General features: G+C 67.5%; 63 protein-coding genes and 1 riboswitch (2 of these 64 only partly in view). Of the genes, 34 read left to right on the top strand and 29 right to left on the bottom strand.

Annotated elements, in window-relative coordinates; genetic code table 11:
* The 3 genes in view from ACZYZ7_RS30860 to ACZYZ7_RS30850 are tightly spaced (at most 30 nt apart) and all read left to right on the top strand, a layout consistent with a single transcriptional unit that may run on beyond the window.
* Positions 1-137 carry the 3' end of an epoxide hydrolase family protein gene (locus tag ACZYZ7_RS30860; protein WP_135452717.1) on the top strand. Its footprint begins 970 nt before the window's first position, so only the last 137 of its 1107 coding nucleotides appear in the window; the start codon falls outside the window, past its left edge; the stop codon is at positions 135-137.
* A 30-nt stretch (positions 138-167) separates the two neighbouring features.
* Positions 168-1463, top strand: a complete 1296-nt coding sequence (locus tag ACZYZ7_RS30855; RefSeq protein WP_286174655.1) for a DUF1254 domain-containing protein — start codon at positions 168-170, stop codon at positions 1461-1463.
* Between the two features lie 8 nt (positions 1464-1471).
* Positions 1472-1879, top strand: coding sequence for a FixH family protein (locus ACZYZ7_RS30850; protein ID WP_463742474.1), 408 nt, complete (start codon positions 1472-1474; stop codon positions 1877-1879).
* Positions 1880-1891: 12 nt separating this feature from the next.
* Here ACZYZ7_RS30850 and ACZYZ7_RS30845 read toward each other — a convergent pair whose 3' ends face one another.
* The 3 genes from ACZYZ7_RS30845 to ACZYZ7_RS30835 are packed head-to-tail and all read right to left on the bottom strand — an operon-like array spanning position 1892 to position 7554.
* Positions 1892-3745, bottom strand: coding sequence for an ABC transporter ATP-binding protein (locus ACZYZ7_RS30845; RefSeq protein ID WP_463742473.1), 1854 nt, complete (start codon positions 3743-3745; stop codon positions 1892-1894).
* Positions 3742-5637 carry an ABC transporter ATP-binding protein gene (locus ACZYZ7_RS30840; RefSeq protein WP_450071038.1) on the bottom strand — a complete coding sequence of 632 codons (1896 nt, stop codon included), beginning with the start codon at positions 5635-5637 and terminating at the stop codon, positions 3742-3744. Before ACZYZ7_RS30840 ends, ACZYZ7_RS30845 begins: the two co-directional genes overlap by 4 nt.
* 36 nt (positions 5638-5673) lie before the next feature.
* Complete coding sequence (locus ACZYZ7_RS30835; RefSeq protein ID WP_450071039.1) at positions 5674-7554, bottom strand: ABC transporter ATP-binding protein; 1881 nt, start codon at positions 7552-7554, stop codon at positions 5674-5676.
* Between the two features lie 93 nt (positions 7555-7647).
* On the opposite strand from ACZYZ7_RS30835, the gene prrA reads away from it, so the two are divergent.
* Together prrA and ACZYZ7_RS30825 are read left to right on the top strand one after the other, a co-directional pair.
* Positions 7648-8358 (top strand): two-component system response regulator PrrA, encoded by a 711-nt coding sequence (gene prrA / locus ACZYZ7_RS30830; protein ID WP_003884623.1) that lies wholly within the window; start codon positions 7648-7650, stop codon positions 8356-8358.
* A 4-nt stretch (positions 8359-8362) separates the two neighbouring features.
* Entirely contained in the window at positions 8363-9703 is a 1341-nt protein-coding gene (locus tag ACZYZ7_RS30825; RefSeq protein WP_463742472.1) for a sensor histidine kinase, read from the top strand.
* A gap of 60 nt (positions 9704-9763) precedes the next feature.
* Here the strand turns inward: ACZYZ7_RS30825 and arfC are convergent, their stop codons facing one another.
* The 4 genes from arfC to ACZYZ7_RS30805 form a co-directional block, all read right to left on the bottom strand.
* Positions 9764-10369: a channel accessory protein ArfC, sunset domain variant gene (gene arfC / locus ACZYZ7_RS30820; protein ID WP_135452710.1), complete on the bottom strand. Its 606-nt coding sequence runs from the start codon at positions 10367-10369 to the stop codon at positions 9764-9766.
* The gene (arfB, locus tag ACZYZ7_RS30815; protein WP_167857730.1) at positions 10366-10521 is read right to left on the bottom strand and encodes a channel accessory protein ArfB; all 156 of its coding nucleotides are present in this window, start codon (positions 10519-10521) and stop codon (positions 10366-10368) included. The genes arfC and arfB overlap by 4 nt, the downstream gene beginning before the upstream one ends.
* Positions 10522-10532: 11 nt before the next feature.
* The gene (gene arfA, locus ACZYZ7_RS30810) at positions 10533-11588 is read right to left on the bottom strand and encodes a channel-forming protein ArfA/OmpATb (protein ID WP_450071042.1); all 1056 of its coding nucleotides are present in this window, start codon (positions 11586-11588) and stop codon (positions 10533-10535) included.
* 117 nt (positions 11589-11705) lie between these two features.
* The gene (locus ACZYZ7_RS30805; RefSeq protein WP_135452709.1) at positions 11706-12068 is read right to left on the bottom strand and encodes an FKBP-type peptidyl-prolyl cis-trans isomerase; all 363 of its coding nucleotides are present in this window, start codon (positions 12066-12068) and stop codon (positions 11706-11708) included.
* A 31-nt stretch (positions 12069-12099) separates the two neighbouring features.
* On the opposite strand from ACZYZ7_RS30805, the gene ACZYZ7_RS30800 reads away from it, so the two are divergent.
* A complete protein-coding gene (locus ACZYZ7_RS30800; RefSeq protein ID WP_135452708.1) occupies positions 12100-12348 on the top strand; it encodes a DUF2630 family protein in 249 nt (82 codons plus the stop codon).
* A 30-nt stretch (positions 12349-12378) separates the two neighbouring features.
* Positions 12379-13920 (top strand): phytoene desaturase family protein, encoded by a 1542-nt coding sequence (locus tag ACZYZ7_RS30795; RefSeq protein WP_450071227.1) that lies wholly within the window; start codon positions 12379-12381, stop codon positions 13918-13920.
* A gap of 10 nt (positions 13921-13930) precedes the next feature.
* Here the strand turns inward: ACZYZ7_RS30795 and ACZYZ7_RS30790 are convergent, their stop codons facing one another.
* Positions 13931-14716, bottom strand: a complete 786-nt coding sequence (locus ACZYZ7_RS30790) for a TetR/AcrR family transcriptional regulator (protein ID WP_463742471.1) — start codon at positions 14714-14716, stop codon at positions 13931-13933.
* Positions 14717-14775: 59 nt separating this feature from the next.
* Here ACZYZ7_RS30790 and ACZYZ7_RS30785 point away from each other — a divergent pair, with 59 nt between their 5' ends.
* Positions 14776-15186 carry a nuclear transport factor 2 family protein gene (locus ACZYZ7_RS30785; RefSeq protein ID WP_463742483.1) on the top strand — a complete coding sequence of 137 codons (411 nt, stop codon included), beginning with the start codon at positions 14776-14778 and terminating at the stop codon, positions 15184-15186.
* Positions 15187-15201: 15 nt separating this feature from the next.
* Here ACZYZ7_RS30785 and ACZYZ7_RS30780 read toward each other — a convergent pair whose 3' ends face one another.
* Positions 15202-15630: a MarR family winged helix-turn-helix transcriptional regulator gene (locus ACZYZ7_RS30780; RefSeq protein WP_135452704.1), complete on the bottom strand. Its 429-nt coding sequence runs from the start codon at positions 15628-15630 to the stop codon at positions 15202-15204.
* Positions 15620-17074 carry an MFS transporter gene (locus tag ACZYZ7_RS30775; protein ID WP_463742470.1) on the bottom strand — a complete coding sequence of 485 codons (1455 nt, stop codon included), beginning with the start codon at positions 17072-17074 and terminating at the stop codon, positions 15620-15622. The genes ACZYZ7_RS30780 and ACZYZ7_RS30775 overlap by 11 nt, the downstream gene beginning before the upstream one ends.
* Before the next feature lie 85 nt (positions 17075-17159).
* On the opposite strand from ACZYZ7_RS30775, the gene ACZYZ7_RS30770 reads away from it, so the two are divergent.
* Together ACZYZ7_RS30770 and ACZYZ7_RS30765 are read left to right on the top strand one after the other, a co-directional pair.
* Positions 17160-18563, top strand: coding sequence for an amidohydrolase (locus ACZYZ7_RS30770; RefSeq protein WP_463742469.1), 1404 nt, complete (start codon positions 17160-17162; stop codon positions 18561-18563).
* 39 nt (positions 18564-18602) lie between these two features.
* Positions 18603-19067, top strand: a complete 465-nt coding sequence (locus ACZYZ7_RS30765) for a YbaK/EbsC family protein (RefSeq protein WP_463742468.1) — start codon at positions 18603-18605, stop codon at positions 19065-19067.
* A gap of 80 nt (positions 19068-19147) precedes the next feature.
* Here the strand turns inward: ACZYZ7_RS30765 and ACZYZ7_RS30760 are convergent, their stop codons facing one another.
* The 4 genes from ACZYZ7_RS30760 to pdxH all read right to left on the bottom strand — a co-directional run bounded on the left by ACZYZ7_RS30760 (position 19148) and on the right by pdxH (position 23317).
* Complete coding sequence (locus tag ACZYZ7_RS30760) at positions 19148-20452, bottom strand: citrate synthase (RefSeq protein ID WP_450071049.1); 1305 nt, start codon at positions 20450-20452, stop codon at positions 19148-19150.
* Between the two features lie 105 nt (positions 20453-20557).
* Positions 20558-21214 carry a TetR/AcrR family transcriptional regulator gene (locus ACZYZ7_RS30755; RefSeq protein ID WP_463742467.1) on the bottom strand — a complete coding sequence of 219 codons (657 nt, stop codon included), beginning with the start codon at positions 21212-21214 and terminating at the stop codon, positions 20558-20560.
* A gap of 81 nt (positions 21215-21295) precedes the next feature.
* The gene (locus ACZYZ7_RS30750) at positions 21296-22651 is read right to left on the bottom strand and encodes an MFS transporter (RefSeq protein WP_463742466.1); all 1356 of its coding nucleotides are present in this window, start codon (positions 22649-22651) and stop codon (positions 21296-21298) included.
* Positions 22652-22681: 30 nt separating this feature from the next.
* Positions 22682-23317 (bottom strand): pyridoxamine 5'-phosphate oxidase, encoded by a 636-nt coding sequence (gene pdxH / locus ACZYZ7_RS30745; RefSeq protein WP_463742482.1) that lies wholly within the window; start codon positions 23315-23317, stop codon positions 22682-22684.
* Positions 23318-23412: 95 nt separating this feature from the next.
* Here pdxH and ACZYZ7_RS30740 point away from each other — a divergent pair, with 95 nt between their 5' ends.
* The 8 genes from ACZYZ7_RS30740 to ACZYZ7_RS30705 all read left to right on the top strand — a co-directional run bounded on the left by ACZYZ7_RS30740 (position 23413) and on the right by ACZYZ7_RS30705 (position 29793).
* On the top strand, positions 23413-24531 hold the full coding sequence (locus tag ACZYZ7_RS30740) for a citrate synthase 2 (protein WP_450071052.1): 1119 nt from the start codon (positions 23413-23415) through the stop codon (positions 24529-24531).
* A complete protein-coding gene (locus tag ACZYZ7_RS30735) occupies positions 24507-25142 on the top strand; it encodes a maleylpyruvate isomerase family mycothiol-dependent enzyme (RefSeq protein WP_450071053.1) in 636 nt (211 codons plus the stop codon). Before ACZYZ7_RS30740 ends, ACZYZ7_RS30735 begins: the two co-directional genes overlap by 25 nt.
* Before the next feature lie 175 nt (positions 25143-25317).
* Positions 25318-25770 (top strand): VOC family protein, encoded by a 453-nt coding sequence (locus ACZYZ7_RS30730; RefSeq protein ID WP_135452697.1) that lies wholly within the window; start codon positions 25318-25320, stop codon positions 25768-25770.
* Between the two features lie 24 nt (positions 25771-25794).
* Positions 25795-26337: a GNAT family N-acetyltransferase gene (locus ACZYZ7_RS30725; RefSeq protein ID WP_463742465.1), complete on the top strand. Its 543-nt coding sequence runs from the start codon at positions 25795-25797 to the stop codon at positions 26335-26337.
* 79 nt (positions 26338-26416) lie between these two features.
* The gene (locus ACZYZ7_RS30720) at positions 26417-27034 is read left to right on the top strand and encodes an ECF transporter S component (RefSeq protein WP_135452695.1); all 618 of its coding nucleotides are present in this window, start codon (positions 26417-26419) and stop codon (positions 27032-27034) included.
* The gene (locus tag ACZYZ7_RS30715) at positions 27031-28515 is read left to right on the top strand and encodes an ABC transporter ATP-binding protein (protein WP_450071055.1); all 1485 of its coding nucleotides are present in this window, start codon (positions 27031-27033) and stop codon (positions 28513-28515) included. Before ACZYZ7_RS30720 ends, ACZYZ7_RS30715 begins: the two co-directional genes overlap by 4 nt.
* Entirely contained in the window at positions 28512-29255 is a 744-nt protein-coding gene (locus ACZYZ7_RS30710) for an energy-coupling factor transporter transmembrane component T family protein (protein WP_463742464.1), read from the top strand. Before ACZYZ7_RS30715 ends, ACZYZ7_RS30710 begins: the two co-directional genes overlap by 4 nt.
* Entirely contained in the window at positions 29242-29793 is a 552-nt protein-coding gene (locus ACZYZ7_RS30705; protein WP_463742463.1) for a nucleoside/nucleotide kinase family protein, read from the top strand. Before ACZYZ7_RS30710 ends, ACZYZ7_RS30705 begins: the two co-directional genes overlap by 14 nt.
* Here the strand turns inward: ACZYZ7_RS30705 and ACZYZ7_RS30700 are convergent.
* On the bottom strand, positions 29790-31448 hold the full coding sequence (locus tag ACZYZ7_RS30700; RefSeq protein WP_463742462.1) for a 4Fe-4S binding protein: 1659 nt from the start codon (positions 31446-31448) through the stop codon (positions 29790-29792). The two genes, ACZYZ7_RS30705 and ACZYZ7_RS30700, sit on opposite strands and share 4 nt — an antisense overlap.
* Before the next feature lie 30 nt (positions 31449-31478).
* Entirely contained in the window at positions 31479-32495 is a 1017-nt protein-coding gene (locus ACZYZ7_RS30695) for an AurF N-oxygenase family protein (protein ID WP_463742461.1), read from the bottom strand.
* Positions 32496-32692: 197 nt separating this feature from the next.
* On the opposite strand from ACZYZ7_RS30695, the gene ACZYZ7_RS30690 reads away from it, so the two are divergent.
* The 5 genes from ACZYZ7_RS30690 (at position 32693) to ACZYZ7_RS30670 (ending at position 36757) form a co-directional block, all read left to right on the top strand.
* Complete coding sequence (locus ACZYZ7_RS30690; protein ID WP_463742460.1) at positions 32693-32944, top strand: hypothetical protein; 252 nt, start codon at positions 32693-32695, stop codon at positions 32942-32944.
* Positions 32937-34043 (top strand): phosphoserine transaminase, encoded by a 1107-nt coding sequence (gene serC, locus ACZYZ7_RS30685; protein WP_450071061.1) that lies wholly within the window; start codon positions 32937-32939, stop codon positions 34041-34043. The genes ACZYZ7_RS30690 and serC overlap by 8 nt, the downstream gene beginning before the upstream one ends.
* Positions 34044-34146: 103 nt before the next feature.
* Positions 34147-34962 (top strand): septation protein SepH, encoded by an 816-nt coding sequence (gene sepH, locus ACZYZ7_RS30680; protein ID WP_463742459.1) that lies wholly within the window; start codon positions 34147-34149, stop codon positions 34960-34962.
* A 125-nt stretch (positions 34963-35087) separates the two neighbouring features.
* Entirely contained in the window at positions 35088-35801 is a 714-nt protein-coding gene (locus ACZYZ7_RS30675) for a TIGR03620 family F420-dependent LLM class oxidoreductase (RefSeq protein WP_463742458.1), read from the top strand.
* A gap of 44 nt (positions 35802-35845) precedes the next feature.
* Positions 35846-36757: an SAM-dependent methyltransferase gene (locus ACZYZ7_RS30670; protein WP_463742457.1), complete on the top strand. Its 912-nt coding sequence runs from the start codon at positions 35846-35848 to the stop codon at positions 36755-36757.
* Positions 36758-36767: 10 nt separating this feature from the next.
* On the opposite strand, the gene ACZYZ7_RS30665 is transcribed toward ACZYZ7_RS30670, so the two are convergent.
* The 3 genes from ACZYZ7_RS30665 to ACZYZ7_RS30655 are packed head-to-tail and all read right to left on the bottom strand — an operon-like array spanning position 36768 to position 38313.
* Entirely contained in the window at positions 36768-37043 is a 276-nt protein-coding gene (locus ACZYZ7_RS30665; RefSeq protein WP_135452685.1) for a DUF2537 domain-containing protein, read from the bottom strand.
* A 20-nt stretch (positions 37044-37063) separates the two neighbouring features.
* The gene (locus ACZYZ7_RS30660) at positions 37064-37885 is read right to left on the bottom strand and encodes a TrmH family RNA methyltransferase (protein WP_450071065.1); all 822 of its coding nucleotides are present in this window, start codon (positions 37883-37885) and stop codon (positions 37064-37066) included.
* Entirely contained in the window at positions 37882-38313 is a 432-nt protein-coding gene (locus tag ACZYZ7_RS30655; RefSeq protein ID WP_135452683.1) for an Rv0880 family HTH-type transcriptional regulator, read from the bottom strand. Before ACZYZ7_RS30655 ends, ACZYZ7_RS30660 begins: the two co-directional genes overlap by 4 nt.
* Before the next feature lie 85 nt (positions 38314-38398).
* Between ACZYZ7_RS30655 and ACZYZ7_RS30650 the strand changes: the two genes are divergently transcribed.
* Together ACZYZ7_RS30650 and ACZYZ7_RS30645 are read left to right on the top strand one after the other, a co-directional pair.
* Positions 38399-38662, top strand: a complete 264-nt coding sequence (locus ACZYZ7_RS30650; RefSeq protein ID WP_135452682.1) for a DUF2530 domain-containing protein — start codon at positions 38399-38401, stop codon at positions 38660-38662.
* A 9-nt stretch (positions 38663-38671) separates the two neighbouring features.
* Positions 38672-39124 (top strand): SRPBCC family protein, encoded by a 453-nt coding sequence (locus ACZYZ7_RS30645; RefSeq protein ID WP_463742456.1) that lies wholly within the window; start codon positions 38672-38674, stop codon positions 39122-39124.
* Between the two features lie 31 nt (positions 39125-39155).
* On the opposite strand, the gene ACZYZ7_RS30640 is transcribed toward ACZYZ7_RS30645, so the two are convergent.
* Positions 39156-39956, bottom strand: a complete 801-nt coding sequence (locus ACZYZ7_RS30640; RefSeq protein WP_210115476.1) for a DUF3027 domain-containing protein — start codon at positions 39954-39956, stop codon at positions 39156-39158.
* A gap of 141 nt (positions 39957-40097) precedes the next feature.
* Between ACZYZ7_RS30640 and ACZYZ7_RS30635 the strand changes: the two genes are divergently transcribed.
* A complete protein-coding gene (locus ACZYZ7_RS30635; protein ID WP_463742481.1) occupies positions 40098-41711 on the top strand; it encodes an MFS transporter in 1614 nt (537 codons plus the stop codon).
* Complete coding sequence (locus ACZYZ7_RS30630; RefSeq protein ID WP_450071070.1) at positions 41708-42220, top strand: DUF2771 domain-containing protein; 513 nt, start codon at positions 41708-41710, stop codon at positions 42218-42220. The genes ACZYZ7_RS30635 and ACZYZ7_RS30630 overlap by 4 nt, the downstream gene beginning before the upstream one ends.
* On the opposite strand, the gene ACZYZ7_RS30625 is transcribed toward ACZYZ7_RS30630, so the two are convergent.
* Positions 42217-43233, bottom strand: coding sequence for a glutathione S-transferase family protein (locus ACZYZ7_RS30625; protein ID WP_463742455.1), 1017 nt, complete (start codon positions 43231-43233; stop codon positions 42217-42219). The genes ACZYZ7_RS30630 and ACZYZ7_RS30625 overlap by 4 nt on opposite strands.
* Positions 43234-43318: 85 nt before the next feature.
* Positions 43319-43729, bottom strand: coding sequence for a cold-shock protein (locus ACZYZ7_RS30620; protein ID WP_135452677.1), 411 nt, complete (start codon positions 43727-43729; stop codon positions 43319-43321).
* A gap of 163 nt (positions 43730-43892) precedes the next feature.
* Here ACZYZ7_RS30620 and ACZYZ7_RS30615 point away from each other — a divergent pair, with 163 nt between their 5' ends.
* The 4 genes from ACZYZ7_RS30615 to ACZYZ7_RS30600 all read left to right on the top strand — a co-directional run bounded on the left by ACZYZ7_RS30615 (position 43893) and on the right by ACZYZ7_RS30600 (position 47277).
* Entirely contained in the window at positions 43893-44285 is a 393-nt protein-coding gene (locus ACZYZ7_RS30615; RefSeq protein WP_135452676.1) for a YccF domain-containing protein, read from the top strand.
* Positions 44282-45370 carry a GTP 3',8-cyclase MoaA gene (gene moaA / locus ACZYZ7_RS30610; protein WP_135452675.1) on the top strand — a complete coding sequence of 363 codons (1089 nt, stop codon included), beginning with the start codon at positions 44282-44284 and terminating at the stop codon, positions 45368-45370. The genes ACZYZ7_RS30615 and moaA overlap by 4 nt, the downstream gene beginning before the upstream one ends.
* Entirely contained in the window at positions 45371-45634 is a 264-nt protein-coding gene (locus tag ACZYZ7_RS30605; protein ID WP_135452674.1) for a MoaD/ThiS family protein, read from the top strand.
* 247 nt (positions 45635-45881) lie between these two features.
* Positions 45882-46066, top strand: a riboswitch (cyclic di-AMP (ydaO/yuaA leader).
* Positions 46067-46074: 8 nt separating this feature from the next.
* Entirely contained in the window at positions 46075-47277 is a 1203-nt protein-coding gene (locus tag ACZYZ7_RS30600; RefSeq protein ID WP_450071072.1) for a transglycosylase family protein, read from the top strand.
* 491 nt (positions 47278-47768) lie between these two features.
* On the opposite strand, the gene ACZYZ7_RS30595 is transcribed toward ACZYZ7_RS30600, so the two are convergent.
* From ACZYZ7_RS30595 to ACZYZ7_RS30580, 4 genes are read right to left on the bottom strand one after another with little or no spacing between them, the layout of a single operon-like run.
* A complete protein-coding gene (locus ACZYZ7_RS30595) occupies positions 47769-48197 on the bottom strand; it encodes a molybdenum cofactor biosynthesis protein MoaE (protein WP_135452673.1) in 429 nt (142 codons plus the stop codon).
* Between the two features lie 31 nt (positions 48198-48228).
* Entirely contained in the window at positions 48229-48705 is a 477-nt protein-coding gene (locus ACZYZ7_RS30590) for a MogA/MoaB family molybdenum cofactor biosynthesis protein (protein WP_167857725.1), read from the bottom strand.
* On the bottom strand, positions 48702-49175 hold the full coding sequence (gene moaC / locus ACZYZ7_RS30585; RefSeq protein WP_450071073.1) for a cyclic pyranopterin monophosphate synthase MoaC: 474 nt from the start codon (positions 49173-49175) through the stop codon (positions 48702-48704). The genes ACZYZ7_RS30590 and moaC overlap by 4 nt, the downstream gene beginning before the upstream one ends.
* A 2-nt stretch (positions 49176-49177) precedes the next feature.
* Entirely contained in the window at positions 49178-49375 is a 198-nt protein-coding gene (locus tag ACZYZ7_RS30580) for a hypothetical protein (protein ID WP_450071074.1), read from the bottom strand.
* A gap of 58 nt (positions 49376-49433) precedes the next feature.
* Here ACZYZ7_RS30580 and ACZYZ7_RS30575 point away from each other — a divergent pair, with 58 nt between their 5' ends.
* The 3 genes from ACZYZ7_RS30575 to ACZYZ7_RS30565 all read left to right on the top strand — a co-directional run bounded on the left by ACZYZ7_RS30575 (position 49434) and on the right by ACZYZ7_RS30565 (position 53800).
* On the top strand, positions 49434-51692 hold the full coding sequence (locus tag ACZYZ7_RS30575) for a helicase-associated domain-containing protein (RefSeq protein ID WP_450071075.1): 2259 nt from the start codon (positions 49434-49436) through the stop codon (positions 51690-51692).
* Positions 51693-51806: 114 nt separating this feature from the next.
* On the top strand, positions 51807-53456 hold the full coding sequence (locus tag ACZYZ7_RS30570) for a DNA repair helicase XPB (RefSeq protein ID WP_135452668.1): 1650 nt from the start codon (positions 51807-51809) through the stop codon (positions 53454-53456).
* A complete protein-coding gene (locus ACZYZ7_RS30565; RefSeq protein ID WP_450071076.1) occupies positions 53453-53800 on the top strand; it encodes a VOC family protein in 348 nt (115 codons plus the stop codon). Before ACZYZ7_RS30570 ends, ACZYZ7_RS30565 begins: the two co-directional genes overlap by 4 nt.
* 15 nt (positions 53801-53815) lie before the next feature.
* On the opposite strand, the gene ACZYZ7_RS30560 is transcribed toward ACZYZ7_RS30565, so the two are convergent.
* The 3 genes from ACZYZ7_RS30560 to ACZYZ7_RS30550 form a co-directional block, all read right to left on the bottom strand.
* Entirely contained in the window at positions 53816-54160 is a 345-nt protein-coding gene (locus ACZYZ7_RS30560) for a cupin domain-containing protein (RefSeq protein WP_135452666.1), read from the bottom strand.
* A gap of 89 nt (positions 54161-54249) precedes the next feature.
* The gene (locus ACZYZ7_RS30555) at positions 54250-54972 is read right to left on the bottom strand and encodes a hypothetical protein (RefSeq protein WP_463742454.1); all 723 of its coding nucleotides are present in this window, start codon (positions 54970-54972) and stop codon (positions 54250-54252) included.
* 256 nt (positions 54973-55228) lie between these two features.
* Positions 55229-55488: the 3' end of a helix-turn-helix domain-containing protein gene (locus ACZYZ7_RS30550; protein ID WP_463742453.1), read on the bottom strand. Its footprint extends 547 nt past the window's final position; only the last 260 of its 807 coding nucleotides appear in the window; its start codon lies off the right edge, out of view — the gene reads right to left on this strand; its stop codon occupies positions 55229-55231.

The following is a 55488-nucleotide window of genomic DNA, read 5'->3' as shown; positions in this document are numbered from 1 at the left end:
CGCCCCGCAGTTGGTGCGAGACCGGCTACAACGTCACCCACTACACGACGATGCCGCGCGGCGGACACTTCGCCGCCTTCGAACAGCCGGAATTGTTCGTCGAAGATGTGAAGACGTTCTTCGACACCGTACGGTGACGGACTAGCGTCTTGGGCATGGACCCGTTGATGCGTTCCCGTGCAGTGCAGGCTGTGATCTGGGGTATGCCCGCCGTCAACTTCGAGCTGCTGCGCGAAGCGGCAGCCGGAGTCGGCGCGGGCGACAACCAGGTGGTGTTCTGGTCGAAGCTGCTGGACTGGAAGAACCAGACGCTGACCCCGAATCCGGACACGCTGTACTTCTTCCCGCTCTACAACACCCAGGCCGGCCCGGTCGTGCTGGAAATCCCACCCGCAGAAGGTGGTTCGATCACCGGGTCGGTCGACAACGGTTGGCAGGAAGCGCTCGAAGACGTCGGGCCCGCCGGGGTCGACAAGGGCGCCGGCGGCAAGTACCTGATCCTGCCGCCGGGGTTCGACGGTGAGGTTCCCGACGGCTACATCCCGATGCCGTCGGCGACCTATACGGGGTTCGGGGCGCTGCGGTCCAACGTCGCATCGAGTGACGACGCCGACGTCGCCACGGCGGCCGAGTACGGCAAGCGCATCAAGGTCTATCCGCTGTCCGGTCCCGAGCCGACGGTCTTCGCCGACGCATCAGGTGCGTTGTACGACAGCACGATCCCCTACGACATCCGGTTCTTCGAACTGCTTCACCAGTTCATCCAGCGCGAGCCGTGGCTACAGCGGGACCGGGTGATGATCTCGGTGCTGAAGTCGATCGGTATCGAGCAGGGCAAGCCCTTCACCCCCGACGCTGAGCTCACGTCGGTGCTCGATGCGGCCGCCGCCGAAGCACACGACTGGCTCGACGCCAACTATCCGCGGTTCTTCGCCTCGCCGTATTTCGACGGGACCCACTGGGCCGTGCCCGCCTCGCCCGAGGTGGTCCAGGGCATGCAAACCGGATTCGCCGACCCCGCCAGCTACCCCGTCGACGATCGCGGCCTGCTGTACTCGTTCATCTATTTCAGCGCCAAACATCTTGGGCAGGGCCAGTTCTACGTCATGACGATCGCTGATGCCAGCGGCGAGCCATTCGACGGCGCCGCGACCTACCGGCTGCGGGTCCCTGCCGACCCGCCGGTCTCGCTCTACTGGTCGGCGACGGTGTACGACCGGGCGACCCACGCACTGATCCGCGACCTGCCGCACGCGAGCCGCTCCTCACACCGACCCGACCTCGTGACGAACCCCGACGGATCCGTCGACATCTACTTCGGACCGCGGGCTCCAGAAGGCAAGCAGTCCAATTGGATTCCGACGAAGCCCGACGGCCGGTTCGAAGTGCTGTTCCGGCTCTACGGCCCGAAACCCGCGCTGTTCGACAAGACCTGGACACTGCCCGACATCGAAAAGCTCTAGCCGGCACCGTGAACCGCTTGCACTGGCTGGGCATCGCCGTCATCGTCGTCGCGGTGGGCGCCGGCATGCTGTGGCTGTTGTGGCCGCAGCCCCGGCCGCCCATCGCCGCCGAGGCCACCGCGGGGCCGTACCTGGTGCGGTTGAAGGGTGATCCGCCCAAGGTCGGGGTCGGGCCACTGACCGTGGAAATCCTGGGAAGCGCAGGCGAAACCCCGACGCCGGAGTGGGTCCGTTTCGAACCACGGATGCCGGAGATGGGTTTGGCCGCACCAACGGTCGAGGCCACGCCAGAGCGCACCGATGACTACCGCGCCGACATAGACCTCTCCGCGCCGGGCCAGTGGGACATCACGGTGCGCATCGGTTCAGGCCCGCAGAGCTACGACGCCGTACTGCACGTCACCGCCAAGCGGTAGGCGCCGGCACCGTCACGCCAGCGAATCCATCCAGGCGCGGTGCAACGCGGCGTAGGCCCCGTCGGTCCGACCGATGAGATCGGCCGGTGCGCCGTCCTCGATAATGCGGCCGTGCTCGAGCACGAGTACCCGGTCGGCGATCTGCACCGTGGAGAGCCGGTGGGCGATCACCAGCGCGGTGCGGTCGGCCAACACGGTTTCCAACGCGCGCTGCACCATTCGCTCGCTCGGAATATCCAGTGACGACGTCGCCTCATCCAGGATCAGTACCGCCGGATCGGCCAGGAATGCCCGGGCGAACGCCACCAGCTGCCGCTGCCCGGCTGACAGCCGGCCACCGCGCTTGGCGACATCGGTGTCATACCCGTCGGGCAATGTCTCGATGAAGCGGTTTGCACCGACCGCGACGGCGGCCTCCCGCACCTGCGCATCGGTGGCATCCGGTCGACCGAAGCGGATGTTGTCGGCGACCGTCCCGGCGAACATGAAGTTCTCCTGCGTGACCATCACGACGTGGCGGCGCAGTTCCGCCTGCGCGAGGTCGCGCAGATCCACACCGTCCAGCGTCACCGATCCGGCCGTGGGGTCATAGAACCGGGCGATCAGCTTGGCGATGGTGGTCTTGCCCGCGCCGGTGGTGCCCACCAGCGCCACGGTCTGACCGGCCGGCACCGAGAGCTCCAGCCCGGGCAACACCGGACGGCCCGGGGCGTACTCGAACCGCACGTCGTGAAACACGATGCCGCCCTTGGAGGCAGGCAATGTGACCGGCACCTCCGGGTCGGCGATGGCGGGCTGCAGCGCCAGCACCCCGGCCAGCTTCTCCAGAGCCGAGGACGCCGACTGGAAGGTGTTGAAGAACTGCGAGATCTCCTGCATCGGCTCGAAGAACATCCGCAGGTAGAGCAGGAACGCGGCCAGCGTGCCGATGGTCATCTCGCCGCGCAGCACCCGGTAGCCGCCGTAGAGCAGCACCGCGCCGGTGGTGAGGTTGCCGACCAGTTTGACCCCGGGCATGAAGATCGCCAGCAGCTTGAAGGTCTTCTCGTTGAGCGCCCGGTACCCGTCGGCGACGTCGTCGAAGATCTCCTGGTTGCGCGGCTCGCGCCGGTAGGCCTGCACGGCCTTGATCCCGGTCATGGTCTCGACGAACTGCACGATCACCAGCGCCGCACTTTCCCGCACCAGCCGGTAGGTCTTGCCCGACTCGTTGCGGAACCACCACACCAGGGCGACCAGGATCGGGAACGCCGCCAGGCACATCAGGCCCAGCCGCCAATCGAGCGCCACCAGCAGGATCGCGGTGCCGAACAACGTCAGCGCCGCGGTGATCAGGCTGTCGAAACCGGTTTCCAGCATGTCCTGGATGGCCTCGACGTCATTGGTGGACCGGCTGACCACCCGGCCCGACGTATACCGGTCGTGGAAGGCCACATCGAGCCGGCCGAAATGGCGGAACACCCGGCGGCGCAACTCCAACAGCACCCGCTGGCCGACCCGGCCGGAGCGCCGCAGGAAGAACATGCGGCTGATCGCCTGCACGATGACCACCGCGCACAGCGTGCCGACGATGAGCATCAGCTCACGGGCCGGGCCGCCCTCCAGAATCGGCGGGATGCCGCGGTCGATACCACGCTGCACCAGGATCGGAACCGACAGCCGGGCAGCGTTTTCCACCACGACCACCAGTGCCAGCACGGCGACCGTCCACCGGTAGGGGCGCAGCAATGACATGAGCAGTGCCCGGGCCTCACGGCGTAGCGGCACGCTCTCGTCGATAGGAAGGGTGGACGTGCCGGCGGCGGTGTTGTCGGAGTCGTCATGTTCGTCGTCGCTCAGGCGGCCACGCCACTGTGTAGTGGTCATCGGCGCTGCACCTCCGCACTAAGATGCGGGGGCCCGCCCACCTCATCGATGGCCGCCCGTTCGGCATGCCCGCGCTGCAACCGGCCCAACTCCTCGTCGTCCTCCCATGCGCAACTGCGCTCGCAGGCGTCATCGAGTTGGTCATCGGCGGCCAGCAGGTAGCGGTATTGCGGTACCTGTGCCAGCAATTCGGCGTGTGTCCCGATGTGGGTGATCGTTCCGTTCTGCAGGAGCGCGACCTTGTCGGCCAACAGCACGGTCGATGCGCGGTGCGCCACGATGATGCCCGTCACCCCGCGCAGGACGCGCCCGAGGGCCTCCGTCACAACGGCTTCGGTATGCACGTCCAGCGCCGACAACGTGTCGTCGAGCACCAGTATCTTGGGCGCCGCCAGGATCGCACGGGCCAGCGAAAGGCGTTGGCGCTGACCACCGGACAGGCTCATGCCCTGCTCACCGATCCGGGTGTCCAGGCCGAACGGCAGGTCGTAGACGAACTGTGCGGCCGCGATCTCGATGGCCTGGCCCAGCTGCTCGTCGGTGGCATCCGCACGGCCCAGCCGCAAATTCTCGGCCACCGACATCGAGAACAGCGTCGGATCCTCGAACGCGGTGGCCACGGCCTGCCGCAGCACGGGCAGGCTCAGCTCGCGGATGTCGCGGCCGTCGATCAGGATCTGGCCTTCGGTGACGTCGTACAACCGCGAGAACAACGCGGCGAGCACCGATTTACCCGACCCGGTCGCGCCGACGAGCGCCAGCGTCTGTCCCGGTTCCACCACGGCGTTGACATGGCGTAGAGCCCACTCGTCACCGTCGGGAAACTTGAAGCCCACATCCCGCAGCTCCAGCCGGCCGCCGCGCGGCGGCTGCGACACCGGACCGTCGGTGATGTCGATGGGCGCATCGAAGATCTCGGCGATGCGGTTGGCCGCGGTGAACGACTCCTGCGTCATCGACAACAGAAAACCCAGCGAGGCGATCGGCCACACCAGCGACAGCATCATCGTGATGAAGGCGACCAGGGTGCCCATCGTGACGTGGCCGTGGCCCGCCGCGTACGCACCGAACCCCAACACCACGATCAGCGTGAGGTTGGGGATGACCTCCAGCAGCGTCCAGAACTTCGCCGAGACACTCACCCTGGCGAACTGCGTCTCGTAGAGCTGCGTGGCCTGCTCGTCGAACCGGTCGAAGACGTAGTCCTCGCGGCCGAACGCCTTGACCACCCGCAGCCCGAGCGCGGCCTCCTCGACATGGGTTGCGACGTGGCCGGTCTGGTCCTGCGCCAGCCGCGACAACCGAGTGTACTCCCGCTCGAAATGCAGGACGGTCAGCGTGATCGGCACGATCGACACCAGCACCACCACACCCAGCGGCCAGTACATGGCCAGCAGGATCGACGTCACCACGACGATCTGCAGGGTGTTGAGGATCAGGAACACCAACCCGAAGGACAGGAACCGGCGGATCGTGGACAGATCGTTCATAACCCGCGACAGGAGCTGCCCGGACTGCCAGCGGCCGTGGAAGCTCATCGGCAGGATCTGCAGCCGCGCATAGAGATCCTTGCGGATGTCGGCCTCGACGCCCATGGTGGCGCGGGCCACCATCCAGCGCCTGATAAACCACAGCACCGCCTCGGAAATGCCGACCGCCACCGCAGCCGAACCCAGTACCCACAACCCGTGCGGATCCTGGTGACGCACCGGACCGTCGATGACGGCCTTGGTCATCAGCGGAATCGCCACCGTCGCAGCGAGGCTGACCACCGCCACCACGATCATGACGATCCAGCGGGCCCGGTACGGCAACAGATAAGGCAACAGCCGCCACAGATCTGAACTGGTCCGGATCCGCTTCGGTGATGTGGCGATCGCGGGTTGACTCACTGGATCAATCTTCCCATCAGGGGCAAACGATTAACTTCATGCCGCCGGGACCTCCTGGGAGAACTGCGTGTCGTACAGCTCGGCGTAGCGGCCACCCCGGGCGAGCAACTCGCGGTGAGTGCCGCGTTCGACGATGCGCCCGTCCTCGATGACCAGGATGAGATCGGCGGCGCGAACCGTGGACAACCGGTGCGCGATGACGATCGAGGTGCGCCCGCCCAATGCCTCGGCGAGGGCCTGCTGAACGGCGGCCTCCGAGGCCGAGTCCAGCGACGCCGTCGCCTCATCGAGCACCACCACCCGTGATCGTCCCAACAGCAGGCGCGCGATGGTCAACCGCTGCCGCTGCCCTCCGGACAGACGGTATCCGCGCTCACCGACAACCGTGTCCAAGCCGTCGGGCATGGCCGCGACCACGTCATCGAGCCGAGCCCGGCGCAGTGCCTCCCAGAGTTCGTCCTCACCAGCTTCGGGCGCCGCGAGCAACAGGTTGGCGCGGATCGACTCGTGGAACAGGTGCCCGTCCTGGGTCACCATGCCCACCGTGTCCTTGAGCGACCCGAACGTCACGTCCCGCACGTCGGCCCCGTTGAGCTTGATGGAACCGGAGTCGACGTCGTAGAGCCGGGCCAGCAGCGACGCGATGGTCGACTTGCCCGCCCCCGACGATCCGACCAGCGCCACCATCTGGCCGGGCCGGGCCGTGAACGAAATGCCGTGCAGCACCTCCTCACCGCCGCGGTCGTCCAACGTCGCCACTTCTTCCAGCGAGGCCAGCGACACCTTGTCCGCCGAAGGGTAGGAGAACCGGACGTGGTCGAATTCGACCTCGACAGGACCATCCGGCACAGACACGGCATCGGGTTCCTCGGCGATCAGCGGCACCAGGTCCAGCACCTCGAAAACCCGCTCGAACGACACCAGGGCGCTGGCGATCTCGACCCGCGCGTTGGCCAGTGCGGTCAGCGGCGCATACAGCCGGGTCAGCAGCAGTGCCAGCGACACCACCGCACCGGCCTGCAGTTGCCCGCCGATCGCCAGCACGCCGCCCAGCCCGTAGACCAATGCCAGGGCGAGCGCCGACATCAGCGTCAGCGAGTTCATGAACGTCGACTGCAGCATCGCCGTGCGCACCCCGATGTCACGCACCCGGCCGGCACGCACCGCGAACTCGTCGGACTCGGTCTCCGGGCTGCCGAACAACTTGACCAGGGTGGCTCCCGGGGCCGAGAACCGCTCGGTCATCTGGGTGTTCATCGTGGCGTTGTACGTGGCCGCCTCGCGGGACAACCCAGCCATCCGGGTGCCGATGCGACGGGCGGGCAGCACGAACAACGGCAGCAGCGCCAACGACAGCAGGGTGATCTGCCACGAGATGCTGAGCATCACCACAAGCGTCAGCGTCAGGGTCACGACGTTGGCGACGATGCCCGAGAGCGTGTCGGAGAACGCCCGCTGCGCCCCGATCACGTCATTGCCCAGGCGGCTCACCAAGGCGCCGGTCCGGGTGCGGGTGAAGAACGCCACCGGCATGCGTTGCACGTGGTCGAACACCGCGGTGCGCAGGTCCAGGATCAGACCCTCGCCGATGTTCGACGACAACCACCTGGTCAACAGGGCCACTGCGGCTTCAGCGACGGCGATCGCAGCGATAGTGCAGGCCAGCAGCACCACCGTCGACGCCGGGCCGCCCTGCGTGATCGCGTCGACCACACGGCCGGCCAGCACCGGCGTCGTCACCGTCAGCAGCGCACTGACCACGCTGATCGCGACGAACCCGCCCAGCCTGCGATGGTGGCGCGCGGCGAACCGCCAGATCCGCGACAGCAGGCGCCGGTCGGCCAGCGCGCGGAGGTCTCCGTCGCGCGCATGGGCCTGTCTGTACAGCGACTGCCGGGCCACTGTTTCCATATTCATGTACATCACCGTAAAACCTGAACAATTATTGAGGTCAAAGACTTCCCGGGCGCCTGCGCGATTCACCGTTGTTCATCGGGCAAGATGGCGGTTATGGATAGCGCTACCGGTGGCATGGCCTCGCCCCGGGTCCTCGTCGTAGACGACGACCCTGACGTGCTCGCGTCGCTGGAACGCGGGCTGCGGCTGTCCGGGTTCACCGTCTCGACGGCCGTGGACGGGGCCGAGGCGCTGCGCAGCGCCACCGAGACCCGCCCGGATGCGATCGTGCTCGACATCAACATGCCGGTACTCGACGGCGTCAGTGTGGTGACCGCGCTGCGCGCGATGGACAACGACGTGCCGGTCTGCGTGCTCTCGGCCCGCAGCAGCGTCGACGACCGCGTGGCCGGCCTGGAAGCCGGCGCCGACGACTACCTGGTCAAACCGTTCGTGCTGCAGGAACTGGTGGCCCGGGTCAAGGCGCTGCTGCGCCGCCGCGGCGCATCGGCCACCTTCTCTTCCGAGACCATCCAGGTCGGCCCACTGGAGGTCGACATCCCCGGCCGCCGCGCCCGCGTCAACGGTGTGGACGTGGACCTGACCAAACGCGAGTTCGACCTGCTGGCCGTGCTGGCCGAGCACAAGACCGCCGTGCTGTCCCGGGCGCAGTTGCTGGAACTGGTCTGGGGCTACGACTTCGCCGCCGACACCAACGTGGTGGACGTATTCATCGGGTACCTGCGCCGCAAACTGGAAGCCGGCGGCGCGCCGCGACTACTGCACACCGTCCGCGGGGTCGGATTCGTCCTCAGGACCCAATAGCGAAATGAGGCCGCTGACCCGGATCTTCCGCCGCACACCGTCGCTGCGGACCCGGGTCGCGTTCGCCACCGCCATAGGCGCGGCGATCGTCGTCGTCATCGTCGGAACCATCGTCTGGGTCGGCATCACCAACGACCGCAAGGAACGGCTGGACCGCCGCCTCGACGAAGCCGCCGGCTTCGCCATCCCGTTCCTGCCGCGGGGCCTCGGCGAGATCCCCCGCTCCCCGAGCGACCAGGACGCGGTGATCACCGTGCGCCAGGCCGGAAACGTCTCGTCGAACTCGAACGTGATCCTGCCCGAGCTGCCCGACGGATACGCCGACACCTACATAGACGGCGTGCGCTGGCGGGTGCGCACCGTGCAGATTCCTGCCCCCGGACCCATGTGGGTGGCAGTCGGCGCGACCTACGACGCCACCATCGCCGACACCAACAACCTGCACCGCCGGGTGCTCATCATCTGTGTGTTCGCGGTCGGTGCGGCCACGGCGCTGGGCTGGGTGCTGGCCGCGTTCGCGGTGCGCCCGCTCAAACGACTGGCCGAGCAGACCCGCGAGATCGAGGCGGGCGACGAGGCTCCCGACGTCGAGGTGCGCGGTGCCAGCGAGGCCGTCGAGATCGCCGACGCCGTCAACGGCATGTTGAAACGCATCTGGAAGGAACAGGACCGCACCAAGGCCGCGTTGGCCTCGGCCCGCGACTTCGCCTCGGTGTCCGCCCACGAGCTGCGCACCCCGCTGACCGCGATGCGGACCAACCTGGAGGTCCTGTCGACCCTGGACCTGCCCGACGATGAGCGTAAGGAAGTGGTCAACGACGTCATCCGCACGCAGTCGCGGATCGAGGCCACCCTCGGCGCCTTGGAACGCCTCGCCCAGGGCGAGTTGTCCACCACCGACGACCACGTCACCGTCGACATCACCGAACTGCTCGACCGCGCCGCCCACGACGCCATGCGCGTCTACCCCGATCTCGACGTCGCGCTGGCGCCCTCACCGACGGTGATCATCATCGGACTGCCCACCGGGCTGCGGCTGGCCGTGGACAACGCGATCGCCAACGCCGTCAAACACGGCGGCGCCACCCGAGTGCTGTTGTCGGCGGTGAGCTCCCGCGAGGGCGTCGAGATCGCGGTGGACGACGACGGCGTGGGTGTGCCCGAGGAAGAACGCGTGATGGTGTTCGAACGCTTCTCCCGGGGATCGACGGCATCGAGGTTGGGCTCCGGCCTGGGACTGGCACTGGTGGCCCAGCAGGCCGAATTACACGGTGGCACAGCCACTCTGGAATCGAGCCCACTGGGCGGGGCACGGCTGCTGCTGCGCCTGCCCGGCCCGCATTGACCACGCACCGAACACAAATCGCCCGCCTCCGGTTGTGGAGGCGGGCGATCTGCGTTGCCGCTACTTCTTGTCGCGCTGGGACTTACCGCTGTCCCATCGGTTGAACCCGGCCTCCTCGGCGGATTCGACGTCGGCGAACCAGATCTCAGCGATGGTCACCGAGTACGACGGACTCTCCGGCGAGTGATAGAGCATCGAATCCTCGTTGCCCTTGATCAGATAACCCGTCGGCGTGCCCGCACCCGAGACCCGGACCGAACCGGCACCGTACGGCGTCTCCTCGACGACCTTGACGCCGTCACCGGCAGCCTCGTGGGCACCCCCGCCGGAGGCGAACTTGGCCGCCCCGGCGGCACCGGCGGCAGCCGCACCCGCCGCCGCGGCACCCGCGCTGGTGACCTTGGGCAGCTGGGTGGTGGGCTCGTCCCCCGAACCGACCCTGGGCAGCTTGGTCGTGGCGTCATCGGCGACAGCCGTTGCAGCACCGGCCGTTCCACCAGCGGCCGCGGCCTTACCGTCCCCGGCCGCCGCCGCAGCATCGGGCCGACGCCCCAGGGCGCCGTACACCGGCACCTCCCGCTTCACCCTGCGCAGGGTCAGCGCCAGCGTCAGCACCAGCCCGAGCACGAAGGCCAGGGCCATCAACCACCAGTTCAGATCGCTCATCGTCCTGCTCCAATCTCACGCGAGCCGGGCAGTTCGGCGAACGCCTCTTCCTCACTGGTGGGCTTGACGGTCACCACCGAAATCAGCCAGGCCACCAGAGACCCCACCACGAACGCGAGCAGATACCACAACCACTGGATTACGAAGTCCATGTCGAATCTCCCTAATTGACCGTGATCTCGACGCGGCGGTTCTTCGCCATGCCTTCGGGGGTGTCATTGCCGGCGATCGGATTCGCCGAACCCGCGCCGGACGACGTCACGTGATCGGCCGCCAGACCCTGCGAAACCAGATAATCGGCAACGGCTTTGGCGCGGTTGCCGCTCAGCGGGATGTTGATGGCGTCATTACCCGAGCTGTCGGTGTAACCGGTGACGGCCACCTTTGCGCCTTCGCACGACTTGAGCTTGTCAGCCACCTGCGACAGCAGCTGCTGCGACGACGGGGCCACAGCGAACCCGTCGGTGCTGAAGTTGATCGGAGTACGCAGCAGTGCACTCACATCGCCCTGCAACGCCGCGCAGGGTCCCGGTGTGCCACCGGGAGCACCCGGTGCACCAGGAGCCGCGGGCGCCGGTGGCGCGGGGGCAGCCGGAGCGGCCGCGATCTGAATGTTGTTGACGAGCTTGATGTTCGGCCAGGCCGCCTTCGCGGCCGCCTCGACCGCGTCACGCACCTGCGCCGACGGCGCCGTACCGGTCAGCGTCAGCGTGTCACCGTCGACGCTGAAGTTGAAATCCGGAATGCCCTCGGCCGCGGCGTCGAACACCTTGCCCAGGGCCGACACATCGGGGGTGCTCACACCCGGACGCAGATTCAGGTTGTCGACCAGATTGACGTCCGCACCGAACTTTCCGCGCAGCCAATCCAACAGCGAGGCTTTGGCCGCGGCGTCGGGCAGATCACCGGTGAGGGTGAAGCCGTTGCCGTTACGGGCGATCGACAACGGCGCGAACGAGAGGTTCGGCAAATTGACATTGGGCGCGTTGAGGTCCGGGGCATTCACGTCCGGAACGCTCAATGTCGCCGTGGGATTCACATCGGGAAGCGTCACATCAGTGTTCTTGTGCGAGCGGTCGAGTCCGCCCCATCCGATCAGGCCCAGCAACAATGGAACTGCCGCCAGCGCCAGCAACCAACCCAAACCGGGTGGTCGTCGATATAACTTGGAGGCTGTTTGCCAGCCTGTGATTGTCCGAGATTCGTCCGAACCCGACATTTTGGGCACTCCTGTAGTCGACGAACAGTTATCTACAGCCGCGAAACAGGTTGACGGTAGCAGCAAATGGAAATTGACGGTTAGGTTCGGCCAATACATTCCGAACCCAAGGACACGTCAACGGGTGGCGAGCAGATCGATCACGAAGATCAGTGTCTTGCCCGAAAGCCGATGCCCCGAACCCGCAGGGCCATAGGCCTGTGCCGGCGGAATGATGAGCTGGCGCCGACCACCGACCCGCATCCCGGGAATTCCGTCCTGCCAGCCCTGAATTAGGCCCCGCAATGGAAATTCGATGGATTCTCCGCGATTCCACGAGCTGTCGAACTCCTCGCCGGAGTCGTATTCGACGCCCACGTAGTGCACCTCGACGTTGCCGCCGGGCACCGCCTCGGCGCCGTCGCCGACCACCAGGTCCTTGATCACCAATTCGGTGGGGGCAGGTCCGTCCGGAAACTCGATCTCAGGTTTTGTACTCACCGGATCAACGGTAGTCCGGCAGACTGGTTGTGTGGCCAAAGATCAGGACATCCTCGCCGAAGTTCACCGGCTCGTTGCCGAAGAGCAGGAGCTCCGGACCAAACTGCAGCGAGGGGAAATAGACGAATCCGAAGAGCAACAACGACTGAGATCGCTGGAAGTCGCCCTCGACCAGTGTTGGGACCTGTTGCGTCAGCGTCGTGCGCTGCGTGACACGGGACAGGACCCGGGCCTGGCCGAGAAACGCGGGGCCGACGAGGTCGAAGGCTATCGAGGCTGACCGGCAGGGCGTGACGTGACAGGAAAGGCGTTGGACGCCGTCATCATCGGCGGCGGGCACAACGGCTTGGTGGCCGCTGCCTACCTGGCCCGTGCGGGACGCCGGGTGCAGGTGCTCGAACGCCTCGACCACGTAGGCGGCGCGGCAGTTTCGGCGCACGCCTTCGACGGTGTGGATGCCCGCCTGTCGCGGTACTCGTACCTGGTCAGCCTGCTACCCCAACGCATCATCAGCGACCTGGGAGCCCGAATCCGGCTGTCCCGGCGCCGAATCTCGTCCTACACGCCCGATCCGGCCACCGGCGGCGCCACCGGACTGCTGATCGGCCCGCAGCCGACATTCGATGCGATCGGCGCCGGCACCGACGCGGCCGGGTTCAGCGACTTCTACCGCCGGTGCGGGCTGATCACGTCCCGGATCTGGCCGACGCTGCTGCAGCCGCTGCGCAGCCGGGCCGAGATGCGCCGGGGCGTGCTCACCGGACACGACAACGAAACCGCCGCGGCCTGGGAAGCGCTGATCGAACGGCCGATCGGCGAGGCGATCACCAACGCGGTGTCGAACGATCTGGTGCGCGGCGTGATGGCCACCGACGCCCTGATCGGCACGTTCGCCGACATCGATGATCCGTCGCTGATCCAGAACGCGTGCTTTCTCTACCACCTGATCGGCGGCGGCACCGGCGACTGGGACGTGCCGGTCGGCGGGATGGGTGCGGTGAGCGGGGCCCTGGCTGCCGCCGCGGCCGGCTTCGGTGCCGAAATCATCACCGGTGCAGATGTTTACGCGGTCAACCCAGAGGGTGAGGTGCGCTACCGGCAGGGCGGAACGGCGCGGCAGGTTTCTGCCGAGCGCGTGCTGGCCAATGTCACCCCGGCGGTGCTCGCCGGCCTACTCGGCGAACCGGCCCCCGAGACCGCCCCCGGCGCGCAGGTGAAGGTCAACCTGATGCTGCGTCGACTCCCCCGGCTTCGGGACGAACACGTCACGCCCCAGCAGGCATTCGGCGGCACCTTCCACATCAATGAGACCTTCAGCCAGCTGGCCGGAGCCTATGACGCCGCCGCCTCCGGGCGCGTCCCCGATCCGCTCCCGTGCGAAATCTACTGCCACTCCCTGACCGATCCCAGCATCCTGTCTGAGGACCTGCGCGGCTCGGGGGCCCAGACGCTCACCGTATTCGGTCTACACACCCCGCACTCACTGGCCGCCGGCGATCCCGACCGGACGCGCGACCGGCTGACCTCGGCGGTGCTGAACTCGCTCAATTCGGTTCTGGCCGAACCGATCCAGGATGTCCTCATGGAGGACGGCGCCGGCCGGCTGTGTATCGAGTCCAAGACCACCGCCGATCTGGAACAGGCCCTCGGGATGACCGCGGGCAACATCTTCCACGGCGCGCTGCGGTGGCCGTTCGCCGAGGACGACGCTCCGTTGGAAACGCCGGCGCAGCGCTGGGGTGTGGCCACCGCGCATGACCGGATCCTGTTGTGCGGCTCGGGTTCGGTGCGCGGTGGCGCCGTCTCCGGCATCGGCGGGCACAACGCCGCGATGGCTGTACTCGAAGGCTGAGACGACAGGCTCAGCCGGCGTCGATGAGGTCAGCCAGCCCGTCCAACACACGCGCCAACCCGAACTCGTAGGCGTGCACGGCACTGTAGGCCGCGTCGAATGCCTGACCGGCCGCCGTCCCCACCCGTGAGGCCAACGGGTACCTGTCACCGTCGAGGACACGCTCCAGCAGCGGGCCGACGCGTTCCCACCACTGCCCGTCACTCTGGCCGCTGTCGGCTGCGGCCCGGCGCGAATCGATGGCGATCCGGGCCACCGAGTTGACGAAGCCCAACACATACGTCAGGGCCGAATCCATGTCGAGGTCAGTGAGTCCGAGTGAATCGAACGCGCTCAGCTCGTGGTCGTACTTGGCCATCATGCCCGGGCCCAGCGGCGGGCGGGTCGTGGGCAGGTAGGTGATCCAGGGGTGCCTCTCGAACATCGCGAGGTTGTCCTCGGCGATCATGGAAACCTTTTCCTGCCAAGTCTTTCCGGCGAAGTCGTGGCGCGGCATCTGCCGGTACACGGTATCGACCATCAGGTCCAGCAGTTCGGCCTTGCCCGGCACATAGGTGTAGGTGGCCATCGGCGTCACGCCCACTTGCCCGGCGACCGCCCGCATCGTGAGTGCATCAAGGCCGTCCGCATCGGCGATCCGGATGGCGGCGTCGACCACCGCGTCCACCGTCGTGCGTTGCTTCGGGCCGCGAGTGCGAGCGCCCTGACCGGGCTCCCGCCAGAGCAGTTCGAGCGTGCGGACCGGATCGCCGGCACTGCTGCGGTCCCCTCCTGCGCGTTCTGCCACGCCATCCATCCTCTCTGTACTATGTACAGTATATGCCGTACAGAGTAATTCTACCGCCGAGGAGCCCCATCGTGACCACGCCACAGGCCTGCGAATTCACCCCCACCACCGCCGATGTCGACTCGGTGCTGGCCTGGTTCGCCCGCTACGACGCACTGGCGCTGAACAAGGACGTCGAGGGCATGGCGGATCAGGCGATGTTTCCGCTCAACGAGGTGACCGACGGCAGCGCCGAGTCCGTCGACCGCGCCGGGTTCATCGCCCAGATGGCCGAACAGTTGGGCCAGAGCACCGATTTCGCGATGGAGTCGACGCGCACGCCGCACTTCATCAACGAGAACCTGGTGTTCGTCATCACCGACGCGACGTTCACCGCCGACGGGTTCAGCCAGCAGGTGCGCTACGGCGATCTGCTGGTCAAGTGCGACGGCGACTGGAAGTTCCAGACCATGGTGCAGGGCGGGTGGGGCGAGAGCTGATCCCGATCGACACGGCTACGGCCCGGTGACCTTGCGCAGGATCACCCGCAGGGCTTCGAGGTCCCCGGCGTCGAGCGCTGCGAGCACTTCCGGCGCCGGGTCCTCGACCCGGTCGATGCGCGCCAGCAATGCGCGCCCGGCGTCGGTGAGCGAGACCAGCTTGCAGCGCCGGTTGGCCGGGTCGACCTCACGCACCACCAGCCCGCGCTCCTCAAGGTCGTTGACCGCGACCGTGGCCGCCGGGGCATCGACCGTCGCCGCGTAGGCCAGTTGCTTGACCGTCAGCGGTTCGCGCGCCAGCCGTTTCAGGATGCGGATACGGCTGAACGGCAGTCCGGTTCGCTCGATCACCGCACGCCGCCACCGGTCACGGTGGTCGAACACCAACGCGGTCAGGGCGCGCCACACCTCGTCGGCCAACTCGGCCTGCCCGTCACCGGACATGGGTCACCTCCGGGACATGGTGCTGACCGATCAGCGGCGCCAACTTCTGCGCGGAACGCAAAGCCCGCGGCGTGGTGGAGATGACGCCCAGGACGAAGATCACCAAACCCAGTGCGGCACAGACGAACCACAGTGGCCGGGCGGCCGCGGCGAATTCCGCACCGGTTCCGGCCAATGCCGCCCCCGCCACCGAACCACACAGCGCCACACCGACACTCACGCCGACCTGACGGCTGGTGGAGGCCACCGCGGAGGCCGCACCGGCGCGATCGAGCGGCATACCGCTGACCGCCGTGGTGGTGATCGGCGCGTTGACCATCGAGAACCCGATGCCGAACACCGCGAACATGACCACCAGCTGCCACACCGGGGTGTCGCCGGTCAGCCGGGTCAGCAGAATGGCGGCCACGGTGATCGTCGCTCCCGACACCAGCAGCGAGGGCCGGCTGCCGTACCGGCCGACAAGACGGCCCGAAAGCGGCGAGAAAATCAGCGCGCCCACCGCGACCGGCAGGTAGATCAAGCCGGTGTGCATCGCGGAGTAGCCGCGCTCGGTCTGCAGGTACAGCGACATCATGAACAGGAAGGCTCCGTACGCGGCGAACGCACAGACCGCGATCAGGGTGGCCGAGGCGAACGGCACGCTGCGGAAGAACCGTAGGTCGATGAACGGGTCCCTGCGGCGCGATTCGTAGCGCAGGAACGCCACCAGGGCCACGAGCGCGACGACTGCGACGGCGAGGGTGCGCGGGTCCGTCCAACCGAACCCCGGGCCCTCGATGAGCACGAAGACGACGCCGAACAGGAATGCCACGCCCAGGACCTGGCCGATGGGGTCGAGATCGCGCATGGTCGCCGACTTCGATTCGGGGACGAAGATCGCGGTGAGCACGACGGCCAGGGCGCAGATGGGCAGGTTGATCCAGAAGACCGCGCGCCAGTCCACGTACTGGATCAGCGCCCCGCCCACGATCGGGCCGAGTGCCATCGAGATGCCGACCACCCCGCCCCACACACCGATCGCGCGGGCGCGCTCCACCCGGCCGGTGAACACCTGGGTGATGATCGACATGGCCACCGGGTTGAGCATCGAACCGCCGATGGCCTGCAGGAAGCGGGCCGCGATGAGGGTTTCGATGTTGGGGGCCAGGCTGCACAGCAGCGAGGCCACCGCGAAGATCGTCAGCCCCAATTGGAATGTCCGCCTGCGACCGAACCGGTCGCCCGTCGCGCCGGCCAGCAACAACAGCGAAGCCAGCACCAGCGTGTAGACATCGATGATCCACTGCAGCTGCGACGGTGACGCACCCAGATCCTCACGGATGCTCGGAAGTGCGACGTTCACGATGGTGGCGTCCATCGACACGATCAGCAGGCTCAGACAGCACGAGACGAGGATGATCGCCTTGCGCCGTGCGCTGAGCGAGCCGACAGTTGTATTCACACAACTATTGTGAAACTACAACTATCGTGGAGGCAAGTCGAAACCCGCCGCAGCGGTTCGCCGGCCCAGCGCCATCACCCGCGGAGTGGACCTCCAGTTCGACACACGCGACGCCATCCTCGCGGCATTGCGCAACTATGCACCCACCGTCGCCGGAGGCGGCCCGGTCCGCGGTTTCGGCTGGCGCTACGACGCATTCCCCGCGACCGGACCCAGACGCGAGGACCTCGACGCGATCTGGCCGGACCGGCCGGTGCTGCTGATCGCGATCGACGCCCACTCGGCATGGGTCAACACCAACACCCTCGAGCTCGCCGGGATCACCAAGGACTCCGCCGATCCGGTTCCGGGCTTCAGTGTGTTCCAGCGCGATCCCGACGGCACGCCGACCGGGTATCTCGTCGAGGTGCCCGCCTACATGCAGGTGCTGAATTCGGTGGTGCCGATGGACGAGGCGTTCGTCGCCGAATCGCTGGCCCAATGGGCGCCCAGGGCATCGGAGGCCGGCATCACCTCGATGTTCGACGCCGGCGTCGAGATCATGCCGGAGGACAAGGCTTTCGGGCACTACCGCGACCTTGAGACCGCGGGCAAGCTCCCGTTCCGGGTCACCGGCAGCTACTACTACAACCAGCCGAACGTCGACCCGCTGCCCAAGATCCTGGCGCTGCGCGACGTGCCACAAACTGAGCTGGTGCACGTCAACGTGCTGAAGATCGTGATGGACGGCGTGGACGCCGGACGCACCGCGGCGATGCTCGCGCCGTATGCGGACCAGCCCGGCACCAGCGGCCAGCCGCTGTTCTCCGCCGAACAGGTCAACGACGTCGTCAAGCGCGCCGACGCGCAGGGAATCGACGTCCACGTGCACTGCATCGGAGACAGAGCGACCCGCATGACGCTCGACGCGATCGAGGCCGCCGCCAAGACCAATCCGCAACGCGACCGGCGAAATGCCATCGCACATATGCAATGTGTTGACCCACAGGATATTCCGCGGTTGGGCGAGCTTGGTGTCATCGCGCAGGTCTCGGCCCAGTGGGCCACACCGGACCCCTACTGGCGCAACGTGACAACCGTGCGCCTCGGGCCGGAGCGGGCCGATCGCATGTACCCGTTCAAGTCGCTGTCCGACGGCGGCGCCCGCTTGTCCTTCGGCTCCGACTGGCCGGCCGCGAGCTACTACAGCATCTTCCGTCCACTCGAAGCGATCGAGATCGCCTTCACCAGGCAGGAATTGGGCAAGCCTGACCAGACGCCGCTTCCTCGGCCCGAGGAACGGCTGACCCTGGACCGGGCGATCACCGCCCAAACCATGGGCCCGGCCTACCAACTGCGCCGCGAGAACGACCTGGGCTCCATCACAGTGGGCAAGCTGGCCGATCTGGTCGTGCTCGACAAGGACCTCACCGCGATCCCGCCGCACGAGATCCTCCAGGCCGAGGTCAAGCTGACGATGATGAACGGTGTTGTCCGCCACGAGAAATAGTCTGGGCACGATGCGCGCCGATCCGACAGAATCGTCACCGTGAACGAACGGAACTCCCTCGTCGCCGCGGCAGTGGCCGCCGCCGGCATCGAACCGGCCATCAAGATCCTCGACGCCGACGCCAAGACTGCAGCGGCAGCCGCCGAACAGCTGGGCTGCGAGGTCGGAGCCATCGCCAACAGCCTGGTGTTCGAATGCGACGGCGAACCATTGCTCGTGATGGCAAGCGGTGCCGGCCGGGTGGACACCGGCGTCGTCGCCGACCGTCTCGGGGCCACTGCCATCCGCAAGGCCGACCCAAAACTCGTGCGCAGCGCGACCGGACAGGTCATCGGCGGCGTCGCGCCCACGGGCCATCCGGCACCGCTACGCACCGTCGTCGATCAGACCCTGGCGTCCTACCCGGTGATCTGGACGGCCGCGGGCACCGCCGATTCGGTCATGCCCCTGACCTACGCGCAGCTACTGGCGCTCACCGGCGGCGCCGCGATCGCGGTGCGCTGACAGATACTGCGCGAGCAGACACAAAACTGCCCCTTTTCGCGTGAAAAGGGGCAGTTTTGTGTCTGCTCGCGGAGAGAAACTCAGCGCTTGCTGATGTCTACGTAGCCGCGCTCGGTGTAGCCGGTGTAGATCTGGCGCGGGCGGCCGATCTTGTTGGGCTCCGAGTGCATCTCACGCCAGTGCGCGATCCAGCCCGGGAGCCGGCCCAGGGCGAACAGCACGGTGAACATGCGGGTCGGGAAGCCCATCGCCCGGTAGATCACGCCGGTGTAGTAATCGACGTTCGGGTAGAGCTTGCGCTCGATGAAGAAGTCGTCGGTCAACGCGATCTCTTCGAGCTGCTTGGCGATGTCGAGCAACTCATCGTCGCCACCCAACTTGCCCAGGATCTTGTCGGCCTGCTCCTTGACGATGCGCGCCCGCGGGTCGTAGTTCTTGTACACCCGGTGACCGAAGCCCATCAGCTTCACACCGTCTTCGCGGTTCTTGACCTTCTTGACGAAGGTCTGCACGTCGTCGTCGCCGGTACGGATCTTCTCCAGCATCTCCAGCACGGCCTGGTTGGCGCCGCCGTGCAGCGGGCCCCACAGCGCGTTGATGCCACCGGAGATCGAGGTGAACAGGTTGGCCTGCGACGAGCCCACCAGACGCACCGTCGAGGTCGAACAGTTCTGCTCGTGATCGGCGTGCAGGATCAACAGCATGTCCAGCGCGCGGACGATCTCGGGATCCACCTCATACGGCTCGGCCGGGAAACCGAACGTCATCCGCAGGAAGTTCTCCACCAGCGTCAGCGAGTTGTCCGGGTACAGGAACGGCTGCCCCTCGGACTTCTTGTAGGCATACGCCGCGATCGTCGGCAGCTTCGCCAGCAACCGGATCGTCGACAGCTCGACCTGCTTCTTGTCCAGCGGATCCAGCGAATCCTGGTAGTACGCGCTCAGCGCGTTGACCGCACTGGACAGCACCGGCATCGGATGCGCATTGCGCGGGAAGCCGTCGAAGAACCGCTTGAGATCCTCGTGCAGCAGGGTGTGCCGCTGGATCTGGGTGGTGAACGACTCCAACTGCTCGGCCGTCGGCAGCTCACCGTAGATCAGCAGGTAGCTGACCTCGATGAACGTGGAATTCTCGGCCAGCTGCTCGATCGGGATACCGCGGTAACGCAGGATGCCGGCATCACCGTCGATGTAGGTGATCGCAGACTTGGTGGAAGCGGTGTTGACGAAGCCACCATCAAACGTGGTGTAGCCGGTCTTGGCCAGCAACGGACCAAGCGCGATGCCGTCACTGCCCTCGGTGGCATGGACGATATCGAGATCAATCTCGCCACCGGGGTACTTGAGAGTGGCAATCTCCTGCCCACTCGACGGGTTTTCGGCCACGGGAATCCCTTCATCGTCCTGGGAACCGACAACTGCTCTACAAAAGGTAGTCGCAATCGATCTGCGCTGCCCGCGGGGGGTTACTAACGGGTCACTGCAAACGGCTCAGCCTCGGTCGGGACGCTGCTCCACGCCCGCGACAACCTCCAGGAAATCGGCGTACGTCGATTCGATCCGCTCGACGATGTCATCCACGGTCACGGTGTCCCAATCCGCCCGAGATCCCAGCTCAGCGATGCCGGTCATGATGATCGATCCCCACACCACGGCCGTCAGTTTGAGCCGGCGATCGTCGCCGGGCACCCCCATCCGCCGTGCCAGCGCCGCGTTTACCGCATCCGCCCGGAACTCCGAAGCCGACTGGATCAGCGCCTGCGACGAGGTGATGATGCGCGCCGAGGCCAGCAGCCGATCCGATGTGAGTTGGGTGGGCGGCGCGGTCTTGGTCTTGAGGAACGCCTGCAGGTGGGCCCGGTACAGCGCCTCGATATCGCCGATTCCGGCCGGTTGCGCCTCGAGTTCGATCGCGACAATCTCGATCACCTCGTCGACGAACGCCAGCACGACGGCGTCTTTGGTAGCGAAGTAGCGGCTGAACGTGCGCGGGGACACATCCGCGACCGCGGCGATCTGCTCCACAGTGGTCTGCTCGAACCCCTGACGGTCACACAGATCGATGGCAGCCTCGATCAACATCGCCCGGGTGCGCTGTTTTTTACGCTCCCGCAAACCCGTCTCAGCCTGCCGCACAACGTCAACCACGAGATCGGATGCTATCGCTCAAAGGCCTGCTTTCCGGTCCATTTCGGCAACTATGTGGCGCTGAGTGCCATTCGCCGGTGGTCATACTTTGTCAGCCTCGGACTGATCCTGCGGCTCGCCGGCCCTGCTCACAGTGGCCATACCGCCCGCAGTGGCTGCATCACCCGCTCCGCTCGCAGTCACCCGGTAGCGCACGAACGCCGGCACCGCGAGCGCCGCGATCACCACGCCGACGACCACCAGTGCACCGCCACCGGCCGCGGCGACCGTCGTGCCCACCGCTGCTGCCGCCGCCCCGTGCAGGGTGTCGGCCAGCCGCGGGCCACCGGCGACCACGACCGTGAACACGCCCTGCAGCCGGCCGCGCAGTTCATCGGACGCGGCCTGTTGCAGGATCGTCGACCGGAACGCAGCAGACACCATGTCGGCGGCCCCGCCAATCGCCAAGAACGCCAACGCAATCCACAACACCAACCCGGCCTGTCCGTGCGCCATTCCGCCCGCGATACCGAACCCGACCATCGCCACGCCCCACACCACGATGGCCAGCACCACGGCCAGCCCCTGCCTGCGGATCCTCGGCAGCCAACCCGAGAACACGCCGCCGGCCACCGCGCCGGCGGACATCGCCGCCGCCAGCAACGCCATCGCCGTGCCGCCCGAGACCGGGCCCCCGAAACTCTCGTGCGCCATCTGGGGGAACAGCGCGCGCGGCATCCCGAAGATCATCGCCACCAGGTCGACGACGAACGACATCAACACCACCCGGTTGCCGGCCAGGTACCGGAGGCCGTCCAGCACCGCCGTCAGGCCCCAGCGGGAGGCGCCTTCCTCGGTGCTCGCCGGCGGCATCGGCGCCAGCCGGAAAGTCGCCCAGATCGGCGCCAGGCAGGTCACGGCGTCGATCAGATACAGCGTCGACAGGTCCACCCAGTTCAGCAGGAACCCGGCCATCAGCGGGCCGACGATCGCGCCGAACTGCATGACCGTCATGTTCAGCGAATTCGCCGCCGGCAACTGCTCGCCCGGCAGCATCCGCGGAATGGCCGCCGAGCGCGTCGGGCTGTTGACGGCGTAGAACGCCTGCTGCACACCCAGCAGGCACAGCACCACCCACACGTTGTTCAGTGCCAGCGCGGCCTGCAGCCACAGCAGCACCGAGGCCCCGGCCAATCCGATCGAGGCGATGATCAGCAGCAGCCTGCGGTCCATCGCGTCAGCCCAGGCGCCACCCCACAGCCCGAAAACCACCAGCGGTACCAGCGCGAACAGACCGGCCAACCCCACGTAGGCCGAGTTCTCGGTGAGCACGTACAGCTGCACCGGCACCGCGAAGATGGTCAGGTTCGCGCCGATGACGGTCGGGATTCCGGCCAACCACAGCCGCCGGAAATCCCGTGTGCGCAGCGGCGTGGTGTCGGCGAAGAACCTACGCACTACGGCTGGGCGAGCGAAGCGAGGGCAGGATCATGGCTGCAGGCGTTCCGCTCGACTACCGATCACACGAATTCGGTTGTGTACCCGGTTCTCCCGGCCCTGCCAGAACTCCACGCTCTCCGGAGCGATCAGATATCCACCCCAGTTCGGCGGCACCGGAACGGTTTCGAGGTCGGCGAACCGCTCGGTCACCTCGGTGAGCTGGGCCAGCAGTGCCTCACGCGATGCGATCGGACCGGACTGCTGCGATGCCCAGGCACCCAGCTGAGAACCGCGGGGGCGCTTGGACCAGTACGCCTCAGTATCCGCGCGGCTCACCTTGGTGACCGAACCGCGTACATGGACCTGACGACCCAGCCGGTACCAAGGGAACGTCGCCGACGCATAGGGATTCGCCGCCAGCTGTGTGCCCTTGTCAGAGTCATAGTTGGTGAAGAACGTGATGCCCGTCTCGTCCATGCTCTTGCACAACACCGTTCGGGTGACCGGTCTTCCCGCATCGTCGGTAGTGGCCACCACCATGGCATTGGCCTCGGCCACGCCGGCGCGGTACGCGTCGGCCAGCCAGGTCCGCAGCAGCCTCAGCCACCCGGTTACCGGGTCGTCGCCGAGCCAGTCGAGGTCCAGGTCGCCACAGCCGTCCTTCTCGACGTAGTCCACGCGCATGGCAGCCAGGTCATGGTCGTCGTGTCCAGGGGTTTGTCCAGGGGGTATGGGCACCGCGGTAACGCTACGCCTGGGGTTGGTGCAAGAATCTGGCCATGCCAGCTGTACCGGAAGACTTCGTTGCCGGCCTCGAAGGCGTCGTCGCCTTCACCACCGAAATCGCCGAACCGGACAAGGACGGCGGCGCGCTGCGCTACCGGGGCGTGAACATCGAGGAACTGGTGACCCGCCGGGTCACCTTCGGGGATGTCTGGGGACTTCTGGTCGACGGCAGCTTCGGCACGGGCCTGCCCCCGGCCGAGCCGTTCCCGCTGCCCATCCACAGTGGCGACGTGCGGGTCGACGTCCAGGCCGGGCTGGCCATGCTGGCACCGATCTGGGGCTACGCGCCGCTGCTGGACATCGACGACACCACCGCGCGTGACCAGTTGGCCCGGGCCTCGGTGATGGCACTGTCCTACGTCGCCCAATCCGCCCGCGGCATCTACCAGCCCGCCGTGTCCCAGCGCACGATCGACGAATGCGACACGGTCACAGCGCGTTTCATGACGCGCTGGCAGGGCGACCCCGACCCGAAGCACGTCGAGGCGATCGACGCCTACTGGGTGACCGCCGCCGAGCACGGCATGAACGCGTCGACGTTCACCGCCCGGGTGATCGCCTCCACCGGCGCCGACGTCGCGGCCTCTCTGTCGGGTGCGGTGGGCGCGATGAGCGGACCGCTGCACGGCGGCGCCCCGGCCCGGGTGCTCCCGATGATCGAAGAAGTCGAGAAGACCGGTGACGCCCGCGCGGTGGTCAAGGGCATCCTGGATCGCGGCGACAAGCTCATGGGCTTCGGGCACCGTGTGTACCGCGCCGAGGATCCGCGGGCGCGGGTGCTGCGGGCCACCGCCAAACGCCTTGAGGCACCCCGCTACGAGGTGGCGGCCGCATTGGAGCAGGCCGCACTGGCCGAGCTTCGAGAGCGCCGCCCGGACCGGGCCATCGAGACGAACGTCGAGTTCTGGGCCGCGGTGATCCTGGACTTCGCCCAGGTGCCTGCCTCGATGATGCCCGCGATGTTCACCTGCGGGCGGACCGCCGGATGGTGCGCGCACATCCTGGAACAGAAACGGCTCGGCAAACTCGTGCGTCCGGCCGCCATCTACATCGGCCCCGAACCGCGCAGCGTGGAGACGGTCGCCGGATGGGACAAGATCGCCACGACATGACCGGCGCCCGCGACGTATTCGCCTCGGCAGCACATGCTTTCGCCCGATTGGTGCAGGTGCTGCCGGCGGACTCGTTCGCTCGCCCCGGCCTGGGCGAGTGGGATCTGCGCGCCCTGGTGGGCCACACCTCGCGCTCACTGATCACCGTCAGCACGTATCTGCAGACCCCTGCGTCGACGGCCGATCTCGCCGGTCCGGTGGAGTACTACGCGGCCATGCGCGGATTCATGTCCGACGCCGGCGCCGAAGCCATCATCGAGCGCGGCCGTCAGGCCGGGCACGACCTGGGCTCCGATCCCGCCGCGGCGGTGGACGCGCTGGCGAGCCGTGCCCTCGACGACATCGACGAGGCGGGCGATCCGTTGATCACCGTCATCGGCGGGTTCGGCATCCGGTTGAGCGGCTACCTGCCGACCCGCATCTTCGAGCTCGCTGTGCACAGCCTCGACATCGCCCGGGCCACAGGCCTTTCGGCGGACCTGCCGGCGGAGGTACTGGAGGCGGCCAGTGTGCTCGCCACGCAGATCGCGGTGGCGGCAGGCGAGGGCGAGACCGTGCTGATGGCGCTGACCGGACGCGCTGAGCTGCCGCGGACGTTCTCCGTCACCTGACTCGGCCCGCCGAAATCACGGTTTCTGACGAGATCAGGGCCATTTCCGTCACCGAGCGTAGGTTCGCGGTTCGTGCGCATGTCAGACCCCGGTGGTTGCATGGGACTTGTCCGGCGATGAGATCCGCCCGCCGCGCGGGTCTGCATTGAATCCGCTCACTATTCAGGAGAAGAACATGGCGATCGAAGTAACTCCCGCAGTCATTCCGCACCTGGTTGTCGACGACGCCGCAGCAGCAATCGATTTCTACGTCAAGGCGTTCGGCGCCACCGAGCTGGGCCGGGTGCCCGGGCCCGACGGCAAGCTGGTTCACGCCGCACTCACCATCAACGGGTCCACGGTCATGCTCAATGACGACTTTCCCGAGTACAACGACGGCAAGCCGTCGACACCCAAGGCCCTGGGCGGCAGCCCCGTGACGATTCACCTCACCGTGACCGATGTCGAGGCAATGTTCGCCAAGGCGGTCGACGCCGGCGCAGAGGTCGTGATGCCGCTGGAAGACCAGTTCTGGGGTGACCGCTACGGCGTCGTGCGCGATCCGTTCGGCCAGCTGTGGTCACTCGGTCAGCCGGTCCGCGAGGTCAGCCCCGAGGAGATCGCACAGGCCATGCAGTCGGGGCAGTAGCCCGCGGGGTGGCATCCTGAGCCGGTGATCGACGTTCTGATCGCGGAGCCCGGAGAACTGGGCCGCGACGTCCTGAGTTCGGCCGAGATGTTGGTCCGCTCGGCATTCGGTGACGGCTTCCGCCCGCATGACTGGCTGCATGGTGTCGACGGCGTGCATGTGTTGATCACCGAGGATCGCGAATTGCTGGCCCACTCGGCGGTGGTGACCCGCACGCTGCGCCACGCGGACGACACCTTCGACACCGGTTACGTCGAAGGTGTCGCCGTGCGCGGCGACCAGCAGGGGCGCGGTTTGGGCCGCTTGCTGATGGATCAGACAGAGGCCATCATCCGCACCCGACACGACCTCGGCGCACTCAACGCCATGGAGGACGCCGCCGGGTTCTATGCCGGCCGCGGCTGGCAACGGTGGGACGGCCCGACCCAGGCGGACACCCCCGACGGGGTGATCGACACCTCCGATCCAACCGACCTGATCTTCCTGTTCCCGACGGACAGCACGGCTCTCGGTTTCACGACGTCAGTGCCCCTGATCTGCGATTGGCGCGTCGGCGACCTCTGGTGACCGACGACACCGTGGCGTCATCCGGTCGGCTTCGCGCAGTTCATACTGGTCTCCTCGCGATACGCCACGAAGGAGCCCGATGAACACCCAGCCCACCGACGTCACGCCGGCCGCCCAGGCGCTGCGCTGGCGGGTCGTGGACATCGTCGTCGCCAGCGTCCTCGCGACGGCGGCCGGCCTGGTGTTCGTCGTGTGGAACATCGCCTCCAACCCGATCAGCGCGCCGCTGACGGCGCTGCTTCCCGGCCTACAGGCACTGCTCGCCGGGGGCTGGCTGTTCGCCGGGGTGCTCACCGCCCTGGTGATCCGCAAACCGGGCGCTGCCCTGTACGGCGAGCTGGTCGCCGCCACGGTGTCGGCCTTGGTCGGCAACCAGTGGGGTGTGCTCACCCTCGAATCCGGCCTGGTGCAGGGCCTCGGCGCGGAACTGGTCTTCGCGGTGTTCCTGTACCGCCGTTGGGGATTGCCCGTCGCGCTGCTCGCCGGTGCCGTCGCCGGATTGGCCCTGGCCGTCAACGACCTCATCCTGTGGTACCCCGGTTCGGCGAACACCTTCGCGGCGATCTACACCGTCTCGGCGGTCGTCTCCGGTGCCCTTGTCGCCGGCCTGCTGTCCTGGTACGCGGTCAGGGGTCTGGCGAAGACCGGGGCGTTGAGCCGATTCGCCGCGGGCCGGATCGGCCCCCACGCTCGATGAGCCCACCGCACGGCGCCGGAACCACCGTCACGGCGCACAGCTGGGGTTGGTGCCATGCCGGACGCGCCAGCTGGGCCGTGCGGGACCTCGATCTGCGGATCGAACCCGGCGAGCGGGTACTGCTGCTCGGGCCGTCCGGGGCCGGGAAATCGACTCTGCTGCACGGCATTGCCGGCCTGCTCGGCGGAGCCGAGGAAGGCCACCAGACCGGCGAACTACTGGTCGACGGTGGCCCGCCAGGTGAGCAACGCCACCGGATCGGGATGGTGCTGCAGGATCCCGACTCCCAGGTGATCCTGTCGCGGGTCGGCGACGACGTCGCGTTCGGCATGGAGAACTTCGGCGTGGAACGGGAACAGATCTGGCCCCGCGTCCGAGCCGCGCTCGATGCCGTCGGGCTGAATCTCGGCCTGTCCCAATCCACTTCGGAGCTGTCCGGCGGGCAGAAGCAGCGTCTGGCGCTGGCCGGGGTGATCGCCATGGATCCCGGCCTCATCCTGCTCGACGAACCCACGGCCAACCTCGACCCCGCCGGTGTCATCGAAGTGCGCGACGCCGTTGCCGAATCGGTTGCGCGCACCGGTGCGACGCTCATCGTCATCGAGCACCGCACCGAGGTGTGGCTGCCGGTCATCGACCGGGTCATCGTGCTCGGCGCCGACGGTGGGGTGATTGCCGACGGAACACCGGATCAGACCATCCGGCGCCACCACGACTATCTGGTGGGATCCGGGGTCTGGGTACCTGATACCCCACTGCCCGAGATCACCCGCCACCGGTCTCCGACGGCCGAATCATTGCTGTACGCAGTAGATCTCGCGCTGGCGCATCCTGGTGATCCCCCGATGCACGTCGGGTTGAATTTCGAGATCACACCCGGCCAGACGACGGTGATCACCGGCCCGAACGGGGCGGGCAAGTCGACGCTGGCGCTCACCATCGGCGGGTTGTTGCCCGTGCCCGGCGGCCGCCTCGAGGCGCACGCCGACTTCGCCCCTTCCCCGTCGCGCCGCAAGCCGGTCAAGTGGCGGTCGAAAGAACTGCTCACCCGGATCGGCAGCGTGTTCCAGGATCCCGAGCACCAGTTCCTCGCCGGCACGGTGCGCGACGAACTCGCTTTGGGCCCCAAGGCGATCAAGCTCGGCACCGCCGAGATCACCGCCCGTACCGACGAGCTACTCGAACGGCTGCACCTGACCCACCTCGCCGCGGTGAACCCCTACACCCTCTCCGGAGGAGAGAAGCGCCGGCTGTCGGTGGCCACGATGCTGGCCACCGCGCCCAGGGTGATCATCCTCGATGAGCCGACATTCGGGCAGGACCGCCGCACCTGGGAGGAATTGACCCGGCTACTGGCCGAGATCGCCGATGCCGGAACGGCCGTCGTCGCGGCCACCCACGATCTCGACTTCGCCGCCCTGCTCGCCGACGCCCGCATCGAACTGCCGGACTGGGAGCCCACCGCGGAGGCGACGTCGTGATCAATCCGGTCGCGCGACTGCTCACCGCCCTGATCATCGCGGCCGCCCTGGTGCTTTCGGTGGACTGGGTTTCGGCCCTGACCGCACTCGTCAGTGAGATCGTGCTGTTCGCCGCGGTCGGGGTGCGGCTCCGCGCGGCGCTGACCCGCGGCGTCGTGGTCCTCGTCGCGGCCGCCCTCACCGCCGTCACCATCCTGCTCTACGGGCAGACCGGCGGAACCGTCTACTGGCATTTCTTCCTGGTCACGATCAGTGACGGGTCCATCGCCCTCGCGGTGGCGACGTTTCTTCGCGTGCTGGCGATCGCACTGCCGTCGGTCATCCTGTTCATCGACGTCGAATCGACCGAGCTGGCCGACGGTTTGGGGCAGGTGCTGCGGCTCCCGGCCCGGTTCGTCCTCGGCGCACTGGCCGGCCTGCGCATGGTCGGGTTACTCGGGCAGGACTGGCAGTACCTCGGCTACGCCCGTCGCGCCCGCGGCGTGGCCGACCACGCCCGGGTGCGGCGGATAGCGGGGCAGGCTTTCGCCCTGCTGGTGTTCGCCGTGCGCCGCGGATCGAAGCTTGCCACCGCGATGGAGGCGCGCGGGTTCGGCGCCTACCCGCAGCGGACCTGGGCGCGCCCGTCACCCTTCGGGGCACGCGAATTCGCCCTGATCGCGGCGGGATTCGTGATCGCGGGGGCCGCGATCACGGTGTCGGTGGCGTGCGGGACGTGGAACTTCATTGGCACTCGATGACATCCTGCGCCGCCTCGGTGCGGCCGCGACGACGGTCCTGATCGACGGGCGTTCCGGGTCGGGCAAGTCGACGCTGGCCGTCGAGCTGCACGACGACTGGGCCGACAGCATGGTCGTCCGGCTCGATGACATCTACCCGGGCTGGGACGGACTGCTGTGGGCCGCAGAGCACTTACGACGATCGCTGCTCGAGCCGCGGGCCGCCGGGCACACCGGGCGCTGGCGGCAATGGGATTGGGCGACGGGCGCGCCCAGCGACTGGCACTCCGTCGAGCCGGGGCAACGCCTCATCGTCGAGGGCATCGGTGCGCTCACCCCGGCGACCCGGGCGTGCGCCGACCTGGGCATCTGGGTCGATGCCGACGATGCCGAGCGCAAGCGCCGGGCACTGGAGCGCGACGGCGATACCTACCGTCCGCACTGGGACCGGTGGGCCGCCCAGGAGGACGAGTTCATCAGCCGGTTTCAGCCGAGAGCGTGCGCCGACCTGATCGCGGTGCCCACCGCACGTGGATTCGAATTCACCGCGCCGGACTAGCGCAGGCCCGACAGAACCTTCTGCCGCACCGTCGGTTTCGGCGCAGTCGCGGCGACCGCGACCATCTCGTCGACCGCGGTGAACTTGTCCCGCGGCCGGTCCTCGCCACCCCGGGCGATCTCCGCGGCGTCGATCGCCTGCCACCCGGCGGCATCCACCATGGCGGGCTGACGCGTCCGCACCAGCTTCTCCAAGGCGGCCGGCTTGTGCACCGGATCGGTCAGCGCGCCGGCGTTGTAATCGTCGACGAGCCGGTGCACGGTCTGCGCCGCACACGACTTGTTGGTGCCGATGAAGCCGGTGGGCCCGCGCTTGATCCAGCCGGCGACATAAGCGCCGGACGTGTCCCGGACGCGTCCGCCGTCGTTGGGCACGACGGCAGCGTCGTCGTCGAACGGGAGATCGGCAATAGCCTTGCCGCGGTAACCGATTGAGGTCAGCACCAGCCCGGTATCGAACGTGCGCACCTCTTCGGTGCCGGTGACCCCGAATTCGATACCGCTCACCCGGTCCTCGCCGAGCACCCGCTGCGGGGTGAGGCGGTAGACCAGCCGGATCCGCGGCCGGGTCTGCGGTGCGGAGGCATTGCCCAGCTTGGCCAGGATCTCCAGCTTGTTACGCGTCAACGGATCGGTCTCACGAGCCAGGTCCGCCACCACCAGCTGGTGATCGGCCTCATCGAGCACGACGTCGCAGCTGGCGGTCAGACCGATCAGCTCGGGAAGCGTGAAGGCCGACTCCGCGGGGCCACGGCGGGCCGCGATCACCACCTCGGAAACCTTCGAGGTGCGCAGGGCCGCCAGCGCGTGATCGGAGATATCGGTACGGGCCAACAAATCCGGATCCGTGGTGAGGATCCGGGCCACGTCGAATGCGACGTTGCCGTTGCCCACGATGACCACCCGCTCATGGCTGAGGTCCACGGGCAGGCCGGTGAACTCGGGGTGCCCGTTGATCCAGGCCACCATCTCGGTGGCGGTCCCGGTGCCGGGCAGGCCCATGCCGTCGATCTCGAGGCGACGATCGTTGGGCGCACCCACCGCGTACAGCACGGCGTGGTGATGCTCCAACAGGTCGGCATGCGACAGGTGCTTGCCCACCTCGACGTTGAGGAAGAACTTGAATCCCGGCTGCCTGCCGATGACGTCGAACAGCCGCGTCACCTGCTTGGTGCTCTGATGGTCCGGCGCGACGCCGGCCCGTACCAGCCCGTAGGGCGTCGGCAGCTTCTCGAAGACATTGACCCGCACGCCCCGCTGCGTCAGCAGCTCGTCGGCCGCGTACATGGCCGCCGGACCGGAGCCCACGATCGCCACCGTCAACGGCCCACCGGAATGAGCGGTCACCCTCGGCGCCGCGATCACCGGCGCCAGCTTGGATGTCGGCGGCAACTTGCCTTGGCGCTTCGGGTAGAAGGCCGCGTTGAGCTCGATGAACGGCAGCTGCTTCTCGGTCAGCCGGGTATCGGCCGCGATCGCGCCGACCGGGCACGCACTCACGCACGCGCCGCAGTCCACACAGGCCTCGGGATCGATGTAGAGCATCTCGGCCGTGGCGAAGCCCGGCTCATCCGGTGACGGATGGATGCAGTTCACCGGACACGCGTAGACACAGGACCCGTCGCTACAACACGACTGGGTGATCACATGGGGCATAAAAAACCTTAGAACCCTCCGGGGCGAGCTTTAGGCGACCGAGACCAGGTGCTCGCGCTGTGGCTCGCTACGGTAGCGGCTCGGTGGCCCGTCGATCTTGCAGATCCGCCACATCAGCTTGGCGATCGGGTTCATCAGGCCGGTGTCGTGGCACAGCATGCGGACATCGCCGAACATATCCCGCAGCATCTTGCGCGACTCGGGGGCCCGGAAGAACAACTCCTTGCGCACCGAGCGCGGGATGTCAAATTCCTTCCAGAACGCGCGCGGCGGCACGATGATCGCCGAGCACAGGATGCGCATGGTCAGCGGCACGAACAGCGACAGGATCCAACGCTGCCGGCGGCGCAGGTTCGGCACCCGCTTGTGCAGGTACTGGTGCGCGAACGAGATGTGCCGAGCCTCCTCGGCGACGTGGATGGCCATGACCCGTTCCATGATCGGGTGCAGGGCCTTGCCCTCGCGCAGCACGTTCTTCTGCGTGTGGTCGATGGGCTCCTCACCGGCGAGGACGCCGAAGAAGAACGGGATCGGCAGCGGGCCCGCGGCCAGCGGGATGAGCGGCTGCACCCACTTGAGCAGCCGCGGCATGCCCGGCACATCCATGCCGATCCGGTTCACCATCTCCTGGAACATCAGGGTGTGGTTGCACTCCTCAACGGATTCGTGCAGGCAGTACCGGTACTCCGGCGAACCGTTGGGCACCCAGAACGAGTACTCCATCAGGCCACGGATGAGGATGTTCTCGAAGTGCAGGCCGACCTTGGCGACGTTGGCCTGGCGCCACATGCCGATCTGGATCTGCCGATCGACCGGCTGAGCCTGGTACCAGGAGTGACCACCCATCGGGTCGGTGTCCGGCAGGATCCAGCGCGGATCGTTGGGGATCACCGCAAACTCCGGCGAATCCCACTCGATGTCCTTGTACGGATTGAAGTTGCGCCGCACCGAGCCCTCGGACAGCGTGGCGAGCATGTCGACGTACTGGGTGTCGTCGCTGACGTCCATGTTCTTGCGCCAACGCCTGACCATCTTGGTCCGTGCCATGTTGCAGACCTCTCTATACTCGTCTGAGGTTTACATCTACCCACTTGTTGTCCAAACGGTACCGCAGGTATCGAGTAAAAGTCCATGCCTGATTTGATGAGTTTGCCGACAAGTAGCCACCCGTGGCCGATGTGAAATCGAAACAGCAGGTAGAAGCGATGACGGCGGCGGGCGCAGTAGTCGCCGAAACATTGCGAATGAGCACCGAACAGGCCGTTGCCGGGCACACCACGGCCGATTTGGACCGGATCGCCGCCGAAATCCTGGCCACGCACGGCGCCGCGTCGCCGACCGCACCACCGGCCACGTCCACGACCCCGAACGGCTGGACGCTGCGAAGCGCCACCGACGCCCGCGCCGCGCACAGTGAACACACCGTGACCGTCACCGCCGACGGTGCCCGAATTTTGACGCTGAAACGGCCGACTTTAGGCTGGTCTCATGGCTGAACTGATCATCCCCGCCGACATCAAGCCCCGCGACGGCCGTTTCGGATGTGGACCCTCCAAGGTCCGTCCCGAGCAACTGACCGCGCTGGCCGCTTCCGGGGATCTGTTCGGCACGTCCCATCGACAGGCGCCGATCAAGAATCTGGTGGGCCGGGTCCGCGACGGATTGCGGGAACTCTTCTCGGTTCCCGACGGCTACGAGGTGATCCTCGGCAACGGCGGTTCGACCGCATTCTGGGACGCCGCAGCCTTCGGCCTGATCGACAAGCGCTCGCTGCACCTGACCTATGGCGAGTTCAGTGCCAAGTTCGCCTCGTGCGTGGCCAAGAACCCCTTCATCGGCGACCCGATCATCGTCAAGACCGATCCCGGCACCGCGCCGCAGCCGCAGTCCGACCCGTCGGTGGACGCCGTGGCCTGGGCCCACAACGAGACCTCGACCGGCGTCTCGATGCCGGTGCAGCGTCCGGCCGGTGATGCGCTGGTGCTGATCGACGCCACCTCGGCCGCCGGCGGCCTGCCCGTCGACATCGCCGACACCGACGCGTATTACTTTGCGCCGCAGAAGAACTTCGCCGGTGACGGTGGCCTGTGGCTGGCCATCGTCAGCCCCGCGGCACTGGCCCGCATCGAGGCGATCGGCGCATCAGGCCGCTGGGTGCCCGACTTCCTGTCGCTGCCCATCGCCGTGGAGAACAGCCTCAAGAACCAGACCTACAACACCCCGGCCATCGCCACGCTGATCCTGCTCGCCGAGCAGATCGACTGGCTCAACGGCAACGGCGGGCTGGACTGGGCCGTCAAGCGCACCGCGGATTCCTCGCAGCGGCTGTACTCGTGGGCCGAGGCAGCAAGCTTCGCCACGCCGTTCGTCACCGATCCGGCTCTGCGCTCGCAGGTGGTCGGCACGATCGACTTCAGCGATTCGGTGGACGCCGCGGCGGTCGCCAAGGTGCTGCGGGCCAACGGGATCGTGGACACCGAGCCGTACCGCAAGCTGGGCCGTAATCAGTTGCGGATCGGCATGTTCCCGGCCGTGGAGCCCGATGACGTGAGCGCCCTGACCAGCTGCGTCGACTGGGTCGTCGAGAACCTCTGAGCGAACCTCTCCGTACGAACGCAGTCGCTCCCTTTCCCGCCAGCGTGTCAGCCGGGTAACGGGCCGATAACGCAGTAGGGTTCGCGAAGGAGGTCAGGTCGGTATGCGAGAACTCAGAGTCGTTGGATTGAACGTAGACGGCAGACGCATCATCTGTGAATCCGACGACTCCGCCAAGGACATGTTCAGCTTGCGTGTCGACGACCGGCTCCGCGCTGCGATGCGCGGTGACAAGGTCACCTCGAATCAGCCCGAGATCGATGTAGAGGTGCAGAACGTGCTGCGACCCAAGGAGATTCAGGCGAGGATTCGCGCCGGGGCGTCGGTCGAGCAGTTGGCCGAGGCAGCCGGGGTGCCTGTCGAGCGGGTCGAGCGGTTCGCTCATCCGGTGTTGCTGGAGCGTGCCCGCGCGGCCGAGCTGGCCACCGCGGCACATCCGGTCCTGGCCGACGGACCCGCAGTGCTGACACTGCTGGAGATCGTCACGACGGCCCTGGTGGGTCGCGGACTCAACCCCGAATCCATCTCCTGGGACGCCTGGCGCAACGAGGACAGCCGCTGGACCGTGCAGCTGGCCTGGAAGGCCGGCCGGTCGGACAACGTCGCGCATTTCCGGTACACCCCCGGAGCCCACGGCGGCACCGTCTCCGCATCGGACGATGCGGCCCGCCAGCTGATCAACCCCGATTTCGGCCGTCCGCTGCGCCCGGTCGCCGCGGTGCCCCACCTTTTCGATCACCACGAGACCCACGAGGTTGCCGAGACGCAGGCCGCGGCGCCCGAGCAGTTCAGCCGACCGGCCGAGCCCATTCCCGCACCTGCTCCCCCGGCGCCCAAGCGCAGCCGCAAGGCGCGTGCCACGGTTCCGGCCTGGGAGGACGTGCTGCTGGGCGTGCGGTCGTCGGGGACCCAGCCCTGATCGCTTGACCTGAAGCGTTCTTGAGGTCATAGCGTCGGCACGCATGACCTCCCTTGGCCCGATCGGGCTCGCCTGCAGCAATCCGTTCACGGACGATGCGGCGGTGGTGGCCGACGAGGCGCGCCATGCCGAGGATCTCGGGTTCTCCACGTTGTGGCGCTCAGGCGCTCGCCGCAGCGGTTCGCGCGACGACCTCGATCCCCGTCGCCACCGGGATCATTCCGGTGGTGCGGGTGCCGGCCGCCGAGGTCATCGCCACCTACACCGAACTTCGGCGCGAGCACCCCGACCGGTTCCTCGTCGGCCTCGGCGGTGCACACGGCCCTCGGCCGATGGCCACCCTCAACACCTACCTGGACGAGCTCGACTCCGCGGACATCACCGCGGACCGGCGGGTGCTGGCCGCACTCGGCCCGAACATGCTGGCCCTGGCACGGGAACGGGCCGGCGGCGCGTATCCCTATCTTGTGACGCCGTCGTACGTGACGGCCGCGCGGTCGGCACTGGGACCGGACAGGATGCTGGCGGTCCTCCTGATGGTCATGCCCGTCACCGACCGCGAAACAGCGCGCCGCGCCGCCGCCGAGCCGCTGCGTTTCCTGACGTCGCAGGGCGGCTACCGCCGCAACCTGATCCGGCAGGGTTTCACCGCGACCGATATCGACACGGTCAGCGACCGCCTGCTCGACGGAATCGCCGCCTGGGGTTCTCCCGAAGTCATCGCCGGCCGCATCGCCGAGTACCGGGAAGCCGGCGCCGATCAGGTGGTCCTGCGCATTCTGGGCGTCGACGACATCGCGGTGTGGCGCACGCGACTCGCCCACACCCTCCTAAGTTAGTTATAGTGTCTAATAACTAGCTTTGCTATACATCTGGAGGGGTCATGCCGCGCACCGAGAACGACACCTGGGATCTGGCCACCGGCGTCGGCGCCACCGCCACCGGCGTGGCCGCATCCCGAGCACTGGCCTCCAGCGTCCCCGACCCGCTGATCTCCGACCCGTACGCCCGGCCCCTGGTCGACGCCGTCGGGGTGGACTACTACGTGCGTCTGGCCCAGGGCGACCTGGTTGCCGACGGCGCCGCCGAGCCGCTCGATCCGCACGTGATCGCCGACGGCATGGCCATCCGGACCCGCTACTTCGACGACTTCTTCCTGAGCGCCGTCGAAGCGGGTATCCGTCAGGCGGTCATCCTGGCCTCCGGACTGGACGCCCGCGCCTACCGGTTGCCCTGGCCGGCCGGGACGACGGTGTTCGAACTGGACCAGCCGGCCGTCATCGAGTTCAAGGGCCGTGCACTTGCCGGCCTGGGCGCCGCCCCGGCCGCCGAACTGCACGCCATCGGTATCGACCTACGCCAGGACTGGCCCGCCGCTCTGCGCGCCCGCGGCTTCGACCCACAGGCTCCGACCGCGTGGATCGCCGAGGGACTGCTCGGGTACCTGCCGCCCGACGCCCAGGACCGGCTGTTCGACAACATCACCGCGCTCAGCGCACCGGGCAGCCGCATCGCCACCGACTGGATGAGCGAGCACTCCGAGCTGGCCGAGAGCCGGATACGGACACTGACCGACCACCAACGCGAGCAGGGCCTGGAGCTGGACGACCTGTCGGAGCTGATCTTCGCGGGCGACCGCAACGCCGTCTCGGACTACCTGATCGCAACCGGCTGGCAACCCGAAACCACCACGGCGGAACGGATGTTCGCGGTCCACGGCAGGAAATTCCGCCGCGACGAGGCCGTCGCCGGGCTGCTCGACGCCAACTACACCGCGGCAGAACTGGTGGCCTGAGCGGTCCGGATCAGCTCTGGGTCAACGCGATCGCCAGGAGCGCGAGCCAGCCGCACGCCACGCCGATGCCCGAACCCAGCACGAACCAGCGCCACACCGGCCGGTGCCGCCAGCCCCACACGGTGGGGGCCAGCCCGCCGACGGCCACCATGTTCAACCCGATCGCCAGCAAGGGGTGCACGCGCAACAGCCCCACCCCGAGCACCACAATCGCCGCGCCCAGCACCGCGGCCACGAATCCGGCCACCGTCAGGCCGGTACCCCACGGCGTGGAATCGTCGGTCACGGAGTCAATCTAACGCGATCTCAGCTCCCGAGCCGGGCGCGTTCGTAGAACGCGAGCGCTGCGGCGGTGGCGACGTTGAGCGAATCGGTGCCGCGCGACATCGGAATGCGCACCCGCACGTCGCTGGCCCGCATCGTGTGCTCGGTCAGCCCCGGACCCTCCGCGCCGACCAGGACCGCCACCCGGTCCCCGTCGAGCTGTGTCATCGCCTCGGACAGTGTCGCGGCAGCCGGGTCGGGCGTCATGGCCATGAGTCGAAAGCCATTGTTCCGCAAGAGTTCCAGATCACCGGGCCAGGAAGCCGCCCGGGCGAACGGAACCAGCAGGGCATGCCCCATCGACACCCGCACGGCCCGCCGGTACAGCGGATCGGCACATCCCGCGCCGAACACCACCGCATCGACGGCGAGCCCGGCGGCATTACGGAAGATCGACCCGAGGTTCTCGTGGTCGTTGACGCCTTCGAGCACTGCCACGGTGCGCGCCCCGGAAATCACCTCGGCCACAGACAACTCGGGCGCCCGCGACGCCGAGGCCAGCACGCCACGGTTGAGGTGGAAACCGACCACGGCCGCCATGACGTCCGCACTGGTCCGGTAGAACGGCACATCCACACCGTCGAGGTCGGCGGCCAGTTCGGCCAGACGCCGGTCGGTACCCAGCAGCGCGCGGGGGACGAACCGAGAGGCAAGCAGGCGCTGCGCCACCAGCACACCCTCGGCGATCACCAGACCCTTGCCACTGGGCAGATCGGGCCGACGGTCCACGCTGTTGAGATCGCGGAAATCGTCCAACCGGGTATCGGCCGGATCCTCGATATCGATTACCTGCAGCAGACTCACGCGCCTTCGAGAACTATCGCCGACATCAGATCGGTCGCGTCGACCAGAGTCTGGCGGTCATCCGGATCCAGCCGCGACAGCTGCGCCTTGAGCCACTCCTGGCTGGCCTTGCGCTCGGCCTCGACAAGGGTCATCCCGGCCGGCGAGGCGGACACCACGATCTGACGTCCGTCCACCGGATGGGCGGCGCGGGCCACCAGACCCTGCTCGGCCAGTGACGCGATCACCCGGGTCATCGACGGAGGGCGCACCCGTTCACGCAACGCCAAGGCGCCCGGCGTCATCGCGCCTTCCTTGGCCAAGGTGGCCAGCGCCGAGAACTGGGTCAGCGAAACCGGGGATTCCGCACGCCGCGTACGTAATTGACGCGCGAGACGAACTACCGCCAGAGCGAGATCATTCGCGAGCCGTGCCTCCGGATCTTTCACATCGGAAATAGTACTGAGCTTGAGGGAGAAAAGGGCTAGAACCAAGACCAATGAATCCCCACCCCATCGGATACGTTGGTCACCGATGACCGAGGACGCCAACGACGCACCGGAGCCGCAGCCGCCGGCCCTACCCGCCGCGCTACTGGAACCGTGGCCCGTGATCGTGGTGATCGCCACGGGTTGGCTGATCGCCACCGTCGTGGCCTTCACGGTCAGCGGTCTGCAACACTGGCGGCCGTTCACGCTCGCCGGACTGGCGATCGGCGTTCTCGGCACGACCATCTTTCTGATCCAGCGCCGTGCCGTGCGCCGCGGATCCCGCGGTGCGCAAAGCGGATTGACCTGAGGAGACACCATGGCCGCACCACTTCTGCAAGCCAGCATCGACATCGACGCACCCGTCGAAAAGGTGTGGGGGCTGATCTCGGACCTGGCCCGGATGCCGCAGTGGAGCCCGCAATGCCGGTTGATGAAGCCCCTCGGCCCGCTGCGCCCCGGAACCCGCACGTTCAATCTCAACCGGCGCAAGTTCGTGTTCTGGCCCACCACGTCACGCATCACCGAAGTGGTCGACAACAAGCGGCTCGCGTTCCTGGTGGAGGGCAACAACACCATCTGGAGCTATGAACTGGAACCGACCGACGCCGGCACCCGGGTGACCGAATCCCGGCACGCCGAGAACGGCACCACGGCCGTGTCCAACGCCCTGGTCGGCGCGTTGTTCGGCGGAGTTCCGAGCTTCGAGGACGAACTGGTCGACGGGATGAAGGCCTCGCTGGCGCGGATCAAGGCCGCCGCCGAGAACTGAGCCCGCCTCAGTACCGGATTCTGAGCAGAGCTCACTCGACCACGTCGAGCACACCGTCGTCGTACGGCTCGAACATCGGCGACCCGGTGCCGGGCGGTTGCGGGGTGTCCGAATGGGCCCCGCAGCCGTACTCGGCCTCCACCACATGACCGTCGGCCGACAGGTCATTGGCGCACACACCGAACATCAGCCCCAGCGCGCCGCCGAGCGGCAGATAGAAACCACAGTCGCGACAGACCCGGCGCGTCGAGCGGGCCATCGCCGAACCCGGCCCGTAATCGCCGTCGTGCCACCGCTGCGCCGCCTGTCCCCGGCCCCACTCACTGAGCACCTGACGCCGGCCGAGGCCGAGCTCGAGGTCGAGAGGGACGTCGTCGATCAGCGGATCCCCGGTGGCCACGTACCCCGGAACCAGACGCGGATCATTCGGCGGCGGGGCCAGCAGGTCGCCCGGCCCGAGATCACCCGGACGGATCCGGTCCTGCCACGGCACCCAGTGCGGCGCCAGCAGCGCCGTCGGGCCCGGAATCAGCACCAACTCGCTGATCGTCGTGTGATCGGCGCCCGGGTAGGCCGCCACCACGACAGCCCACTGCCACCCGCGGTAACCGGGCAGGTCAGCCAGGAATCGGTGCGTGGCCGACGCGGCATCTTCGATGCTCACACCGAGGTATTCGCCCACGGCGCTCTCGTCGCTGAACTCGATCAGCGCCGCGCGAGCTTGCTCGGCGGCACCCGAAAGCAAGGCCTCCTGTTCCGGCGACGGTGCCGCCGAGCCGGTTTCCCGGTCGGATTCATAGGCCTGCTCAGCTGGTTCGGTCACGCTTTCCATCGCCTCCATAGTGCCTGATCGGGGCAACCATGGGCCACACCGGTCGCCTGTCGGCCCCCTGCGCGCCGGATAAGAGAGAATCGGGGGGTGACCTACTACCCGCCGCGGCCACCGGCCGATCCCGGCGCGGAACATCCCGGAATGGCCAACTACCCCAGCGATGAGACGCCGCGCCGGCCACGCAGGCAATCGGTGCCCAGCTCCAACCGCTGGCTGCCGCCGCTCGATGAGCAGCACACCGCGGCGCACCCCAGGCAGGACGACCCGCAACCCTCCCGCGGGGTCGGGTCAGCCGCCGGTAAGAAGGTCACCGTCACCCGGGCCGCCGCGGCACGCAGCCGCGAAATGGGCACGCGGATGTACGGTTTCGTGCACCGCGCCGCCACCGCCGACGGCGCCGACAAGTCCGGGTTGACCGCACTGACCTGGCCGGTGGTGGCGAACTTCGCCGTCGACGCCGCGATGGCCGTCGCACTGGCCAACACGCTGTTCTTCGCCGCGGCCAGCGGTGAGTCCAAGAGCAAGGTCGCGCTCTACCTGCTGATCACGATCGCCCCGTTCGCGGTGATCGCCCCGCTGATCGGGCCCGCACTCGATCGCCTGCAGCACGGCCGCCGGATGGCGCTGGCCGCGTCGTTCGCATTGCGCACCGGACTGATCGTGGTGCTGATCGCCAACTACGACGGCGCCACCGGAAGCTATCCGTCCTGGGTGCTCTACCCGTGCGCGCTCGGAATGATGGTGCTGTCCAAATCCTTCTCGGTACTGCGCAGCGCGGTCACCCCGCGCGTGCTGCCCCCGTCGATCGACCTGGTCCGGGTGAACTCCCGATTGACCACCTTCGGCTTGCTCGGCGGCACCATCGTCGGCGGCGGCATCGCCGCAGGCGCCGAGTACCTGTTCAACGTCGCGCAGCTGCCCGGGGCGTTGTACGTGGTGGTCGCGGTCAGCGTCGCCGGCGCGGTGCTGTCCATGCGGATCCCGAAATGGGTCGAGGTCACCGAGGGCGAGGTGCCCACGACGCTGAGTTACCACGGTCAATCGGGCGGCGGAACCGGCGAGATGCGCCGCCACCTGGGCAAGCCGAAGGCCGAACGTCAGCCGTTGGGCCGCAACACCATCACCGCATTGTGGGGCAACTGCACCATCAAGGTGATGGTCGGATTCCTGTTCCTCTACCCCGCATTCGTCGCCAAATCCCACGACGCCAGCGGCTGGGAACAGCTGCTGATCCTCGGACTGATCGGAGCCGCGGCCGGGATCGGCAACTTCGGCGGCAACATCGCCGCCGCGCGGCTCAAGCTCGGCCATCCCGCGCAGTTGGTGGTGCGGGCCGCCATCGCCGTCACCGTCGTCGCCCTGGTGACCGCATTGACCGGAAACCTCCTGGTGGCTGCCGGGGCGACACTCGTCACCTCGGCGGCCAGCGCCATCGCCAAGGCCTCACTGGACGCGTCCCTGCAGGACGACCTGCCCGAGGCCTCTCGGGCCTCGGCATTCGGCCGGTCGGAATCAGCGCTGCAGCTGGCCTGGGTGGCCGGCGGCGCCACCGGCGTCCTGATCTATACAGACCTCACAGTCGGGTTCACTACGATCACGGCCGTGCTGATACTGGGCCTGGCGCAGACCATCGTGAGCTACCGCGGCGAATCACTGATTCCCGGCCTGGGCGGTAACCGCCCGGTCCACGCCGCACGAGAAGGCGGCAACCGTCCCGCCGCAGCCCCGACGACAGCACAGTGGGAGTCCCGATGAAACGCGCTCTGGCAGTCCTGGCGGCCGTGGTCGTGCTGGCGATCGCCGGCACCACGGTCGGGGTCTGGCGGCTGCACAGTTCACACGGCGACCGGCTGCCGGAGATCAGTGCGTACTCGCACGGACACTCGGTGCGGGTCGGGCCGTTCCAGTACTGCGAGGTGCTCAACCTCGACGACTGCGAGGAATCGCGCGAGACCGGCGAGCTGCGCGTCACCGAGGAGAATCCGGTCCAGCTCTCGGTACCCAGCTCGGTCGCCCGGGCCCCGTGGCGGCTGCTGCGCGTGTACGAGAACCCGGTCGACACGACGGTCACGTACTACGCACCCAAGACGACGCTGGCCGTCACCATCCCCACGGTCGATCCCAACCGGGGCCGGCTCACCGGCCTGGCGGTCCAGATGCTGACCCTGGTCCAGGATCAGGATGGCCAGGAGTTCGCACTGCCGCACGCCGAGTGGTCGGTCAGCACGGTCTGGCCGGACCGCGACGGGGCGGACGCGCGCTAACCCGCTGAGTGCCCGGCCGGTACCCGCTCGCCCTCAGGCGTCGGCCCCGGCGGAGTGCCATCGCCGAAAGGCCTGCCGCCCAACGATTCCCGGCCATGGGGCGTGAGCCAGTTGGTCAGGTCCGGGCCCTTGGGGACGATCTGCGTCGGATTGATGTCCGAATGCACGATGTAGTAGTGCTGCTTGATCTGGACGAAGTCGATGGTGTCACCGAAGCCCGGTGTCTGGAAGAGATCCCGCGCGTACGCCCACAGCACGTCCATCTCGGCGAGCTTGGACCGGTTGCACTTGAAATGGCCGTGATAGACCGGGTCGAACCGGGCCAGCGTGGTGAACAGTCTGACGTCGGCCTCGGTGATGGTGTCCCCCACCAGATAACGCTGGGTACTCAGCCGGTCGGTCAGCCAGTCCAACGCCGTGAACAGCCGGTCGTAGGCGGCCTCGTAGGCCTGTTGTGAACCGGCGAACCCACACCGGTACACGCCGTTGTTGACCTCGGTGTAGATCCGCTTGGCCACCGTATCGATCTCCTCGCGCAACGGCTCGGGATACAGCCGTGGGGCCCCCTCGCGGTGATACGCAGTCCACTCGGTGGAGAAGTCCAGCGTCATCTGGGCGAAGTCGTTGGTCACCACCGCGCCCGTGGCGACCTCGACGATCGCGGGCACGGTGATGCCCTTCGGGTACTCGGGGTCACGCTTGAAGTACGCGTCCTGCAGCCGTGGGATCTTGAGCACCGGGTCGAGCCCGCCGGGGTCGAGGTCGAACGTCCAGCTGCGCGCATCGTGCGTGGGGCCGCAAAAGCCAATGGACAGAACACTTTCCAGGCCCAGCAGGCGTCGCACGATGATCGTGCGGTTGGCCCAGGGGCAGGCCCGCGCGACGATCAGCCGATAACGGCCCGGCTCGACCGGGTAACCGTCACGACCATCGCGCGTGATCCGGGTGGTGATGTAGTTCGTGTCGCGGTTGAACTCACCGCTGCCGGTCGCGACGTAAGAGCCCTGGGTCATAGCCCCAGTCTCCACGTCGAGAGCCGGCCTGTACGCGAGAAATCAGCGGATCCTCGAACACAAGCCGACGTTCGGCGCGCGAGTACTAGGCGTCGAGCTCCTGCGCGACGGCCTTGACCACTTCGGACACCCGGCGCGCGACCTTACGGTCGGGGTAGCGCCCCTTGCGCAGCTCGGGCTGCACGATGTCCTCGAGGAGCGTGATCATGTCCGAAACCATGCCGTGCAGCTCATCGGGAGTGTGCTTGTGCTCGGGACGCTCGGCCTCGCGGCGGGTCCGGCTCAGGCTCGGCGGCGGGTCGATGAGCTTGACGCTCAACGCCTGCGGGCCACGGCGGCCGGCGGCCACGCCGAACTCGACGCGTTGACCGGCCTTGAGGCCTTCGACACCCGCGGGCAACGCCGAGGACCGCACATAGACGTCCTCACCGTCCTCCTGGGACACAAAGCCGAAGCCCTTTTCGGCGTCGTACCACTTCACCTTGCCGGTCGGCACTGCTACTCACCCGCTCGTCTTGTCATAACTACGTACACACATAAAGTTCGCGTCCCGTCAGCGCCGGGACGCGATGGAGAGATCTTACTCGGCCCTGGCTGGGTGCTTCACCCCTATTACTCGGTAGGCTTGCAAGCACCTCTGGAAGAGAGATGCGCCGGTAATGCGAGTGATACTGAACATCATCTGGTTGATCTTCGGCGGCCTGTGGTTGGCGCTGGGATACCTGCTGGCAGCGCTCATCTGTTTCGTCCTGATCATCACGATCCCGTTCGGGTTCGCCTCGCTTCGTATCGCCTCCTACGCCCTGTGGCCGTTCGGCCGCACGATCGTTGACAAGCCCGGTACCCGGCCCGGCGCCCTGGTCGGCAACATCATCTGGATCGTCTTGTTCGGCTGGTGGCTGGCGTTGGGCCACCTGGTGAGCGCGGTGGCGATGGCGGTCACCATCATCGGAATCCCGTTGGCGCTGGCCGATCTCAAGATGATCCCGGTCTCGCTGGTTCCCCTGGGCAAGGAGATCGTCCCGGTCGACTCGCTGAAGGCCGCGGCATGACGCTGACCCCACTCGGGTTGCCCACGGTGCATCGATCCGGCGGACCGGCCATCGGCGCATCGCTCGATCCGGCCCCGACAAGTGGCCCGCTGATCGACACCTACGGCCGCGTCGCCACCGACCTTCGGGTGTCACTGACCGACAAGTGCAATCTGCGATGTACCTACTGCATGCCCGCCGAGGGTCTGGACTGGCTGCCCGGCGAGGCGCTGCTGAGCGCCGACGAACTGAGCCGTTTGTTGCGCATCGCCGTCACCCGGCTCGGCATCACCAGCGTGCGGTTCACCGGCGGCGAGCCGTTGGTCACGCGCCACCTAGAGGATGTGGTGGCCGCCGCAGCGGCACTGCACCCGCGCCCGGAGATCACCCTGACCACCAACGGCATCGGGCTGGCCCGGCGTGCCGCGGGACTCAAACAGGCCGGGCTGGACCGGATCAACGTGTCACTGGACAGCGTCGACGCCACCCACTTCGCCCGGATCACGCGCCGGGACCGGCTGGCCGACGTGCTCGACGGCCTGGCGGCCGCCAAGGCGGCCGGACTGGAGCCGGTGAAGGTCAACGCGGTGCTCGACCCGGTTTCGGGTCTTGACGACGTGGTGGACCTGTTGGGCTACTGCCTGGATCACGGATACCAGCTGCGGATCATCGAGCAGATGCCGCTGGACGCCGGACACACCTGGCAGCGCGGCACGGTGATCGACGCCGAGGCCATCCTGGGCACCCTGGGCCGCCATTTCGACCTGCGGCCCGATCCGAGACCCCGCGGCTCGGCGCCGGCCGAGCTCTGGCAGGTCGGCGCGAGCGCTGATCATCCAGCGGGCACCGTCGGAGTGATCGCCTCGGTGTCCCACGCGTTCTGTTCAGACTGCGACCGCAGCAGGCTGACGGCCGACGGCCAGATCCGCAGCTGCCTGTTCTCCACCGAGGAGAGCGACCTGCGCACGCTGCTGCGCGGCGGCGCCGACGACGCTGCCATCGAAGCGGTCTGGCGGACGGCAATGTGGGCAAAGCCCGCGGGACACGGGATCAACGACCCGGATTTCGTGCAGCCCGTACGGCCGATGAGCGCGATCGGCGGCTAGATGACGGAGCACACCGTGGCCGTGACGGTCCGTTATTTCGCCGCTGCCGCCGCCGCGGCCGGAGTTGATACGGAAACGTTAGATTTGGCAAAAGATTCCACGATCGCGACGCTCGTCGAGCACCTCAGCGGTCGCGACGCGGAGCTTGCGCGCGTACTAAAGCGCTGCTCATACCTGTCGGACGGGATGGCCGTCCGCGACATGGACAAGCCGGTATCAACGCCTCAGACCATCGATGTGTTACCCCCCTTCGCCGGCGGCTAACGTGATTTGCATCACATAACGAAATGGTCACGAGCTGGCTACGGCACGGTGGAGCGCCACGCCCACCTGCGAAAACGCAAAAATAACCTGCGCCTTTAAACAACTTTTAGAGATTGCCCAGAGCCAAAACGCCCGAGGCCGCTAAAGGTGACGGGATAGCGGGCAGCAGTTACCGTTCATTCCCAAGTCAACCGACCCTAATCAGTTGACCCACCCCCATACCGACGCGCCGAGCTCCATCCATCGGGCAGGGGTTACGACGAACAACAAGGATGGAGGCGGGGGACCCAACCGGTCCACCGATTTATTTCAGGACCAGGAGCCGCTTGCGGCCCCTTGGGGTGAAGCCGTCAGAGTTTCGACGATGACGGCCGGGTGACCTCTCATACCCGAACCCGACAGCTGACCTCGTGGGCGCATACGAGAGGACCTTCACGCTTATGAGTGGACGGCATCGCAAGCCCGCTTCCTCGTCTTCAGCAAAGAATGTCGCCAAGATCGCCTTCACCGGAGCTGTGCTCGGTGGTAGCGGCCTCGCACTGGCCGGACAGGCCATGGCCGCCACCGACGGCGAGTGGGACCAGGTAGCCCGCTGCGAGTCCGGCGGCAACTGGGCGATCAACACCGGCAACGGCTACCACGGTGGCCTCCAGTTCTCCCCCAGCACGTGGTCCTCCCACGGCGGCGGCGAGTACGCACCCAACGCCTTCCTGGCCACCAAGGAACAGCAGATCGCCGTCGCCGAGCGCGTTCTGGCCAGCCAGGGCAAGGGCGCCTGGCCCACCTGCGGCCGTGGCCTCTCAGGCGCCAGCCCGCGCAACGTGGTCGCCGAGCCCGCTCCGGCCCCGCTGGACGCGCCTGCGGTCAACGGTGAACTGCCGCCCGCCCCCGACGCACCCGCACCTGAGGCGCCGCCCGCCGATGCGCAGGCCGCCCCACTGCCCGCCGATGCACCGGCCCCCGAAGCACTTCCGCCGGCCCCAGAGAACCTGCCGCCCGCTCCCGAGGCTCCCGCCCCGGCACCCGAGGCCGCTCCGATGGACGCCGCATTGGCGCCGGCCCCAGAGGCCGCCCCGATCATCGACGCCGCACTGCAGGTGCCCGCCCCCGAAGCACCCGCTCCTGCCCCTGAGGCCCCGGCTCCCGCCCCGGCGGACTGGGATCAGGCGCCGGCCCCGGCCGATCAGCCGCAGACCTGGGCGCTGCACGTCGGCGACCCGATGCCGCTCGATCCGGTCCTGCCCCCGGCTCCCGCTCCGGCACCTGCCGCGCCCGCGGTCGCCGCACCGGATCCGCTGGCCCCGCTCAACAACGTCGACGTGGCCAACCAGGTGGTCACCAACGGTGCGCCCGCCGAGGGTGTCCCGCACCTGGCCAGCCCGCAGAACCTGCCGCCGGGCACCACCACCGACAGCCCGTCGCAGATCCCGGGCCAGGGCCCGAACGCGACCTACCTGCGGGAGATCTGGCACGCGATCCAGACCCAGGACATCAGCGGTAAGGATGCCCTGCTGGCGCTGACCCAGCGTCCGCTGTCCACCCCAGATTCCCCGGGTGGTCAGGCTCCGAACCTTCCGGTCGCACCGATGGACCCGGCCGCTCCGGCTCCCGCCGACGCCGCCGTTCCTGTCCCATCCGCCTGACTCTGACTCTGACTCAGCCGCGAACCGTGCCGTTAGTGCCGCGGTTCGCGGCTGCTGTCTATCGCAGGTCGGCTGTCGCCGGTCGGCGGTCATGAGTCACATCCGCCTCAGCGGTATCGGCTGGCGAATGCCTAGCCGATCTGCCCGCCTGTTAGCGACTTTTCAGCGACAATCGCCACTTCCGCACCAGCGACCTCGGCAGTCACGCTGAGATTGATCACATGTGACACTTCCGGGCGCTGGGGTCTCAACAGCCGCATCAGTCCAGTGCCCGGCTGTCAGCGACTCTGTCGCTCATAGCCGGGCAACCCAAATTCTGTTGCAGATGAGGCTGAAGCAGCCTGAAGTGATGCCAGTAGTGACTGGCTCTGCGACCAATGGTGCCCACGGTAAGTGTGTGGCGTTTGTCGCTGAAAAGTCGCTAACAGCCGGGCACAACGACACTCGCTCACCCAGCCGTGACTAGTGGGATTTGTGAGGTTCCAACCGGCTCAGGCCGAACCGACCCATTCGTCGGTGCCATCGGAGAAGTACTGGTGCTTCCACACCGGTAACCGCTCTTTGACGGTGTCGACGAGACGGGCACAGGTTTCGAACGCCGCCCTGCGATGGTCCGCCGCCACAGCGGCCACCAGGGCGGCGTCTCCAATGTGCAGGGTTCCGATGCGGTGGCTGACCGCGATCGCCCGCACCCCGGCCGCCTGCGCGGCCACCTCGGCGGCAACCTCTTGCAAGGTCAGCAGGGCATTGGGGTGCGCGGAGTAGTCGAGCCGGGTGACCGAACGGCCCCCGTCGTGATCACGCACGACCCCGGAGAACCCGACCACCGCTCCGGCCGCCTCATGGGCAACCAGCGCCTCGTACTCGGTCAGCGAGATCGGTGTGTCGGTCAGCTCGACGCGTATGACGGTTGCGCTCACCGGCAGGTCCTTCTCCTCTTCGCGCAGGCGCTCATCGGTGGTCCTTGCCGCTCAGTTGGTCCAGGGCATGTTCCAGCACGCCGGCCAGCACGCCCAGCCCATCTTTGACCCCGCCCGGCGAGCCGGGCAGGTTGATGATCAGGGTGCGTCCGGCGACGCCGCAGATGCCGCGCGACAGGACCGCGGTGGGCACCTTGTGCACACCGGCCCGCCGGATGGCATCGGCCAGCCCGGGGATCTGATAGTCGAGCACCGCCGCGGTGGATTCCGGCGTCGCGTCGGTCGGTGAGATACCGGTACCGCCAGAGGTGATGATCAGGTCGACGCGCTCGGCCAGGGCGGCCCGCAATGCGTCGCCGACGGCGTGACCGTCCGCGACCACCATCTGCTCGGTGACGTCATAGCCTCGATCGGAAAGCCAGCCGACGATGAGAGGGCCGGTCCGGTCGTCGTACACACCTGCCGCGGCACGGGTGGAGGCGATGATGACCCGGGCCGAACGCGTCACTGAGTAGTTCTTTCCCACAATCCCGTTTTACCGCCTTCTTTGCGCATCACCTTGATGTCGTCGATGCGGGCGGCAGGGTCGACAGCTTTGATCATGTCGTACAGCGTCAGTGCGGCGACGCTCACCGCGGTCAGGGCTTCCATCTCGACCCCGGTGCGGTCGGTGGTGCGCACGGTGGCGGTGATGGCCACCGCGGCGTCGCGCACGTCGAAGTCCACGTCGACGCTGGTCAGCGCCAACTGATGGCACAGCGGTATCAGGTCGGGGGTCCGCTTGGCGGCCAGAATTCCGGCCACCCGCGCGGTGGCCAGGGCGTCACCCTTGGGCAGGCCGCCCGAGGCGATGAGGGCCACCACATCCGCTCGGGTGTGCACGATGCCCTCGGCTATCGCGGTGCGTTTGGTGACACCCTTCGCCGCGACGTCGACCATGTGTGCCGCGCCGGACTCGTCGAGGTGCGACAGTCCCACGATTATCTGTTGACGACAGTTGCTGACTGGATGAAGGGCAGCTCGTCGGCCGGCAATGGAAAGGTCACATCGCCGAACGGCGACAGTGCGCCGGTGCGGTCGGTGGCGAGCTCACTCACGGCGTGATCATCGCCGTCGGAGAGCACCGGCCAGCCGTTGTCGATGTATTGGTTCTTCTTGTTGTCAGCCACGCCCCACATTGTGGCAGGCTCCTCATCCGGTGGCGAGACCGGCGGGCTGCTTTACGCTGGTCAGGATATGACCGCCGCACAGACTCCCGGATTCCCGCTGGGTGCCTGGCTGTCCGACCTCGACGACAAGGGCCTCATCCGCCTGCTGGAATTGCGGCCCGACCTGAGCCAGCCGCCACCGGGAACGATTGCCGCGCTTGCCGCGCGCGCCACCTCACGTCAGTCGGTCAAGGCTGCCACCGATTCCCTGGACTTCCTGCGGCTGGCCGTCCTGGATGCACTACTGGTCCTGCACGCCGACACCCACCCGGTCCCGGTGTCCGAGGTGAGCGAACTGTTGGGTGAGCGCGTCGGCTCCGGCGACGTGGCCGCCGCACTGGAAGACCTGCGCGAGCGGGCCCTGGTGTGGGGCGAGGCCGCCGTCCGGGTGGCGCCCGAGGTGGCGTCGGGCCTGCCCTGGTTCGTCGGTCAGGCCGCCGTGGAGACCTCTGAGCGCAGCGCCGACGAGATCGCCGAACTGCTCGGCGGGCTCGACGAGGCCCAGAGCGATCTGCTGGCCCGGCTGCTGGAGGGCTCACCCATGGGCCGCACCCGCGACGCGGCACCCGACACCCCGCCCGACCGGCCGGTGCCGCGGCTCGTGGAGGCCGGACTGTTGCGCCGGATCGACGACGAGACGGTGATCCTGCCCCGGGTCGTCGGCCAGGTGATGCGCGGCGAGGCACCCGGCCCGGTGGAGTTGACCACGCCAGCACTCCAGACGACGTCGACGACGCCTGCCGATGTGGACGCGGTGGCCGCCGGTGCGGCCATCGACCTGCTGCGTGAGATCGACCTGATCATCGAAACCCTGGGCAGCACACCGGTTCCCGAGTTGCGCAACGGCGGGCTCGGGGTGCGTGACGTCAAGCGGTTGGCCAAGACCACCGGCGTCGAGGAACCGCGCCTCGGCCTTCTCCTGGAACTGGCGGCGGGCGGGGGGCTGATCGCGGCGGGGATGCCCGATCCGGATCCGGGTGACGGGACCGGGCCCTACTGGGCACCGACGGTGGCCGCGGACCGGTTCATCGAATCCCCCACTGCCGTGCGCTGGCACCTGCTGGCCGCGACGTGGCTGGACCTGCCGGCCCGGCCCGCCCTGATCGGCAGCCGCGGCCCGGACAACAAACCCTTTGCCGCACTGTCGGATTCGCTGTACTCGACCGCGGCTCCGCTGGACCGCCGGCTGATGCTGAGCGTGCTGGCCGAACTGGCTCCGGGCACCGGAGTCGACGGCGCCGAGGCCGCCCGGGCGATGGGCTGGCGACGGCCCCGCTGGGCCGCGCGTCTGCAGCCGGCCACCGTCAGCGGGCTGCTCGCCGAGGCTCATTCGCTGGGCATGGTGGGTCGCGGCGCGATCAGCACGCCCGCCCGCGGTCTGCTGGCCGGCGACCCCGACGAGGACGTGCTGGCCGCGATGGCCAAGGTGCTGCCCAAACCGCTCGACCATTTCCTGCTGCAGGCCGATCTCACGGTGATCGTGCCCGGCCCGCTGGAGCGGGATCTGGCCGAGCACCTGGCCGAGGTCGCCACCGTCGAATCGGCGGGCGCGGCGATGGTCTACCGGATCAGCGAACCGTCCATCCGGCGCGCACTCGATGCCGGCCGGACCGCCAGCGAGTTGCACGCCCTGTTCGAGAAACACTCGAAAACCCCGGTGCCGCAAGGGTTGACGTATCTCATCGACGACGTAGCGCGCCGCCACGGTCAGCTGCGCGTCGGGATGGCCACGTCGTTCCTGCGGTGCGAAGATCCCGCGCTGCTGACCCAGGCGATCGCCTCGCCGGGCACCGACCGCCTCGAGCTGCGACTGCTGGCCCCGACGGTGGCGGTGTCGCAGGCACCGATCGCCGACGTGCTCACCGTGCTGCGTGAGGCCGGGTTCGCACCCGCCGCCGAGGACTCCACGGGCACCGTCGTCGACATCAGGGCCCGTGGCGCGCGCGTCGTCGCACCGACCCGGCGCCGCGTCTACCGCCCGCCCACCCCGCCGACCGCCCAGACCCTCGGCGCGATCGTCGCGGTGCTGCGCAAGGTGGCCTCTGGACCGTTCGCCAGCGTGCGCCTGGACCCGGCGATGGCCATCACCCAATTGCAGGACGCCGCGATCAACCAGACCTCTGTGCTGATCGGCTACGTCGACCCCGCCGGGGTGGCAACCCAGCGGGTGGTCTCCCCCATCAACGTGCGCGGCGGCCAGCTGACCGCGTTCGATCCGGCCGCCGGACGCGTCCGCGAGTTCGCCATCCATCGCGTCACGTCCGTGGTCTCGGCGGACACCGATTAGCAGGTCTCGAGACTGCTCTCAGGGACATGATCACCACCGATCTTGTCCCTCACTTCAGTCTCGGCGGGCTGCGCGGCGCGCGGCCGGGCCGAGCCATTCGGAATAATGGACGAAATGACTGACGGCCCGCTGATTGTGCAGTCCGACAAAACGGTGCTGCTCGAGGTCGACCACGAGCAGGCCGGGGCGGCCCGCGCCGCCATCGCGCCGTTCGCCGAACTCGAACGCGCCCCCGAGCACGTGCACACCTACCGCATCACCCCACTGGCGCTGTGGAACGCCCGCGCGGCCGGACACGACGCCGAGCAGGTGGTCGATGCCCTGGTCAGCTTCTCGCGTTACCCGGTGCCGCAGCCGCTGCTGGTCGACATCGTCGACACCATGGGCCGCTACGGACGTCTGCAGCTGGTGAAGAGTCCCGTGCACGGCCTGATCCTGGTGAGCCTGGATCGCGCGGTGCTCACGGAGGTGCTGCGACACAAGAAGATCGCCCCCATGCTGGGCGCGCGCATCGACGACGACACCGTGATCGTGCACAACAGCGAGCGCGGCCACATCAAGCAGATGCTGCTCAAGATCGGCTGGCCGGCCGAGGACCTCGCCGGCTACGTCGACGGTGAGGCCCATCCGATCGAACTGGCCCAGGACGGCTGGGAACTGCGCGACTACCAGCAGATGGCGACCGACTCGTTCTGGGCCGGGGGCTCCGGCGTGGTGGTGCTGCCCTGCGGCGCCGGTAAAACCCTGGTCGGCGCGGCCGCGATGGCCAAGGCCGGCGCGACGACGCTGATCCTGGTCACCAACACCGTGGCCGGACGGCAGTGGAAGCGCGAACTGGTGGCCCGTACCTCCCTGACCGAGGACGAGATCGGCGAGTACTCGGGCGAGAAGAAGGAGATCCGGCCGGTCACCATCGCGACGTACCAGGTGATCACCCGCCGGACCAAGGGCGAGTACAAGCATCTGGAGCTGTTCGACAGCCGCGACTGGGGGCTGATCATCTACGACGAGGTTCATCTGCTGCCGGCCCCGGTATTCCGGATGACCGCCGATCTGCAGTCCCGGCGGCGGCTGGGGCTGACGGCGACGCTGATCCGCGAGGACGGCCGCGAGGGTGACGTGTTCTCACTGATCGGGCCCAAGCGCTACGACGCACCCTGGAAGGACATCGAGGCCCAGGGCTGGATCGCCCCCGCGGAATGCGTCGAGGTGCGGGTGACGATGACCGACAACGAGCGAATGCTCTACGCCACCGCCGAGCCCGAGGAACGCTACAAGCTGTGCTCGACAGTGCACACCAAGATCGCGGTGGTGCGCTCGATCCTGGAACGCCACCCCGGCGAGCCGACGCTGGTGATCGGCGCCTACCTGGATCAGCTGGAGGAGCTGGGCCAGGAACTGGACGCCCCGGTGATCCAGGGGTCGACGAAGAACGCCGAACGCGAGGCCCTGTTCGACGCGTTCCGCCGCGGCGAGATCTCCACGCTGGTGGTCAGCAAGGTGGCGAACTTCTCCATCGACCTGCCGGAAGCGTCTGTCGCCGTTCAGGTTTCAGGCACCTTCGGCTCCCGCCAGGAAGAGGCGCAGCGTTTGGGCCGGCTGTTGCGACCCAAGGCCAGCGGCGGCGGTGCGGTGTTCTACTCCGTGGTCTCGCGCGATTCGTTGGACGCCGAGTACGCCGCCCACCGGCAACGCTTCCTGGCCGAGCAGGGCTACGGCTACGTCATCAAGGACGCCGACGACCTGTTGGGCCCCGCGATATGACAGTGCGGCGGGTGATGCCCGTGCTCACGGTGTCCGACGCCGAGGCGACCGCCGCCGTGTACACCCGGACGCTCGGGTTGGCCGAGGTGATGAACCACGGCTGGATCATCACCCTGGCCGATGCCGAGCGTCGCCATCAGGTGAGCCTGATGACGAAGGACGCCACCGCACCGGTGAATCCGTCGGTTTCGATCGAGGTCGACGATGTCGACTCCACGTATGCGGCCGTGGTCGAGGCGGGGCTGGAGATCGTGCATCGCCTGAGCGACGAGGAGTGGGGTGTCCGGCGGTTCTTCTTCGCCGACGGGGCGGGCAACGTGGTCAATGTGCTGAGCCATCGCTGACACGCAGCACCAGTCTCAGGTGTGCGGCCCCATGGCCTTGACGACGGTCAGCAGCACCACCGAATCCTCGAGTGCATGCAGGCTGTGCCGGGTCCGCGGGATAACGATGTGATCGCCGGGCGAACCTTCCCAGCTGGCCTCGGAGTTGGCCAGCTTCACCCTGCCCTCGATCACCTGCAGCGTGGCTTCGCCCGGGCTCTCATGCTCGTCGAGTCCGTTTCCCTCGGTCAGCGCGATCAGGGTCTGGCGCAGCTGGTGTTCATGGCCGCCGTAGACCGTGTGCGCACTGCGTCCGCTGCTGGCCGTGCGGGCTGAGGCCAACTGCTGACGTGCAATCGCGGTGAGCGAGATCTTCTCCATACCCTCAGATCGTGCCACCTCCGGCGGCCGCTCACGGCGAATCCACGGCGGCCCCGGAGGAAGCCCGGGTGAATCAGGCGCAGTGAATCTCAGGTGACCGTGACGTCATTGATGTCGATTGTCACGGTGACCATGTCGCGCAGCGGTTGCCCGGCATCGTCGCGGACATAGACGATGCGGTTCATCGGCAACACGATGCCGTCGACCATCAGATGGTTACGGGAGTAGTGCGCGGCCGGTGAATCGCCGGCGATATCCACGTCGTAGTCGCGGCGGCGGATCAGTCCGTCCGAATCGACATAGAGGGTTTGATCGGAGCTGTGCGTGGCGATGCTGTCGGGATAACGCACACCCAGTCGGCGCCAGGTCTCCCCGTCCTCGCGCCATTCGCCGAGTTCCTCTGTGTGGACACCTGGGAACGTCAGAGAGTACGGCTCGGACAGGTAGGTCCACATCGCATAGCCGGCGAAATAGGCCAGTGGAAGGTGCGTCCACGGTGTCTCGAGTGTGTGCCCGGCGAGAGATTCGCGAGGCGACGTCAGGGTCTCTACGACCCTCGGCGACTCCTCCTCGGTTTCGATCAGCACCTGCTGTGGGCTGTACGACGAGCGGAAACCCGGGCGTGGCAGCGGGCTGTGCCAGGCATGTTGCTCTTTGGGGCGGATCTCGACGATCGAGTCGTCGAGGATGCCGTCGACACCCTTGAGCTTCCACAGGCCGCCTCCGATGATCTGGTGAATGCGGATGGAGTCGATCTCCTTCCAGCGATCCAATCCCCCGTGGGCGGCGATGACTTCGTCGAGCAGTTTCATTTCTGGTCAGCTCCTTTGATGGTCGGGCGGGGTGAGTTTCGGTTACGCCGCATCGAGGAAGGCGGCGGTGCCGGCAGCGAACTCCTCGTGGTGCTGGAACAGGAAATCCGTGTGCCGAATCCGGGTAGATCCCAAAGTGGTTCCCATGTCGGTTCCTCCGTTGCGCCGGTTCGATGGACTTCTCCACCGTGGCGCGACCGTGAACCGGCTGGGGACACCCCGCCAATCCTGGGAGCGGCAGGGGCAGGTTGAGCGACTATCCCGAGCGGAGCTCGTCGAGTGCCCGCGCCGAGTCGCTCCCGGGGTCCGCCCGGAAGATGATCAGGTGCTGCCCACCTGAGTGCGGCACATGCAGGCGATTGCGGTGCAGGTACAGCTCACCCACCCGCGGATGACGCACATGGGTGATCCCCGGCCGGTACCCGACATCGGCGCGCGCCCACAGCTCACGGAATCGCTCACTGACAGATGACAGTTCGTCGATCATCTGACGCAGCCGCGGGTCGTCGGGATAGC

It is taken from the genome of Mycobacterium sp. IDUB_17 (assembly GCF_055419465.1).
This window is presented reverse-complemented; position numbering and strand designations above follow the sequence as displayed.

Bases quoted from the DNA above. Each gene is read 5' to 3' on its own strand.
- ACZYZ7_RS30600 (WP_450071072.1), top strand. From the start codon at position 46,075: ATGAGTGGACGGCATCGCAAGCCCGCTTCCTCGTCTTCAGCAAAGAAT.
- arfA (WP_450071042.1), bottom strand. From the start codon at position 11,588: ATGTCGGGTTCGGACGAATCTCGGACAATCACAGGCTGGCAAACAGCC.
- ACZYZ7_RS30700 (WP_463742462.1), bottom strand. From the start codon at position 31,448: ATGCCCCATGTGATCACCCAGTCGTGTTGTAGCGACGGGTCCTGTGTC.
- ACZYZ7_RS30625 (WP_463742455.1), bottom strand. From the start codon at position 43,233: ATGACCCAGGGCTCTTACGTCGCGACCGGCAGCGGTGAGTTCAACCGC.
- ACZYZ7_RS30575 (WP_450071075.1), top strand. From the start codon at position 49,434: ATGACCGCCGCACAGACTCCCGGATTCCCGCTGGGTGCCTGGCTGTCC.
- ACZYZ7_RS30570 (WP_135452668.1), top strand. From the start codon at position 51,807: ATGACTGACGGCCCGCTGATTGTGCAGTCCGACAAAACGGTGCTGCTC.
- sepH (WP_463742459.1), top strand. From the start codon at position 34,147: ATGCGAGAACTCAGAGTCGTTGGATTGAACGTAGACGGCAGACGCATC.
- ACZYZ7_RS30565 (WP_450071076.1), top strand. From the start codon at position 53,453: ATGACAGTGCGGCGGGTGATGCCCGTGCTCACGGTGTCCGACGCCGAG.
- ACZYZ7_RS30615 (WP_135452676.1), top strand. From the start codon at position 43,893: ATGCGAGTGATACTGAACATCATCTGGTTGATCTTCGGCGGCCTGTGG.
- ACZYZ7_RS30835 (WP_450071039.1), bottom strand. From the start codon at position 7,554: ATGAATATGGAAACAGTGGCCCGGCAGTCGCTGTACAGACAGGCCCAT.
- ACZYZ7_RS30790 (WP_463742471.1), bottom strand. From the start codon at position 14,716: ATGGATGGCGTGGCAGAACGCGCAGGAGGGGACCGCAGCAGTGCCGGC.
- ACZYZ7_RS30560 (WP_135452666.1), bottom strand. From the start codon at position 54,160: ATGGAGAAGATCTCGCTCACCGCGATTGCACGTCAGCAGTTGGCCTCA.
- ACZYZ7_RS30780 (WP_135452704.1), bottom strand. From the start codon at position 15,630: ATGTCCGGTGACGGGCAGGCCGAGTTGGCCGACGAGGTGTGGCGCGCC.
- ACZYZ7_RS30670 (WP_463742457.1), top strand. From the start codon at position 35,846: ATGCCGCGCACCGAGAACGACACCTGGGATCTGGCCACCGGCGTCGGC.
- ACZYZ7_RS30645 (WP_463742456.1), top strand. From the start codon at position 38,672: ATGGCCGCACCACTTCTGCAAGCCAGCATCGACATCGACGCACCCGTC.
- pdxH (WP_463742482.1), bottom strand. From the start codon at position 23,317: ATGCGCGTGGACTACGTCGAGAAGGACGGCTGTGGCGACCTGGACCTC.
- ACZYZ7_RS30630 (WP_450071070.1), top strand. From the start codon at position 41,708: ATGAAACGCGCTCTGGCAGTCCTGGCGGCCGTGGTCGTGCTGGCGATC.
- ACZYZ7_RS30640 (WP_210115476.1), bottom strand. From the start codon at position 39,956: ATGGAAAGCGTGACCGAACCAGCTGAGCAGGCCTATGAATCCGACCGG.
- ACZYZ7_RS30735 (WP_450071053.1), top strand. From the start codon at position 24,507: ATGGGACAAGATCGCCACGACATGACCGGCGCCCGCGACGTATTCGCC.
- ACZYZ7_RS30715 (WP_450071055.1), top strand. From the start codon at position 27,031: ATGAGCCCACCGCACGGCGCCGGAACCACCGTCACGGCGCACAGCTGG.
- ACZYZ7_RS30675 (WP_463742458.1), top strand. From the start codon at position 35,088: ATGCCGAGGATCTCGGGTTCTCCACGTTGTGGCGCTCAGGCGCTCGCC.
- ACZYZ7_RS30740 (WP_450071052.1), top strand. From the start codon at position 23,413: ATGCCAGCTGTACCGGAAGACTTCGTTGCCGGCCTCGAAGGCGTCGTC.
- ACZYZ7_RS30825 (WP_463742472.1), top strand. From the start codon at position 8,363: ATGAGGCCGCTGACCCGGATCTTCCGCCGCACACCGTCGCTGCGGACC.
- prrA (WP_003884623.1), top strand. From the start codon at position 7,648: ATGGATAGCGCTACCGGTGGCATGGCCTCGCCCCGGGTCCTCGTCGTA.
- ACZYZ7_RS30650 (WP_135452682.1), top strand. From the start codon at position 38,399: ATGACCGAGGACGCCAACGACGCACCGGAGCCGCAGCCGCCGGCCCTA.
- ACZYZ7_RS30855 (WP_286174655.1), top strand. From the start codon at position 168: ATGCGTTCCCGTGCAGTGCAGGCTGTGATCTGGGGTATGCCCGCCGTC.
- ACZYZ7_RS30845 (WP_463742473.1), bottom strand. From the start codon at position 3,745: ATGACCACTACACAGTGGCGTGGCCGCCTGAGCGACGACGAACATGAC.
- moaA (WP_135452675.1), top strand. From the start codon at position 44,282: ATGACGCTGACCCCACTCGGGTTGCCCACGGTGCATCGATCCGGCGGA.
- ACZYZ7_RS30720 (WP_135452695.1), top strand. From the start codon at position 26,417: ATGAACACCCAGCCCACCGACGTCACGCCGGCCGCCCAGGCGCTGCGC.
- ACZYZ7_RS30690 (WP_463742460.1), top strand. From the start codon at position 32,693: ATGAGCACCGAACAGGCCGTTGCCGGGCACACCACGGCCGATTTGGAC.
- ACZYZ7_RS30635 (WP_463742481.1), top strand. From the start codon at position 40,098: ATGGCCAACTACCCCAGCGATGAGACGCCGCGCCGGCCACGCAGGCAA.
- ACZYZ7_RS30555 (WP_463742454.1), bottom strand. From the start codon at position 54,972: ATGAAACTGCTCGACGAAGTCATCGCCGCCCACGGGGGATTGGATCGC.
- serC (WP_450071061.1), top strand. From the start codon at position 32,937: ATGGCTGAACTGATCATCCCCGCCGACATCAAGCCCCGCGACGGCCGT.
- ACZYZ7_RS30695 (WP_463742461.1), bottom strand. From the start codon at position 32,495: ATGGCACGGACCAAGATGGTCAGGCGTTGGCGCAAGAACATGGACGTC.
- ACZYZ7_RS30580 (WP_450071074.1), bottom strand. From the start codon at position 49,375: ATGTGGGGCGTGGCTGACAACAAGAAGAACCAATACATCGACAACGGC.
- ACZYZ7_RS30730 (WP_135452697.1), top strand. From the start codon at position 25,318: ATGGCGATCGAAGTAACTCCCGCAGTCATTCCGCACCTGGTTGTCGAC.
- arfB (WP_167857730.1), bottom strand. From the start codon at position 10,521: ATGGACTTCGTAATCCAGTGGTTGTGGTATCTGCTCGCGTTCGTGGTG.
- ACZYZ7_RS30605 (WP_135452674.1), top strand. From the start codon at position 45,371: ATGACGGAGCACACCGTGGCCGTGACGGTCCGTTATTTCGCCGCTGCC.
- arfC (WP_135452710.1), bottom strand. From the start codon at position 10,369: ATGAGCGATCTGAACTGGTGGTTGATGGCCCTGGCCTTCGTGCTCGGG.